A 54125-nucleotide genomic window follows, 5' to 3' on the forward strand; every position below is an offset into this window, starting at 1 on the left:
CGGTGAAAATGCTCCCGCCCCCCTGAAATCAGAACAGAAAGGGCCGATACTGGGCGACTTTTGCTCCGCCCGCAGCGAGAAACATCCCCGCCGCTACCGTGGTCGACTATTCCACTGCCGTTCTCACTGGAGGGAAGTCGGGTCTCAGGTCACTCCGAACATCGTCGAGGCGATCCTAGACGGGACACAAGGACCGGAGGTTGGCCCCGGCGCAGGTTCTGAAACTGTTTCCGGAGGAGTGGGCGGCGCAAGAGATTCGAGCCAAAACGCTTTCTATGCAGGACGTTATAGCCGATCCGGCGGCAGTCGAAGAGGCCGCAGTGCAAACCGCGCACAAGCGAATCAGCAAGCGGAACGTTGCGTGAACAAATGTCATCATTTAGCGTGCTGCCAACTTGCAGTGCCTAAACCTGGACGAGTCCTCCAGGTCGGGGTTGAACGTAGTGCTATTTTGGTGAAAGGTGGTGCTTAAAACAGGTGTTCAGAACTATGCCCCGGCCGAAAGGAAAAAAGGACACTGTCCGCTTCACGGTGAGCTTGGACCCTCAGCTCCACGCGAAGTTGCTGCGCATCGCCGAGAGCAACGATCTGTCGCTCTCATGGGCCGTGCGCCGTGCGGTGGCAGAGTTCATTGAACGCCAAGACGCAAGCCATCAGGCCGAGCTGCCCTTCTCACAGCCGGCATCCAAGGAATGATATGAGCCGATCCGCGCCGATATATCTGGATTATCAAGCGACCACGCCGCTTGATCCGAATGTGCGTGACGCCATGCTGCCTTTTCTTGAGGACCGGTTTGGCAACCCACATTCCGAGCATGCGCTTGGCTGGGATGCGGCTGAAGCCGTCGAGGATGCGCGCAGCGCTGTCGCGGCGCTGATCGGATCTGCGCCGGGTGAGATTGTCCTGACCGGCGGTGCGACCGAAGCCAATAATCTGAGCCTGCTCGGGTCGGCGAAGCGCACGCAGCGGCGGAAGATTCTGGTCTCCGCCATCGAGCATAAGAGCGTGCTCGCTCCAGCTGCTGTGCTTGCCGAGCAGGGCTTCGAGGTCGAGACCATTCCCGTGCAGGCCGATGGCACTATCGATCTAGAGTGCCTCGCGCAGTTGATCCAACCTGATACTGCCCTAGTCTCGGTCATGGCGGCCAATAACGAGATCGGCACGTTGCAGCCGCTGCAGGAGATTGGTGCTCTCTGCACTGAGGTCGGGGCGCTGTTCCATACAGATGCTGCGCAGCTTGTCGGTAAGCTCCCGATCGATGTAGCTGCAGCGGGCGTAGATCTCCTCAGCCTGTCGGCTCACAAAATCTACGGCCCCAAAGGCATTGGCGCGCTCTATATCGCCGGCCCTGTGCGCCCGCAGATTTCCCCCATCATCCATGGTGGCGGTCAACAGCACGGGATGCGCGCCGGAACACTCGCCCCGATGCTCTGCGCCGGGCTTGCTGCGGCTGCACAAAAAGCGCTCGCAGAACAGGCCAACGATGAAGCGCATACGCGATCTCTTAAGTGCCGCCTCATTGGCCGGCTGAAGGACGGCCTTCCTGAGCTCAAGATCAATGGCTCAGAGGCAAGCAGCCTCAGCGGCTGCCTCAATATCTGCATCCCAGGCATAGATGCGCATGCGCTGCTGATGACCCTGCAGGCTGAATTTGCGGCCTCGGTGGGATCTGCCTGCAATGCCGGTCTGATCGAACCGTCCTATGTGCTCGGCGCGATCGGCCTGTCGCCCGACGAAGCGAGCGCTTCCCTGCGCCTCGGCTTCGGGCGTTTCACCACCATCGATGACATTGATCAGGCGGCAGCGCTGATCTGCGAGAAGGCGCATCGCCTGTCTCACACGCACGCAGCGGAGTGAGGAAGGTCATGCAGCTGCCAACGCGCCGATTTCTCATTCTGCCCCACAAACTGGACACCCCGTCCAGGAGGAGCGTTTCATGATTAGAGGTCCCCTCGCCAATCCAACATTCCGGGCACAATTCTCTGGTCACGAGACCTTCCCACTGCGCCATCTCTGGCTCAAGAAAGCCTATGATCAGGTCGCGGCTGCAAAGGGTGGCGCCGCGCCAAAGGCGCTCTTCACCGATCCGGAGGCGATTGTCACCTTCGGCGTAGGAAAGAACATGGTTGGCTCCATTCGTCATTGGGCGCTGACCTGCGGCATCTTGGAGGAAGATGGCGATGTCTTCCGCACGACGGCGCTAGGCGATTATCTGTTTGCAGACGACAGCGGCGTTGATCCGTTTCTGGAAGCGCCGACGACCTTATGGCTCCTGCATTGGATGATGGCGGGCACGCCAGATCGCAGCACCACATGGTTCTATGTCTTCAATCACCTCACGGTGCAGACCTTTGATCATGAGGCGATTGCAGCCCCGCTCCGCGATTATCGCGAGCAACAGAATGCACGGCTCAAGAACAAGATTCGCGCCTCTGATGCGACCATCAAGCGGGATGTGGAGTGCTTCCTACGTAGCTACGTGACGACGCGGCAGCGCAAGTTCAGTGACGATTTGTTTGAGCCGGCCTTGGTTCCGCTCGGACTGATCCGGGCTGTGAGCAGCAAATCCTATCAGTTTCGACGCGGTGCGAAGCCGACCCTGCCCGACGGCATCTTCCTCTATGCGTTTCATGACTTCTGGATGCGGCATGCGCCGGACCAGCAAACGCTGTCGGTTGAGGCGCTGACCTTTGAGCCCGGCTCACCGGGGCGGGTATTCAAGCTTGATGAGGATGCTTTGGTCGAGCGCTTGGCGCGCATCGAGGAGAGCTCTGCCGGCGTCTATCTCTGGTCGGACACGGCCGGGGTGCGCAATGTCGCGCGCCGTTTCCAAAGCCCCGACCCAATGAACTTCCTGGCCTCTGCCTACGAGACCGCCAAGCAGAGGAGTGCCGCATGAGCAAGCTATCTGACATCGTCACAGTCTCACGCCGGTTCCAGCGTTCCGTTCGGCTCGATACCGATCATGCCATCGAAGGCGCTTTGCAAGGTTATGTCTGCCACGGCTCCAGCCGGCAGGCGATGGATACTATGGCACGGCTCTTTCAGGAGACTGGCCAGCGCGCCTTCACCTGGACTGGTCCCTATGGTGGCGGCAAATCGAGCCTGGCGTTGCTCCTCTGTCAGACGCTTGGCGGTAGTGCGCAGCAAAACCAGGCAGGGCTTCAACTGCTTGGCGATATGCCCGGTTTTCATGACGCCTTTCCGCAGGAAGCAGAACCATGGCTGGTTGTGCCCCTTGTTGGGCGCCGCGCTAATCCGGTCGCTGATCTACGCGAGGCATTGGCGGATGCGGTGGCGCGTGAGGACAAACCGTCGCGCACCAAGCGCCGCCAGATTGATCCGGCGGGGCGGGATGTCATTGAGCGCCTGGTGAAGGAAGCCTCCGCCCGGCCAGAAGCAGGCGTGTTGCTCGTCATTGATGAACTTGGGAAATACCTCGAAGCAGCGGCCGACGGCGACGCTGATATCCACTTCTTCCAGGAGCTTGCTGAAGCGGCCGCGCGCTGTCACGGCAGACTGCTCGTCGTTGGCGTCCTGCACCAATCCTTCGATCAATATGCCCGCCGATTTGGCTCAGAGATGCAGGAAGATTGGGCCAAGATTCAGGGCCGCTTCGTGGATATCCCGATCGTGACGGCAATCGATGAGGTGCTCGATCTGGTTGGGCGGGCGCTCGCCCGAACAGACGAGGCGCCGATCCCAACCGACATAATCGAGACAGTCGCCGGGGCTATTCGCCGACGTCGACCCGGCAGCCCAAGTGATCTGGCTGTGCGCTTGGCGGCCTGCTGGCCGTTGCACCCCGTCACGGCCTCGCTCATCGGCCCCTTGTCGCGCCGGCGTTTTGGCCAGAATGAGCGCAGCGTTTTTGGCTTTCTCAATTCCGCCGAACCGGGCGGATTTCAGGAGTATCTCAAAACCCATCAGGCTGGCACGGCGCTCTATGATCCGGCACAGCTGTGGGACTATCTTAAGGCCAATCTGGAGCCGGCCATCCTGGCTTCGCCGGACTCACATCGCTGGTCCCAGGCGATTGAAGCCTTGCAACGTTGCGAGCGCAAAGGCACGCCGCTGCATCTCAAACTCGCCAAAAGCATAGCGGTCATTGAGCTGTTCAACGGCGGTAGTGGCGTTGTGCCAGAGCGTAGCATCCTTGCCAGCTGTCTGCCTGAGGCCACAGCTGACAAGCTTGATCAGGCTCTTCAGCAGCTTCAAGACTGGTCCGTTGCAGTGTTCAGAGGCCACCTGGATGCTTTCGCTCTTTTCGCCGGCAGCGACTTCGACATTGAAGATGCGCTCAGTGAAGCGCAGACCCAAATGGGTGAGCTGAACCTGAACCGCTTGTCAGCCTTTGCCGATCTCCAGCCCGTCCTCGCCAAGAAGCATTACTTCACCACTGGCACGCTGCGCTGGTTCACAACAGCACTCGCCTCTCCGCAGGGGCTGACGAAGCTGGTCGAAGCCTATCGGCCATCCGATGGCGCCGCCGGCCAGTTCCTGCTAGTCATTCCCGATGAAGACGTCCCAAGTACGCAGCTCGCGCAGCGTTGCCGTGAGGCCTCCAGCCAGGCGGGCGCCTATCCTGTAGCGCTCGGCGTGCCGCCAAATGCGCAGCAAATCCGTGAGGCCGGTTCGTCCCTGCTGGCGTTGGAGAGTATTCGCCAAGGCCACACGGCCTTGGAGGGCGATGCGGTTGCGCGCCGGGAAGTCGAAGCAAGGCTTGCTGTGGTCAGCACAGAGCTGGAAGACGCGCTTCGCCAGGGCTTTGTCGAAGCCACATGGTATGTGCGCGGCGCTGGCCATGAGGCCGGAAGCAGCCAAGCCATTGCACAGATCGCCTCCACCCTGGCAGAGACGACCTTCCCGAAGACACCGCATATTCGCAGCGAACTCGTCAATCGTGAGCAGCCCTCCAGCAACAGCCAGGCCGCTGTGCGCGCGCTGTTGCACGCCATGGTCAATCACACGGGCGAAAACAATTTGGGCATAGAGGGCTTTCCGGCTGAGATGGGCCTCTACCGCACCGTTCTCAAAGCCAGCGGCCTGCACCGCCAATACAAGGGCACATTCGATTTCCGCGCGCCAACCAAGACGATGGGCCCAAGCCTGATCCCGATGTGGGAAGAGGCCAAGAATCTTGCCCAGAGCAAGGATGGCGAGTTCCCACTTCTGGACCTCTATGGCCTTTGGAAGGAGCCACCGTTTGGGGTGCGCTCCGGTTTGCTACCCTTGCTCGCGGCCACCTTCATCCTGGCGTACCGCTCGTCCATGGCTGTCTATGTCGAGGACATCTTCCAACCGGAGATCAATGACTATGTCATCGATCGGCTGCTGCAAGACCCGCGTAATCTGTCCTTGCGCCATGTCGATCCCAAGACGGACGGTAAAGAACTGCTCAAGGCGTTGAGCGCCGAGATGGAGTGCGTCATGTCCCGTGCGCCAGAGCCCAAACCTCTGGATATCGCACAAGCCTTGGTGGAGTTTGTAATGCGCTTGCCAGAGTGGACAAGGCGCACCCAATCCCTGTCCAAGCCAGCCCAGGAGCTTTGCCGGATTTTGCGCGCCGCCAGTGATCCGCATCGCACCCTCTTTGTTGATCTTGTGCAGCTGAGCGGGCGCGACACTCCAGCTGCGGTCGCCGGTGAGATTGGCGGGCTGCTCCGCGAGTTGAATCAGGCCTATGAGACGATGCTGATCCGACTGCGGGACAAGATGCTGGATGCGCTTGGCCATTCTGAGAGACCGTTTGAAGAGCTGCAGCGCCGGGCTGAGACCATCAAAGGCATCTCAGGTGATCTGCGCCTTGATGCCTTCGCATCGCGCCTGCAAGGCTTCTCAGGCAGCCTTGCAGATATGGAATCCCTCGCCGGTTTGCTCGCCAACAAGCCGCCCCGCAATTGGAGTGATCTGGAGCCGAGCCGCGCGGCGATGGAGGCTGGTCAGCTCGCTCTGGCATTCCGCCAGGCTGAGATGCTGGCGCAGGTGCAAGGGCGCGATCCTAGCCGCCACGCGCTAGGCGTGGTGGTCGGCACGGGCGAACACGGCACGACGGCGCTGCGCGCCGTCGAGTTGTCTGCGAAGGAGCAGGACGCCGCCAAGGCGCTTGCGGCGAGCCTACAAGATATTCTCGCTAAAGCAGGCGTCAGTGACGCTGTAGCCCTCGCCGCTCTGGCAGAAGCCGGCATGCAGCGCATAAGCGATCATGATGATGAGATGAGGAGCGAAGCCGTATGAGTACGCGCCATGTTCTCGGCCTGTCCGGCGGGCGTGATAGTGCAGCTTTGGCTGTGTACATGCGCCAAACCTATCCTGACTTGCCGATCGAGTACTTCTTCACCGACACCGGCAAGGAATTGCCCGAGGTCTATGAGTTCCTCGGGCGCCTTGAAGGCTTCTTGGGGCGGCCTATCGCCTATCTCAATCCTGACCGAGATTTCGACTTCTGGCTGAAAGAGTATGGCAACTTCCTGCCGTCTCCGCGCACACGCTGGTGCACGCGCCAGCTTAAGCTGCGACCCTTTGAGAAATGGGTGAAGAGTGACTTAGAGAGCGGCACTGAGATCATCAGCTATGTTGCGATCCGTGCCGATGAACCGGCACGCACCGGGATGCAGTCCACCCATCCTAATCTGAAGATCAAATTCCCCCTACAAGAGCACGGGCTCGACAAGGCTGCTGTAGTCGAGCTGCTCGAATCCTCAGGTCTTGGCTTGCCGACCTATTATGATTGGCGCTCGCGCAGCGGCTGCACCTTCTGCTTCTATCAGCAGAAGATCGAGTGGGTGCGTCTCAAACGAACTCACCCGGAGGCCTTCGAAGAAGCCAAGGTTTATGAGAAGACAGCCCTAGAGCATGGCTCGCCCTTCACCTGGAGCGACCGGGAATCTCTTTCGGAGCTGGAGCAACCTGAGCGTGTCAAGCAGATCGAGGAGGACTATGAGCGGCGACTGGCGCGCGCGAAAGCACGCCGGCCTAAGAATCCTTTACGAGCCAACCTCACTGACGTCGAGGTTGATGAAGCCTATGGCACGGCAGAGGTCTCCGCTTCATGTATAGTCTGCCACAAATAGCTTCCGGCGCCATGTCTCAGAATTATCGCGATACTCCAAAACGCCAACTAGAGCGCGTCGCGCCGATTTTGATTCAGGATTCCCTTGAAGCATGATCTGTGATTGCCTGCCAGCAGAGCAGAATGGAGGTTTGAGATGGGTAGGCCACATCCCATGGCCCTTCGCGAGGGGGGCATAGCTTTTGTGGAAGAAGGGCATTCGCACCGCGCGACCGCCGCGCAGTTTCGGGTTTCGGTGAAGTTCGTCAACGGCATGGTAATCCTGAAGCGCGAGACGGGCGGGCTTGAACCGCGCGACCAAGCGCGCAGGCTGGAACGACGCCTTTATGCGAATGACCTTCTGCGCGACGTTTCAGCCCATTAGCCCAAAAGAGATTGCCCTGGGGTGATGAATAGGACACGAGAGCTGAAGGGGACGTCAGCTTGGCTTTTTGGGAGCCCAGGCCTTTAGGATAGGAAGCGTCCAGATGACAAACGACCAAGACATACAGCAAGACAAGAATAATCCGATTATCCGTGAAATAATAGAGCTCGAGCGGAGCTATTTCTTTGAGAAGCGCAACGTGAAGACAGAACGGCAGCGCAAGCTGCGCGAAATTATCGAGCGGCATACGAAACCCGGGGAAGTGTCAGATGATACTTGAAGAAATCCGTATGACCGACTTTAGGTGCTTTTTCGGAGACACCTTTATTCAGTTCTCTGAAGATCCGGAGCGTAACGTCACAATCATATACGCCGAAAATGGCGTCGGAAAGACGACACTGCTTAACGCACTTCTGTGGTGCTTCTATGGCGAGACAACATCTCGATTCGAAAAGCGTCAGGAGATTCTTAACTACGATGCAAAAAAGGCTGGCCGAAAGGTCGCCTCTGTTGAAGTTCTCTTCGAGCATAATAATAGCCGATACATCGCCAAACGGTTTGCTAATATCGGCGCATCTTCGGGGCGTGACTTCATAGTCGCAAGGGTTGATGATGGTAGTCAGATCACACTCGACTCACCGGAGACATTCATCAACACGGTGATCCCGCGGGAAATGGCGTCTCACTTCCTGTTCGACGGCGAACACGCCGAAGTGTTCCTTGGCGAAAACAACCGGAGATCAGTGGGTAGCGCCGTGCGCGATATTCTCGGTTGCTCCCTGATTGAAACGGCCATTGAGGACCTGCAAGCGGTCTCGAACCACTTCCGCAGACAGATCCCGTCAACGGTGGCCACGCGAAAGATCGAGGAGTTGAATAAACGGCACGAGGCGCTTTCCGGCCAAATCGATGCAGCAAAAGCCAGCATCGTGGAGATGGAGAGAAAGCGTGAGCAAACCGACGAACAGATTAAAGATATCGACACCAAGCTCCGCAATACGGCAGCGGCGAAGGAACTCCAGCAAAGCCGTGATCGCCTGACTAGCCAGCTTCAACGGGCGCAACGCCGTCGGAAAGAGTGCACGGATGAAGTCTACAAATGGCTTGGAGAAAACGGGCGCTTTATTGTCTCGAAACGGATCACTGAAGAGACGTTTTCGTTCCTTGACGAGAAAGAGCACCGTGGACGCATTCCCTCGCCTTACAACGAGGAATTCGTGAAAGACATCCTCGAAGCCGAAGAATGCATTTGCGGGGCAAAGCTCGAACCTGGTAGCGCGGAAGCCAAGAAGGTCGCTAGTCTGCTAGAGAAGGCAGCCAACCAGGTCATGCGTGACCGTGTATCGAAAGTCCGCGCCAGGCTGACGACGCTCAAGACCGAGCGCCGGAAAGCTCCTGGCCGCCTAACGAAAGCCAAGAAGCAACTCGCCGATGCCAATGACGAATTTGCCACAGCCGAGGCGCATCTAGCGGAAATAAGCCAGAAACTTCAGGGGATTAACTTCGAAGACATCGCCGAGCGTGAGCGAAAACGTAACGAGCTACGGGACGAGCTTCGTGAGATCGACCGGCAGATCGGTGCCTTCGCAACCAAAATCAAGAGCGCCGAGCGCGAGATGAACGATATCGACCGCGACATCAACGAACTCGCAAAAAAGGACAACCACACCGCGATCTACGGACGTCGGCGCAACATGTGTGAAAACATCAAGGGCAAGCTCGAAACGCAACTCGTTGCCGAGGAAGACCAAGCCCGCCGTGTTCTACGTGCCGGCATCAAACGCATTCTCGAAGCCACGACACGCAAGGTGCTGAACCTGCGGATGACGGACGAGTACGTCATCAGCCTTGTGAACTCCGATGGAACCGTACTTCCCAAGTCCAGCGGTGAAAACCAGCTCCTCGGGCTAGCCTTCACGGCGGCACTCGTCGAATTCGCAAAAATCCGGCAGAATGCAAAAGACTACCGCTTGCTTCCGGGAACGATTGCACCGCTGGTTCTGGACTCGCCCTTCGGCCAGCTCGACGAGGCCTACCGGGCGACGACGGCCGAATTTATCCCGAAGATGGCGCGCCAGGTCGTGCTCCTTGTTTCGAAGTCGCAAGGCTCCGAGGACGTGCTTGAAGCGCTCAAGGACCACCTCGGGGCGGAGTATCTTCTGGTACGGCACAATACCGACCCGGGCGGGGATCGCAAACGCGAAAGCAGGTACTTCAAAGGCAAGGAGTTCAGGACCGCTGTATTTGACGCCGCATATGATGGCACAGAGATTGTGGAGATTACCGGCCCATGAGCTCGCGCGCACCCAACATCAATAGAAGCCGCATCCATGAAGACATGGTGCAGCGGCTTGCCATGCAAAAATTGCCCGAAACCGACCGGACACTATTTCCGACAATCCGTGAACTTTTGTGCTTTGCCGCCCTGCTCGGTTACTCCGAAAAACGCCGAATTCCACTCGACAAGAATGCGGGAATTGAGGACGTATCCTACCAACAATTCGAGCGGGGAGACGCCGAAGACCTCATCTTCCTTATCGCCTTGTCCGAGACGAAAGACCCGGAAGTGCTCAAGGACGGTGAGGAAAGCCGTTGCGCGGAGATTTTCGAAGAGTACGCGAATGGCGGCCTGCAAATCATCGGAGAGGCGCTGCGGCGCGGGGGCGGTGAGTACCCGGACCGCGATATCCTGGAGATGCTCAAAGAACGCGCCTATCTCGGCACAGAGGAAGATGAGCCTGACGTCTCGGGGATTACCTTTTGAATGTTGCGGGACCTGAGCTATAAAGGCGTATATAAGTCCGACCTCGATAATATACTAGAAGACTTCTACTTTCCGGCGCTTTCCGTTGCCAACTCCTATGACCGCGCTGTCGGTTTTTTCTCCGCTTCGACAATTAGCTATGCCGCCCAGGCGCTTTCCGTTTTCGTCAAGCATGGCGGGAAGATCAGGCTGATCCTCGGCGCGTTCTCGGACGCGCAGGACCTAGAAGCGGTGAAGCAAGGCTACAAGGAAAAGGAGATTTCGGAGAAGATCGGAGCCGAGCTTCTCGCGATGATCAACAATGTGAGTGACGAGCTGTTTCAGAACCGCTTTGACACGCTGTCCTGGCTTGTCGCCCACGGCCGACTCGATGTTAAGATCGCCTTGCGCGAGCGCGGGATGTATCATGACAAGGTCGGCATTGTCACCGATGAGGCGGGCGACCGTGTCGTTTTCGCAGGCTCGGCGAACGAAAGTACGCACGCCCTGCTACCGACGCACAACTACGAGTCCATTAACGTCTTTCGCACATGGCTGCCGGAACAAGCCGAGTTCTTCGATCCGCACATTGACAGCTTCGAACGCCTCTGGCGGAACGAAAGTCGTTCAACGGCCGTCATCGATATACCAACGGCCGCTAAGGAAAAGCTAATCGCGACAGCAAGGGCGATGGACTACACGCCCGATCCGGAGATCGAGGCGGCGATTGCCGCTCGGATTTTGGCCAAGTCAGGTTCGGCGCACAGCACGACATACGGCCAGCCGCGGGAGCCTGCAACGATCAACGGCCAGCCATTCAAGATGCGCGATCATCAGATTGCCGCGCTTGAGGCTTGGAAAGCCAAAGGAGACTTCCAGGGAACATTCGACCTTGCCACGGGAGCGGGGAAGACTATCACGGCCATTCATGCCATCGTCAGGCTCTCCGAGGCGATAGACGGGCTCGCCTGCGTAATCGCAGCGCCTTACCAGAACCTCGCCGACCAGTGGGTCGACATCCTCGCCACATTCAACATCTACCCGGTCAAGTGCTACGTATCCCGCTCTCAATGGGAGGACAAGTTGCGGAATATGGTACACGAGCTGACCATGGGTAGCCGCAAGTTCGGGGCCGTAGTTGTGGTCAACCGGACGCTCAAGAGCCCGGAGTTCCAGGACTGCCTATCGAGGATCAAGGGCAACCGTCTGCTCTGGATCGGAGACGAGTGTCACCACCATACTTCAAAAGCGTATGAGGGGTTCCTGCCGACCCATTCCCGCTACCGGATCGGCCTGTCCGCGACGCCACAGCACTATCTTGATGAAGAACGCAACGAGCGCCTGAACGAGTTCTACGGCGATATCGTGTCGCGCTACACGCTCAAGCAGGCAATCACAGACAAGGTGCTGACTCCTTACGTCTACTACCCGCACATTGTGGAGTTTACGGAGGCTGAAGCCGACGAGTTTGTCGAGCTATCGGAACAGATAGGCCGTAAAATCGCCCGGCAGAACGGCAAGACGGGCGAGATGTCGCCACAGCTCACAGGGCTTCTGATGCGACGGGCGCGTTTGGTCGGCTCGGCAGCGAACAAGCTTCCTACACTTCAGGCGGTGCTGACGGGCGAGAAACCGACACAGCACACTTTGTTCTATTGCGGCGATGGCACGGTCGAGACGGATGAAGAACAGACCGGGGCCGAAGACAGCGTCAACGCGGGCAGAAGGCAGGTCGAAGCCGTCAGCGCGATGCTCCACGGCATGTCTTGGGACGTCTCCCGCTTTACATCGCGTGAGTCCCGCAAGGACCGCGAGAACATTCTTGAGAATTTCCGGCTTGGCATCATCGACGCAATGGTGGCGATCCGCTGTCTCGATGAAGGTATCGACGTCCCAGCTTGTAGCACGGCCTACATTCTCGCAAGCTCCCGCGATCCGCGTCAGTTTGTCCAGCGTCGCGGTCGCATCCTGCGCCGCTCACCCGGAAAACAAAGGGCACTGATCCATGATTTCATTGTCGTCTTGCCGGAACGCTATGAAACAGGTTCGGATTACGCAAAACGTCTGATCAAATCTGAGCTTAGCCGCGTCGCCGAGTTTTCGTCCCTGTCGGACAATCGATCAGGGGCCTACGCTGCCCTAGCGCCCGTGCTCCGGCAGTACGATCTTGAACACATGATATAAAAACCAAGAGTGTATGTGAGGTGAGCAGGAAAAAGACGAAAGACCTATTCGAAATAGGGAGCCTGATCTAACTGGTACGGTTTGATTTTTGGAGCGTGTCGCGGCCTATCCGATTCAGGATTCCCAGAATCGTGGTGATGTGATCCCCTACATCTGCTTCAGCAGGAGAGGATCACGACCCTCCTGAAATGGGAATCCCGAATCCGATCAAGCCCGACACGCTCTAGGGATTGCGTTTCTGAATTCCACTGGGTTCCAGATAAGGCTACTCCAGGCTAGAATTTGACTACCATGTCATACCTGAGCGACCTCCGAGCCACCAAGGAGCTGCCAGCTTCTCACTATGAGTTGCCGTTCATGGAGCGGCTGCGCCACGTTAAGGGCGACCGGCCAACGAGGCATCCGGTCCAGGTCGTATCGGACTGGCTACGCGACAACGAGCACCGGTTCATTGTCGTGAAGGCAGGGCATCCGACCCGACCGGAATATCGTGAGACCCACCGGCCGGAGCCCGGACGGGAAATTGGCGTCATTCTCGACAGCAAGTTCCGCCATGCATTGTCCGACACCTACATGGTTTTCACGAACGTTTTCGACACCGAGCTCGTACCGCTCCTAGATATGAAGGTTCAGCAAGCCAGGAGAATGCTCAAGGAGCGAGGGTACCTCCGACACGAGCAGAACCGCATGACGGCAACAATGCCGCCAGGCCTCGTGAGTGCGCGGTCTTATGGGGCAACGGTGAGGCGGGTAGTAGCGCTGGAAAAACGCTTGCTTGAGGAGACAGTTTGATGGCCCAGAAGAACGAATTCCAAGCGATGATCATGCCCACGGATTTCCGGCGAAGGTGGAGTTACGACGCTCTTATTCCGTCGCTTTTGTATTTTGATAGCGTTTCGTTTCTTAACGACGACGTCCGCTCGGCGGCCGATTTAGTTGACCCCACTACGATGACCGGGTGTGGGCCCAAGGACGTGGTTGAAGGTTTGTTGGTAGAGCAGCATCGTTACTACTGGCCGTTTCGTGAAATACTCAGCGAAGGTGTCATTTCACTGTGTCCAATAGAAATTCAGTTCCATATCTTTTCTCCACCACCACCTCCTCCTGGGATAAAGGTCCCTGTAAAATCGCCGCGAGGGTGGCGATCGATCATCGACGAACGGCTTACTCAAGGCGATGAGGTCGCAAAATCCTTCGTTGCTATCGGTGCGCGCTACTTTGATTTGGTAGGAGAGAAAGACCAGTCGATGGAAGACATCGATAAGGCACTATGGGTTGCTGCATGGACCAAAGACGCTCTTCGATACCGCGCAAGAGGGCAAAAGCGTGTAGCTATTCATCCAGATGGCCAGACGGCCATGGAGCTCTCGATTGCGTTATTTAATGACGTAGAAGAACTCGTTTCAAAACGCACGGAAGCACGTCTCGACTGGCAAAACGTTCCGCCCGACCGCGGGAAGAAAGATGGCTTTGGGGATCTAGTAGGACTTGGATTAATAACTAAGGTCCTTGAAAAGATTCTTCCGACATTCTCAATAGATGGCGATCCTTCTCGGCTATCGGAGATACTGGAAGTACGACATCAACGCGCCGACGAACTCCGAGTCTTCCGTCAGTTTGTTATGGAGGCCGAAGAAAAGTTCGCTGTCGCGGATGTTCAGGAACGCGAAGATGCCGCAAGAGAGTTCATCTTAGAATCGAACCAACTTTTCGAGGACCTTGAGAAAGCTTTGAGTGATCCCAATCGAAAGCTGAAGCTTCGAGCGTCAAAATTTGGCGGAGTCTTAATCGCAGGCATTTCTGGCGCAGTTGGAGGCGCGATCGCAGCGCTGAACCCCGCCGCGGGTACGGTTTTGGGTGAGGCAGTTGCAGGTGCCACCGAAGGCACAATTTCCCACATGTTAGATAAAGCATCAGACTCACTAGAAACTCGAGAAGTCCACCCTGGGCTTAGTTATTTATTTTACGCCAAGGAGGCGATGGCGGGTCAACCAGCTTGAGAATGCGATGCCATGTGTAGAATAACAGAGGAGTTTCGTCCGGGTGATGCCTTCCCAAGTGTGGTTTTCATCGGCGCTTGTCCTGGGCAGGAAGAACATAGGCAAGCTCGTCCCTTCGCGGGAGATTCAGGTGTTAACCTGGACGAAATGCTGGAATGGATGGCGGCAAACCACCGCGACATTTTTCCATCAACTAGGAGGGACGACTACACCTTGTTGAACGCTTGGCCACGGGCGCTTTGGAAGGCACGAGACGGTCGCTACTTGCCGAAACTGTCTTGGGTTGACCGACCCGACAATGTCGAACGGTTAAATAACCAGTTGGCAGCGGTTCAAGCAAGCATCGTTGTTGGTTTGGGGAGGCCGATCGCGAACGCTCGGCTAGAACAGATCCAATACGACCAACCAGCAACGAGGGCTATCCGGCGATTGATTGTGAGATACCGAAACGCTCGCTACTTCATTGTTGGACATCCCTCCCCGCGCAACAGAGACCTAAGGGACCGAGGGAACGGCGACATGGGACGATGGGCTGAAAGAACTTTTGCGGCGTTTCCTGGACAGAATTGAAGCCCATTTCTGTGGATCGCACTGGCCGCAAATCTGTAAGTCAAAATCCTGGGGAACTGGACAAAGGCCATGAAATCACCCTAGCCTTACACGCTTTAGGCTGCGACCCAAAGCTGAAAGCCTCGCAAAGGAAATACGTGTACCGAGACCAAAGTGGACGATGGATTTGTGCGGTATGGTAATCCTCCCCATGGTTAAGGGGGTGAGGTTGTAGAATTTTCTCGTGGCGAGAGCCGAGGAGATTCGAATGAGGAAGAGCCGTTTCACCGAACCGCAGATCATGACGGTGTTGCGTCAGGCCGAGAATGGGGTGTCCGTGCCGGAACTGTGCCGCGAGCATGGGATCAGCACCGCCAGTTTTTACAAGTGGCGCGCCAAGTATGGCGGCATGGACGCTTCGATGATGAGCCAAATGAAGGCGCTGGAGGACGAGAACCGGCGCCTGAAGCGCATGTTCGCGGATCTTAGCATGCAGGCCGATCTTCTGAACTGCGAAGGTGAACGCCTCTGGTTCGAGAGAACCTGGGCAGTCTCTGGGAAAAAAATGACCCGGCCAGCTCAACGCCGCGAGTTGGCCGAGAAGGCTGTGGCGACAAGAGGGATCAGCATCGCGCTGGCCTGCCGAGCGTTCGGTGTCAGCGAGACCTGTTTCCGCTACAGTCCGAAGCGCGACGAAGAGAACGATCTGATCGCCGACCTGCTGGTCGGGCTGACCAGGGTCCACAAGACCTGGGGGTTCGGATTGTGTTTCCTGCACCTGCGGAACGTGAAGGGGCATGTCTGGAACCACAAACGCGTGCGCCGGATCTATTGCGAGCTGGAACTGAACCTGCGGATCAAGCCGCGACGTCGACTGAAACGCGAAAAGCCCGATGAACTCGCCGTGCCGGATGCGCCCAACATGGTCTGGTCGATGGACTTCATGGCCGACCGCCTGGCCGACGGGAGGCAGTTCCGGCTGTTGAACGTTCTGGACGACTTCAACCGCGAGGGCTTGGGTATCGAGATAGACTTCTCGCTTCCCTCCGAGCGTGTTGTTCGAGCCTTGAACCAGATTATCGCGTGGCGTGGCAAACCTCTGGCAATTCGGGTCGATAACGGCCCCGAATACGTCAGTTCCACCCTCATGAATTGGGCTGAGAAGCAGGGCATCGCCCTGACCTACATCCAGCCAGGAAAGCCTCAGCAGAACGCCTATGTCGAGCGCTACAACCGGACGGTCCGGCACGAATGGCTGGACCTCTACATATTTGACACCATCGAGGAGGTGCAGCAGATCGCAACCGAATGGCTATGGACCTACAACAATGAGCGCCCCAACATGGGCATCGGCGGGATCACTCCTGCCATGAAGCTGAAAAGGGCCGCGTGAATTCTACGAAACCACCCCGCTAAAACGGGGAGGATTACCGTATGGCGAGACCGTATGGACGACGATGTCGCTTTCGCGCACATCAACATCAACCACGCAAAGGATTTTAGCCCTGGAGACATGGTCAAGGTCGTGATGATCACTCGGAAGCGCTTGGAGAGTGGCAACTCCAAGATCGTATCTGCGGAACCGGACACTGCATTCCGGCAGGTGGCGGCAGTCATTGCTCCGACATCGGAGTTCAAGAGGTGTCGCGCTATCCTTGTCAGGGGCGACGGAGATGTCAGCGTTAGAGCATAGGTAAGACATTTGGATTGTGAGGCGAGAGAAAATGGGAAAATTACGAAGTGGTGGCTCGGGCGTGGTTGGGATGGGCCGAGGTGAACTACAGAACCCGAGTGCCAAAACAACTCCCAAGAAACCTCTTCCTTCGAAAGTCATCCAGAAGCGCAACAAAAAAATGGCTCTGAGTGAAACGAACTCGTCGAAAGCTCAGGTTGGGTTTAAGGCTCGGGCACGAGCCGCGAAAAAATCCAAGAGATAGCGGAAGCAATTTGAATGCCAGCCACAGGGAATCATACCAAGCTTTGAGACAGACGAAGAGAAGTCGAAATCCGGACAACGTGGATAGCCTGCTGAGCCTGCCACTCAACCCAGCCAAGGCCGACATAGCTTAGGCCCGTTGTCGTCGCTGTACCAAACCTGATCATCCCCCCCGCCAGGCCAATCCATCGGCTCTTTGAGCAGCTTCAGTGGCGCGTCGTAGTCCGGAACGATCCGGAATGCCTCTGACCTTCTCCCCGAGATCCGGGCCATTGCGACCTGGAACTTTCCACCTTTGACTGGACGAAGGAGGAAGACCCATGAAGCGGAAGCGTTTCACAGAAGAGCAGATCATCGGTGTGCTGAAGGAGAGCGAGGCCGGCGCGAAGGTCGACGATCTCTGCCGGCGCCACGGGATCAGCACGGCGACGTTCTATACTTGGCGGAAGAAGTACGGCGGCATGGACGCGTCCGAGGCCAAACGGCTTCGCGAGCTAGAGGCTGAGAACGCCCGGCTGAAGCGGATCGTGGCGGACCAGGTGCTCGACATGTCGGCCATGAAGGAACTCCTGGAAAAACATTGGTAGGCCCATCGCGAAGCGCAAAGCCGTGGGCTTTCTGATGACCAAGAAGGGGCTCAGCGAGCGTCGGGCCTGCCGGATCGTCGGGCTGGCGCGGTCGGTGCAGCAGTACCAGCCGGTGGCGAAGAACGACGAGGCCGTGGTCGCCCGGATGAAGGCGCTGGCGTCGGAGAACCGGAGCTACGGCTACCTGCGGCTGCACGCCATGCTCCGCCGGGAGGGCCTGGTGCTGAATCCCAAGCGGACATACCGGCTCTACACTGCCCAGGGCCTTCAGGTCCGCACGAAGAAGCGGCGGAAGCTACCGCGCCGGGACCGCGTCGCGCCGCAGGCGCCGGAGCGGCCAATGCAGCGATGGTCCCTCGATTTCGTGAGCGACCAGTTGGCCGACTGCCGGCGCTTCCGGGTCCTGAACATCGTCGACGATTGCAGCCGGATCTGTCCCGGCCAGATCGTCGACATCTCGATCTCCGGGGTCCGGATCACCCGGTTCCTCGACGAGCTGGCGTTGCGCACCGGTCTTCCGGAGGAGATCGTCCTTGATAATGGGCCCGAGGGGACCAGCAAGGCGATGTTCGACTGGTCGGAACGGACCGAAGTGCGCCTGCGGTTTATCGAGCCCGGCAAGCCCGTCCAGAACGCCTTCGTGGAGAGCCTGAACGGCAAGCTTAGGGACGAATGCCTGAACCTGCACTGGTTCCGGTCGCTCCGCCACACCCGCGAAGAGATCGAAAGCTGGCGCCGCCATTACAATACCGAGCGCCCCCACTCGGCGCTCGGCTACCTGTCGCCAATGGAGTTCCTGATGACCAACGCCGCGTCAGCGCCTGAGACTCTTGCGGTCTCCGCGCTGCCGCTCAACACTCAAACCCAACCGGAAGATTCTGGATCGCGCCGGCCCTAATCGCGGGGAAAGGTCACCTTTTCCAGAGACCCCGCCCGTAGGTAACCGATCACCTCGCCGGGCCGGTCCATAAACTCTCTCTTGTGTATCGAAAACATCAGGAGTTTCATGACCCTAAATGACACCGGTACAATGAAGAAAAGGTTAACCAAGTGTTTGAGGTAGGCGAGCTCTATAGTCGAGTCGAAGACATCCACGAGAAGTTCGGAGGAGGTCGGCAGAGCGGTATATCACCGTCGGCGCAGGCACCCTATGTGTTCATCTTCACAGGCAAGAGCGGCGAGCAGTTCGGCTACGATGACGGCTGGCAGGACGACGAAACCTTTCTCTACACGGGTGAGGGCCAGGTCGGCGACATGGAATTCACTAGGGGAAACAGAGCAATCCGGGACCATGCCAAAGACGGCAAGGACATCCTTCTCTTCGAGATGCTCGGCAAGAGCCAACCTTATCGGTTCCTCGGTGAGTTTGCCTGCGCTGGCTGGCAGGTGGACCGAGGGCCGGACAAGAATGGCGACATGCGCGAGGCGATCCGCTTTCACCTCGTACGGGTGGGGTTGGAAGTCGGAACAAGTAGCGATGAGGACGAGAAGGCTCCAACGAAATCGCTGGAGGAACTCAGAAAGCGCGCCTACGACGCTGTCGAGCCAAAGAAAGCTGCATCGATCATGGATGCGAAGGTGCGCCTCAGGAAGCGTTCCGAGGCCGTGAAGGCATATGTTTTGGCGAGAGCCGGTGGGAAGTGCGAGTTGACAGGGAAGCCTGCCCCGTTCCTCCGAAAATCAGGTGAGCCTTATCTTGAAGTCCACCATACCCGTCGCCTGTCTGACGACGGCCCCGATGATCCGCGGTGGGTTGCTGCGATCGATCCGACGGTTCATCGGCAGATCCACCTTGGAGTCGACGGCGATGAGTTGAACAAGCGGTTGAAAGAGAAGTTGAAGGCGATCGAGCTGTAGTACGCATTAGCACCGGCTGATCTGTTTCTGAGCAGAGATGGGCTTGCCTATTTATGAGCGCCGGGCGACTACTTGCGAGCACCTCCCAGAGTTGACCCATGCCGTTGTTTGAAATTGAAAAAGACTATCTAGCCCGCCTAACTGACATTCAGCTTGAGGAGCTCATTGCTAGACTGTGTGAGGCGGAGGTTTCCAAATTCGGTGGAAAACTCAGAGACGTGATGTGGTCAGGATCGATCAACGCCCCCGACGGCGGCGTTGATGTGCAAGTTAAGTCTGATCCTACATTTGACGGTGATTTCATTCAGCGTCCCGAGACGGTCTTTCAGGCAAAAAAACCGTCCATGCCGCCAAGCAAGATTCGCGGCGAAATGACCGAAGGTACCGCCCCTCTAGATATCCTGAAACACTTGGCGAGCAAAAAAGGTGCCTATATCATCGTGTGCCTTTCTGAGGATAACTCTCCTCGTTCGCACCGGTCGCGTGTTGAGGCTATGGAACAGGTTGTCGGCGCTTTGCCCGAAACCGCCGACGTTCACGTGGACTTCTACGATCGATCGCGGCTCCAGCGTTGGTTGGCGCAGCACGTAACAGTTCAACTTTGGGTTCGCGAAGTGCTAGGGCGGAGAGTGTCCGGTTGGCGTCCGTTTGGTCGATGGAGTGCCACGCCGATCGATGCGGATGACGCAATGCTGTTAGCTTCGGGCGTTGAGGTTCTCGTTCCCGGGCACGCCGGACCTGTACAGCTAGACAAAGGTATTCAGCTAACAAGGGAATTATTAAGGAAATCTCCGAAAGCCGTTCGAATAACTGGCTTGTCCGGTGTAGGGAAGACGCGTTTTGTGCAAGCCTTGTTCGAGGAGAACGTCGGAGAGACACCACTTGACCGAACAACAGCAATCTACGCAGATGTGTCGGACGAACTTGAACCTACACCTCGTTCTCTACTCGATGAGTTGTCGGTTGAAGGCACAGACTCCTTGCTCGTTCTAGATAACTGTTCTGCCGATCTACATGGAAGGTTGGCCTCCCGGCTACAAGCCAATGCCCAAAGTCCCAAACTAATAACTATTGAGTATGACATTCGGGATGACAGCCAACAGACCACAGAAGTAGTCCGGATCGTAGCCGATGGCCCGGAGGTCGCTGAGAAGCTTGTGCTGAGACGGTTTCCGGACCTCGGACAGGTTAATGCACTACGCATTGCTAAATTCGCCGAAGGGAATGCAAGGTTGGCCTTGGCACTTTCAGACGTAGTTCCAAGAGATGGAACTCTGTCGAGGCTTTCGGACGATGAACTATTTAAACGGATATTCCATCAGCGCCACGATTTAGACGTCGGTCTAATGGAGCAAGCCGAAGCTTTGTCGCTAGTCTATTCGTTTTCTGTCGACCAAGATGAAAACGGTGTTGATGAGTTGGCGATCCTTGGCCAACTCTGTGAACAGACGCGCCTGCGGATGAGCCGCGCCGCTGCGACTTTATTGGAGCGCCAGGTGGCGCAACAAAGGGGACGATGGAGGGCGATATTGCCGCATGCAATCGCGAACAGGTTGGCCTCACGAGCTCTTTCACAAATCCCAATTGACTACTTATTGAAAGTTTTTGAAAACGACAAAAACCAACGGCTACTAACTTCATTCTGTCGGAGAATTGGTTACCTACATGATAGTGCAGTTGCGCGCAATCTAGTCTATTCGTGGTTCGATACTGGTGGTATGTTTGAAGATTACTGCTCGCTTTCGACTGAGAGGCGCAAATTGTTTCATCTTGTGGCTCCGGTCGCCCCGGAATCAGTATTGAAGAGTTTAGAGCGGAGTTTTGGCAGTTTTGGCCTAGAGGCACTTAGTACTCCTTGCGATACAAGTTCTCTTCAGAACTCAGAACTCTCAAACCTCCTCTTCAACCTTGCCTACGACGACTCATTGTTTGATCGTTGTGCGTCGATTCTTTTAGCTATTGCCTTAAGGGCAAAAAACGAAACTACGAACTCAGACGCTGCAGAAAAGCTCGAGAATCTGTGCCAACTTCGTCTGTCAGGAACTCATGCAACCCCACTTCGCCGAGGTAAATTGATCGAAAATTGCCTGCTGTCTGATGATGAAGCACAGCAACTGATGGGCATTCGTCTTCTGCATTCGTCCCTAGAAAGCCGACATTGGAGTTCAGGGGCAGAATTTTCGTTCGGCGCTAGGCCAAGAGACTATGGCTTTCACCCAAGTCCAGACGAAACGATTGAGTGGTTCACTTTGTTCTTAAATATCGGGAAGCGTGCGGCCCAAAAAGGCAGCAAGTTGACTAGGGACAAAGTGCGTTCAACACTAGCGCATGCTTTGCGGGGGCTTTGGCGATCAGACGCCCTGTTTCCAGTGCTTAGAAAAATCGCAGAAGAGCTGAACGAAGATGAGCCTTGGATTGAAGGTTGGAAGGAAATCCGAACAGCAATCTACTTAGACGGCAAGCAAGACGACGACGGTAAGATTCCTAACGATCTACTCGTCAAATTGCGTGAATTGGACAAGCTTCTCAAACCGAAGGATATTGCAAGCAGCGTACGAGCATTCGTTGCCTCCTCAGATTCGCGCTATATGCTAGATGAAGAATTCGACTACGAAACCGCCGATGGTTTCCGGGAGTCTAGTAGGCGTTTGGCGAAAATCGCATTTCAGCTAGGAACTGTGGCTCGAAACGATGCCGCATTGATCAACGAGGTGGCTCCATCATTGTTCTCGGCTGAGTACAGCTCTCATCAGCAACATGAGTTCGGTCGCGGGCTGATTGAAGGGTATGTTTCTCCGCGGCGGATTTGGGACCAACTCGTGCGAATATTGCACGAAATGGAGACGGAGCGTTTCTGTTACGGCGTACTGACAGGAGTTCTTCAGGCGGTGTCTGAAGCAGACCGGCCATTGGCACAAAATTTACTGGATGAATGCCTGCAGGATGATCTTCTTAGACATGGGATCGTTCGGTTGCACCCTGTGCAAGGGTTTGATGAGGTGGATTTCATCCGTTGCCTTGCGGCTTTAGAGTTCGGAGACGTTCCCGCCTTCACGTTCGAGGATCTATACTGGCAGTCAGAGTATCTGCACCTATCCAACGATCTGCTGGTCACTTTGACTAATCAGCTTAGTTCCTATCCCCGCGGGCCAGATTCAATCGCGCATGGACTAGCAATGCGGTTGCACGGTAGGAAATCTGAGAGCGGTATTCTATCTCCGGAAATCGTCCGTTTGGCCCTTGTTGCAGCAGGGTATTCGATCGGCGGGCGAGACACTAAGAATCAAATGGCCGATCACCACTGGTCCGAAGTCTTGGACTACTGCCTTAAGAAATTTGAATTTCCTGTCGAGGAAATGGCGTTAATCGACGCCATCTTTGACAATTTCGACAGGTCCTATGGCCTTTTGAGTGACTGGAACGACACAGTGGCGACGATAGTTAAATATCGCACGGAGATGATCCTCAACAGGGCTTTCGTCGATCCTCGAACATCAGAACGGGATCGGTTTGTGGTCTTTGAAGGTGGAATCCGAAATAAGTATCCGCTTGCCGGTGTCTCTCCGGACGTACTCGTAACCTGGTGTCGAGAATCCGGTCTTCAGGAATCTTGGTCAAACGTGGCGCAAGTCGTGCCTGCTTTCACAATGCCAAAAGAGGGATCGAGAAGAACCCTGTCCGAACATGTGACAGCCTTGCTGAAGCATGCCCCTAACCCGTCTGAGGTTGTGGAGGCGATTATTCCTCAAGCCCGGCCTACATCTGGATGGACCGCCGACCGGGCCCATGACTTCGACTCGCGGATAGCAGCGTTTGAAGAGCTGAGTAATCACCCCGTTCAGAGCGTTCGTGCCGCAGTTGCCGACGCAATTGAAAAAGCCCGAGCTATAGAGGCGGAAATGTGGAAATGGCTACAGAACGAGGACAGGGAGCGGGGGCAATCGTTCGAGTGAACGTAGATTTCTGACTTTCTTGGGCTAGATGTTCGCTGACAGCTGACAACGAAAAATCACCCCGTCGTATGAGAGGGGTCCCTAACGACTTTTCCGAGAAGGCGCCCCTTGGGCATCTGGGGGGTGGCCTGTTATGGGATGTGTGAGGCGGTTCAGGGTTAGGGTGATAGGAGCGATGACCCTGGCAGTCGTCATTATCCAGAGACTGCGTTGTTCTAGCGATAGCTGTATTTTAATGGTTGCAGCGTCGTACTGGTAGCCGAAACCGAACCACCTTCGAACCACGGCAATGGTTAGTCGATGGTTTCAGTTCTTGCTAACTATTTGATTTATTTTGGCTCCGGCGGTAGGGATCGAACCTACGACCAATTGATTAACAGTCAACTGCCTATATCGAGTGAAGTTCTTGATGCGGAAAAAAAGATTCTTTCTATTAACGTCGGTTAGAAGGGTTCATGTTGTAGCATCTTGCACCATAAAGTACCATTGTGGAGTCAGTTTGTTTGGACAGTTGTTTGGACGAAAACCGGGCGAGAGTGCAAGATGGACGATAAGAAACCGGCGAGCCTGCGGGGTAAGGCTAAGCGCATCAAAATCGACAGCAGGGTTGTGGCGGCTGCGCTGAAACGCCGTGCGACGGGCTGCCGGGAAGTAATTGCTGACGCCGTGACCCCCGGCCTGCGGCTTAAGGTCGGACCGCGTGGCGGCAGTTACACATACACGGGCAGAGCGCGGGGCCACCGACCCGATGGGACCCGACACCCGGTCTCGGAATTTACACTTGGTCACGTCGATGACCTGACGCCCGCACAGGCGCGGGCTGCGGTTGAGGAACTTCAGGCGGTGCTGGCCCAAGGGCGCGATCCGAAGGCGGAGGTGCGAGAGGCTAAGGCCAAGGCCAATGCCGACGCGCGGGCACGGCAAACGATACGGCAGGTGGCCGACCGCTACCTTCGCAGTCAGCAGAACTGGACCGACGATGACAGAGAACGGCGGGCGCAGCAGACCGAGCATCAACGCCAGGAATCTCTGCATGTCCTAAGGGGCATCGAGGAAATGGGTGCAGGCGTGGCCGACCTCTGGATCGGAGATATGACGATGGCCCACCTTCAAGGCGTGTTGGATCTGCACACTGGCAAGCCCGCCACCGCCCGCCACCGTGGGCTGGCGCTGGACAAGTTCGCCCGCTGGGCGATGCGGAAGGGCTACATGCCTACCAACCCGTTTGACGGATATGAGCGCCCCAAGCCGCCGAAACCCCGCCAACGGCAGGCGGATGCTGCCGATGTTCAGGCGCTATGGAACGCGTCCGACCTGCCGGAAGTCATGCATGCCTTTACCCGATTGGCGATGTTGGTGCCGCTGAGAGCGGGTGAACTAGCGGAACTTGAACCTGGCAACATCGACCTTGAACGCTCTGCAATCGTGCTGGACGGCAAGGAAACCAAAAACGGCGACCCGTTCACCATTCCCCTCGCGTCATCGGCCCTTGAGATCGTCCAGCAGCGCCTTGCCGTGACCGGGGAAAGAGAACGGCTGTTCCAGCTGAACGGCGCCGGTGGTCCAATGAACGCGTGGAACAACTACAACCGTCGGGTTCGAAAATACGCGCCCGGCTTCCACTTGCACGATATCCGCCGCCTGTTCGTGAGCGTTCTGGCTGAGCAGGGCGTCGGGGATGCGGACACTACCGACAGTCTGTTGAACCACCGGCAAAGCGAGACCCGGAGCGGCGTCCGCGCGCATTACCATCAGGCGCGGCTGTGGCCCCGGCAAGTGAGAGTTATGCGCGCTTGGGCTGATCTCGTCAGCTATGCCGTCGAACATGCCGAGTGGCCCCCGATGGAGTTTGAAGACGACGTGGTAGTTGCGCTTGGGTCGGTACGATGAGCGATGAAACCCTCTGGCCCGGCATCAGAAATGAAGACTATCTCGGTGTAGAACTACCGGAAATGCTCCGAATTCAAGGTGTCAAAAGCGGTGGTGGCAGTACGACTAGATTGCAGACCGACACGGAAGAATGGCTGACTCCGCACGAGTGGTATCAGCGATATCATCGGTGGCGGGCCGGCGAACCGATTGGGCTGGTGCCACAGCACGGATCGCCGGAAAGTCATCTGTCGCCCATGGAGCGAGAACAACTCGAAACCGCCATCAAGACGTACGCGCACGGTTTCAAGGAACGTGACCATCTTTGGCGGGCCGTTGCTGCCGAAATCAAGTCGGGTAAAAAGCGAACTGAAGCCTGCCGTTTGGCACTTAACGAACTCGGGCGCGGCTCAATGGGCGGAGACGATCCGCAAATTTTGGTGCCCCGGCACTTCTACCGGGTTGTGACGAGAGTGGTCCACGGTTTCAAAGGATTGCCTCGATAGCACTTTTCAGGACGAAATATACCAAAAATCACTCAACTGTCTCTCAAGACAACCGGTAAAACTTGGTAATATTTGGAGGGGTCACTTTCGTAGGAGACCCCGACATGCCAAAGAGCGAGAAACCTGAGTTCGCCGTGTCTACCGGCGATGCGGCTCCAGATTTCGCGATCCCGCTTTGGGAGCCCGGCCAGCCATTGCCGAAATACGCTAACAAGCACAGCCTTGCCCGGATCATTTCGTGGCACTGTGAGCCGGTCAGTCCGTTGGGCCTTCGTTTCCATCCACTTCGCGTGTCGCGTCCGGGGCGCGAGAACGTGTTCGAAGTTGAGTTTGCTCTTCAGTATTTTCGTAACCGCCTTAAGCGGGCAGGGACACATCAAGTCGGTTTGGAGCGTCGCAGGGCGAGAGATGTAGCATTGGGGAGGCGTTGAAATGACCGACGCCCGCACAATCACTCGCGCGCTTAACGGTCGCTGGCACGGCAACACCGGATCGGCTCGCTGTCCCGCCCACGACGACCGACACCCGAGCCTGAGCATCGGCGACGCCGACAACGGTGGTCTACTGCTGACTTGCCACGCCGGATGCACCTTCGAGGGGGTGATCGACGCGTTGAAGGTGAAAGGCATACTTGATGGCACAGCGCCAACGGACCGATGGTCGCCTATCCCGCAGATCCTGGATCACCACCGGGAGGCCATCACCGCCGCGCTGGGTAACCTCGTCACGCAGATCGACGTCGGGCTGAAGCTCGACGGTGACGCGGCAGTAGAAGAGATCCACGGCTTTCTCAACGGCGACGCCCGCGCCTCCGGCGCGTTCGTGGCATCCGCCCTGCGCCGCGCTGGCGATGTCGACGCCATCCGCGAGGTGGCCGGCTACTGGCTGCAGGTGCTCTCGCCAACCATGGGCCGGGAGGTGCTGTCATGAGTGTCACCGCTGCACAGGCCGAAGCCGCCCCTGATCGGCTGGGAGTATCTGGATCCGCTCCACGAGAAGTGGAAGCGGGTCTCGCGCCGCCGCGCGCTCTGGAGCCGCCGTGCAGCAGAGGCGTGGAGCAGCCGCCACTACGCGCGGGCAAGGCTCGCGGTTCTGGAGGGGAGGTCATGAGCGCCGCACCGCAAACAGACGCCGGCGCGTGGCCGCAGTCGCACGCCGAGTTCCTTGGCGAGATCTTCCATGCGGTCGGTGACGGCGAGACCGGCTGCATCGCCACCGTCCACGTGTCGCAGGGCAAGGCGACCTACCCCGCCTACCCGTGGCCGTCCTACTCAGCGCAGGACTTCCACACCCACTACGGTGTCGGCATCCACCTGCCGGTCGACAAGGCCGTAAAGCCGCGCCCGAAGTTCCGCCGGACCAAGGAGACGTGGACCGGCATGGCCGTCATCGTGCTCGACGACATCGGCGAGGAGAAGGAGGGCACGGTCATCGGCAGGCCCGGTCTGGAGCCGAGCTTCGTCGTCGAGACCAAGCCAGGCAGTCAGCAGTGGGGGTACATCCTCACCGAGCCGGTTCGTGACTACGAGCAGGCTCGGCTGATCCAGACCGCCGCCGTGGCTGCGGGGATCAATGATCCCGGTGGCCAGAACCCCGCACGCCTCGTGCGCCTGCCCGGTTCGAAGCCACCGGGCAAAAAGCATGCCGCCAGGCTGGTCCACTGGACGGGCAAGCGTTTCGATGTCGGCGAGGTGATCGAAGGTCTAGGCCTCGACCTGAAGGCGGCGAAGGAAATGAAGCGCAGGACGTCGGCACCGGACCTGATGCCGGGCGACAGCAGCCCGGTGAACATCAGCGATGATCCGGTGCTCGCGTGGCTGGACGAGCAGGGCCTGATCCTCGGTGATCGTGGGACGGACGGATGGATCGAGATCGTCTGCCCATGGCACGGCAACCACACGGACGCCGCAATCGACGGCACGGGCTACCGCCCGCCGACCAGCACCGATCCTTACCGGTCGTTCCACTGCTTCCACCGGTGCAGCGACCTGAGCCACGAGCAGGGCGGCAAGAATACGGAGACCTTCCTCGACTGGATCAGGGAAAGCGGAGGGCCGGATGTCGGCACGCTGGACGAGGCTGCGCGCGAAGCGCGTAAGGCGAAGTTCAGGGAGATGCGCAAGGGAACCCCTGCCGGCGATACCGACCCGGTCCTGCTGATTCATGTCAGGAACGCTCGCGCGGCGGCGACCGAGGCAGAGCGCAAGCCTTCGCTGAACTCGATCATCTGGCTGCTCTGTGATGCAGAATGGGGAGATTCTGAGATCGTCCGTCTTATCACTCATACGCTCAGGCTGGGCGGTACCGACATCATGGAGACGGCGGGCTGGGTGATGGACCAGATCCTCAGCGCCAGGAAGAAGCAGGCCGAAAACGCGCGGCGAGATGCGGAGGCGGCAGCCAGGCGTAAGCCCCGACCTCTGACCAAGGAGCAGAGGGTCACCCGCTTCATGAAGGCATGGTACGGCCTCACCCCCAGCGAGCAGGTGGGGGCCATGCAGTGGGTCGAGGAGAGCCGGACATGAGCAAAGAACACGATCCGAACATGGCCATGTTCCACACTATCGAAGGCGGCCTGGCGGGTGCGCAGGGTGGGGCTGCGCAGGAAGATGTCGGTCTCGTGTTCGAAGACATCAAGGAATACCGCGACGTTGCCCAACTGATCCTCGAAGAGGAGATGATGTCACGAGGCATCCCGACCGTGAAGTTCTGGCGCGGGCAGTTCTGGACCTATGTCGATGGCATGTGGCTCGCATCCGAACAGATGGAGGGGTACAAGGATGCGATGTTCTTCGAGATCCACCGCATCCTCAGCCGGTCTTCGAAGCAGGAGCGCAGGCGACGGGATAGGGAATTGGTCACGGTCGTCGAAAGGGTCAAGCCCACATCCACGCTGGTTAACGAAGTCAGGACAGCCCTGATCTCCCTCGTCTCCTATACCGGCCCCGACATGGCGTGGATCAGTGGGGAAGGGCCAGCTGGCATGCATGCCTGCAGGAACGGGTTTGTGAATGTTGAGACCGGAGAGATCGTCGATCCAACGCCGCGCTTCTTCAACACACGACGGCTAAACGCAGATATCAGGGTGGACCTGATCGACGCTGACACCTTCGAGGAGGCATGGCTGGCGTCGTCGTCAAACCGATTCTTCGGACAGACCTTCGAGCGTGACCCAGGCCAGATCGGACTGCTACAGGAGATTGTCGGCTACATCCTCTTCGGAGGTATGGAGCAGCACAAGATCTTCCAGATCATTGGCAAGAAGAGGAGTGGCAAGGGCACAGTCAACAACATGCTGAAGCATCTGATGGGAGGTGCTGCCTGTGCCCCAAGTACCCGGAACCTGGAGGGTGACTTTGCCCTGCAGCCGCTGGAGAACAAGTTGCTGGCGACGATCACGGACGCACGGATTGACAAGAACACGAACCACGGTGCGCTGTCCGAGATGCTACTGGCGATCAGCGGTGGAGATCCAAGGGATATCTCCCGGAAGTACATGACCACGCTTGTCGGGGTCTACCTGACAGTGCGATTCCTGATCCTGTCCAACAGCCTGGCACCATTGAGGGATGCTGATGGCGCTCTCGCTGACCGTATCGTCTACCTTCAGACAACCGGGTCATGGCTCGGGAAGGAAGATCATGAGTTGCTGGACAAGCTCAAGGAAGAAGCAGACCTCTGGCTGATGTGGGCCCGGCTGGGATACCTGCGCCTTCGGCGTCAGCGATACTTCACACAGACCGAGACGCACATGAAATTGCGCAACAAGTCGGTGGCCAAGATGGCACCGATCAAGACCTGGCTCGACGAGTACGTCGAGGAGGATATCGATGGCTACATCCCGGTCGATGATATCTTCGCGATCTTCCGCAAATGGGCAGATCAGATCGGTATCGCGAGGTGGAATAAGGCGCGGCTGATCTCGTCTATCCATGACGCCACGGACGGCACGACACGACCAACCAGACCCCAGCACACGAGGACATTTGTCGATGCTGACGGGAAGCCGGTGGGCAGTTCGACAAAGCGTGAGAGAGCGGTGGCGGGCATCATCTGGCAGAAGGGAAAGCGACCGTCGGAGGAGGAGATGAGGGAGATTCGCGAGTTCTACTGGGAGGAGGACCGGCTTGATGAAAACTGAGTTTGGTCCGGGTGGTCCGGGTTATCGCTCTCCCTCTTCTTTATTTTATCCCCCTTAAGGGAGGATACCCGCCCGAAAGCATAGCCGACGACCCGGACAACCCGGACAGATGGCTCAGCAAGTCTTACCTTTCATCTGGAGGCAGATCATTACCGAACACCTCAACGACCCCCAAGGTGGGGTCACCAAGACCAACCCGATCCAGTCTGCAATCGACGCGGTGCCCCTCGCCTCTGAACGCGTTGGGTCTTGAGGCATGGGCAGAGCCGGATGTCTGTCCTATCTGCCTGGATTGGATAGAGACAATATCCTGTGCCGTCTGAGCTGATCGAGGGCGGCAATCCTCTTGGGAAACCTGGATGCAAATCACCCTGACAGCCACCTCATCATCCGCTACTATGTCAGTAACGCTGCCCCTTTTCCGGCACACACAATGGCGACAAAGGCGACCCGATGACTGAAGACACAATCAACGACAAACGTGGCCCGGACGGTCGCTTCCTGCCCGGCAACAGGCCTCCGAGATCCACTGGCCGCCCGCCTGGATCCAACGGCGTGAATGCACGAGCCGCCCACCTCGCCAACGAGTGTCTGGAGACCATGCTCGGCAAGGCCGCCGATGTCATCGACGCCGCCCTCGACGAGGGCGACAGCCACGTCGCGACATGGCTCATCGACCGGATCCGTCCGCCGAAGACAGCTGACTTCGTACGGATCGACATCGCCTCGGATCTCGAAACCCCTCGAGAGGCCGTGGAAGCTGCCAGAGAGGCCATTCTGGCCGCTGGCAGGGGTGAGGTCAGCATGTCCGAGGCGAAGGCCTACGTGGCGCTCCTTGAGCGTCTGGGAGGCATGCTGGGGTATCTTGAACTGGAGCAGTTGAAGGCGTCTCTGGAGGAGTTGAAGGCAAGCCGGGATCGGCCGCCGCTGCAACTGCCGGAGATTTCGCGGGTGCAATGGGGGCATGGTTGGGTTGATCGGGAGACTGGGTAGACTGCCATGTTCTCGGGAGGTGCGTAAATAATTCCGCTGCCTGCGCGGAGCCGGCACTGGTGTGCCCAAGGCAACGTCCGGTGTGCGAGCTATCCGGACCTTTGGCTCTGATCGCTCAACCTTCGCGACCGGCCCAGAGCTGAGTTCAAGGAGGAGTGCAGTGAAGGTCGGCTTCGAGCCGTTCTGTGGAATTGCACCCACTCGCAACCGCAGAAATTCGGAGGTTGAGAAGTAGCACGTGCCTTTCCTGTCAGTCTTTTCCAATTTGCTGCGGCGTAGGAAAGATTTTCGCCAGTTTCCTGAGGATTTTGGGCGGGGGCGGCCAGGCGGTATTCGTCGCTGGCGCCGCATGGGTCACGTCGTTAGAGGCTTCCGAGGCCATGCTCGTAAGCGCATCGCGTGGCACCTTCCGCAAGGGCGATCTCTGCCGGCAGAGATCGAAGCGGACCGCCTATGCCGACAGGAACTGACGGCTTGTTGGGTTACTTTGATGTGACGCTCGTGGAGATGGCCTGAAGATCGGCGAACGTGACCCGCTGCACTGCGTGCCCCAATCCGAGTTCCGCTCACGGCAAGCGTCAAGCCACATCTCTCGCGATATCATCCGCTGAATAATTATATTGATCAGATGAATGGTGGGCGACTACGCTTACGAAGACATCCGAAGGGGGCGCATGTGAGAATCACGGCCATCAAGACATTGCTTGTGAACGCCGAGATGCGGAACTGGCTCTTCGTTCGGGTGGAGACCGATCAGCCCGGGCTTATTGGTTGGGGCGAAGGCACCCTGGAGTGGAAATCACGGGCCGTGGTCGGCGCAGTCGAGGACCTCGCACCGCTTCTGATCGGGCGCGACCCTCGCGACATCGAGCAGGCGCTACGTGTCATGCACAAGCACGGCTTCTGGCGCATGGGTGTCATCGGGACGAGCGCGATCTCGGCGATCGAACTGGCGCTCTGGGATATCCTGGGAAAGGATCTCGGCGTACCGGTCTGGCGCCTGCTTGGCGGTAAGGTGCGCGACAGCGTGGCAGTCTACACGCACCTCGGCATGGGCGACATGGAGGCCGTCTACGAGACGATGCAACCAGACACTCTTGCCGAACGCGGTGCGGCGGTTGTTGCGGAAGGCTACCGCGCGCTCAAGGTCGTCTGCATTCCATACACACACATGCTTGCGTCGAACCGCGCCGTAGATCACGTTGCGGACCTTATGTCCGCGCTCCGGACGGCGGTAGGTGACGACGTGGAGATCATGATCGATTTTCACGGCCGCCCCGGCACGACGGCCGCGGCGCTGGCCTACATCGGGGCGCTCGCCGAAGGACGGCCGATGTTCGTCGAAGAGCCGGTGCAGCCCGGCGATCCGGAGCAGATGCGCGAGGTGACGCGGGTCTCGCCGGTCCCCGTCGCCGCGGGCGAGCGGCTGATCGGCCGGTCAGAATATGCGCCCCACGTCGCCTGCCGCGCCTTTCACGTGGCGCAGCCCGACATCTGCCACACCGGCGGCATGGCCGAGGCCCGCAAGATCGCTGCGATGTGCGAGACCGCCGGCATCGGCGTCGCGCCGCACAATCCGCTGGGTCCGATCGCCTCTGCCGCCGCCCTGCACTTCGACGTCGTGACGCCGAACTTCGTCATCCAGGAGGAGATGTCCGGCGCGGTGCCCTGGTATGACGAGGTGGTCGACGGCCCCGTGACGCGGATCGACGGCGCCTGGCAGGTGCCGGAGGCGCCAGGCCTCGGGGTCGAGGTGAACGAAGCCGCATGCGCCCGGCATCCCTTCGCGCCCGAGGTGCAGCATGCGGCGCGGGCAGTGCTGGCGGACGGCACCGTGGTGGACTGGTGAGCGCCGCGGGATCCCTAGAGGCACTCGGCCGGGCGCTGCGCGCCCTCGGCGCGGTGTGGATCGCGGTGACGCTTCTCTACATTGTTTCGGGCCTCGTCTCGCCGTCGATGTTCCAGCTGGGACAGGTCGTCAACATCCTGCAGGTCGCGGCGTTTCTCGGCGTCGTGGCGCTGGGCCAGGTGATCGTGATCCTGACCGGCGGCATCGACCTCAGCCAGGCAGGCACGATCACGCTAACTAACATCGTGGCCACCAGCGTAATGATGGGCCAGCCGGAGAACATCGCTGCGGCGTTGCTGATCTGTCTGGCGCTGGCGGTGGCCGTGGGGCTTCTAAACGGCATCCTCGTGGTCGTCATCGGCATCACACCGCTGGTGACGACGCTGGGCATGAACTCGATTCTGTTCGGCGCGGCGCTGGTCTACACCGGCGGCGCCCCGCGCGGAGAGGCCGCCGAGGCATTCGAGGTGATCGGAACGGGGCGCTTCTTCGGCATCCCGGCGCCAACGCTGATCTGGCTGGCGCTGGCGGCGGCGCTCTTCGTCCTGACTCGGCGCACCGTCTTCGGCCGCTGGCTCTACGCCACTGGCGCCAACCCAGTCGCCGCCCGTCTGATGGGTGTCCCGGTGGAGAGGATGACCGTCGCCGCCTTCGTGCTGTCAGGCGTCATGGCGGCGATTGGCGGGCTCTTGCTGACCGCCTACGTGGGCTCGCCGTCGCTCGGCATCGGCAACCAGTTCCTGCTGACCTCCGTGGCGGCCGTCGTGGTGGGCGGCGCCGCGCTGACGGGCGGGCTGGGCGGCATCCTCCCGACGGTGGGCGGGGCCATCTTCATCACCGAACTGAACAGTTTCACCAACATCGTGCAGGTCACGACAGGCACGCAATTCGTGCTGCAGGGGGCGATCATCATCCTGTCGGTGATCGCCTACCGCCGCCTGTCGGGAACCGGCCGGTGACACCTCCGCAGGGGCGGGGGACGCGAGGACGCTGATGTCCGACACCAAGAGGGAGGAGACCGAAATGACCACCAGAAACAGACTGACACGGCGCAGGTTCATGACCACGACCGCGGGCGCGGCGACGGTGGCCGGGCTTGGCGGACTAATCCGTCCAGCCATGGCGCAGGAGGGCGCGCAATTGACCCCGGTGGGGGAGATGGTCACCGCCACCGCCAAGGAAGGGCCCTATCGGATCGCCTTCTCCAACGGCTTTTCCGGTAATTCCTGGCGCGCGATGGCGGTCGCTGCGCTGGAGGCCGAGGCCGCCGCGACGCCTGAGATCGCCGAGTTCGTCACGGTCGACGGGCAGGGCGACATCAACAAGCAGGTCAACGACATCGAGACGCTGATCAACCAGCAGTTCGACGCCATCCTCGTGATCGCCAACTCCGGCTCCGCCGTGGCGCCGATCCTGCGCGAGGCGACGCGCGAAGGCATCGTCACCGCGCCCTTCAACCTGCCCGTGGACGGCACGGACTGGTCCACTTACGTCGGCACCGATCCCTCGAAAAAAGGCGGCTCGCTCGGGGCATGGCTCTCGGATGCGCTCGGCGGAACCGGCAAGATCGTCGCGCTCGGCGGCCTGCCTGGCAACTCCTACACCGCCGCGGGCTGGGAAGGCGCGCAGGCGGCATTCGCCGACGGGATCGAGGTCCTAGCGTTCCGCGACGCCTACTGGGAAGAGGACCGCGCAAAGGTCATCATGGCCGACCTGATTGCCGCCTATCCCGAGATCGACGGGATCTGGTGCGACGGCGCGCAGGTCGGGGCAGGAGCCATCAAAGCGCTACTCGACGCGGGCCGCCCGCTTGTGCCGGTGACCGGCGACGACTACAACGGGATGCTCAAGCTCTTCGACGCCGAAAGAGCAAACCACCCGGGCTTCGATATCGGGCTTATGAGCGAGCCCACCTGGCAGGGCATCTTCGCCATGCGCGCCGCAGTGAGCCTTCTGAAGGGCGAGGAAGTCCCAAAGCAGCAGATCCTGGAACCTCAACTCATCACGGCAGACAACTACCGGGACTACATTCGCCCTGACCTACCGGATGGTGTCTTCACCGACACGTCCCTGACCGATGCGCAACTGCGCGAAATCTTCGGTGCGTGACGAGGAGGCCACGAACAGCGAAGAGGCGCCGGCGACGGCGCCTCCAGTGCTATCCGTGCGCGCGGTGGACAAGCGCTTTGGTGGCGTCCACGCGCTGAAATCCGTGTCGCTGGACATACTGCCGGGCGAGATCCACGCGCTGGTCGGCGAGAACGGCGCCGGCAAGTCTACTTTGATGCGGGTGCTGACTGGCGCCCATCCGCCCGACAGCGGCAGCGTGCTGATCGACGGGGCAGAGATCCGCCTTGCCTCGCCGCAGGACGCCTTTGCTCGCGGGATCGCCATGGTGTGGCAGGATACGCGGCTTGCAATGACGCTGGACGTTGCCTGGAACATTTCGCTATGCCACGAGCCCGGGGGCCGCGTGCTGGTGGACCGGGCGGCGATGCTGGAGACCGCGCAAAGGGCGCTCGCCCGCATTGGGTCGGGCGCGGATCCGCTCGCCCTGCCGTCGGAGCTGTCCCGCGCCCAGATGCAGCAGGTGGAGATCGCCCGCGCGCTGTCCCGCAGCACCCGCGTGCTGATCCTCGACGAGCCGACCTCAGCCCTGACGCCCGCCGAGACAGAGGGGTTGTTCCAGGTCCTCGCCGAGTTGCGCGCCGCGGGCACGGCCATCGTCTTCATCTCCCACCGCATCCCCGAGGTTCAGGCGATCGCCGACCGGGTCACGGTGATGAAGGACGGCGTGATCACCGGCACCCTGAGTGCCCAGGAGGCCACCGAGGCGCGGATCGTGTCGATGATGGTCGGCCGGGAGATGGGCCTCGACTTTCCGCCACGCGCGACCGCCCCCGGCGACGTGATCCTGCAGGTCTCGGGTCTGCGGACGGCCCATGCCAGGGACATCGCCTTCGAGGTCCGCGCCGGGGAGATCGTCGGCTTCGGCGGTATCGAGGGGTCGGGCCAGCAGCAGACTGCCCGCGCGCTCTTCGGACTGGGCATTCGCGGCGGGGAGGTGCGCCTCAACGGGCACCCCGTCCCGCTGTCGACGCCCGCGCAGGCGATTGCCGCGGGCATGATCTACGTGCCCGCCGATCGCCAGCGCGAAGGCCTGTTCCCGATCCATTCGATCCGTGAGAACGCTGCCCTGCCCAATGTCGGCGGCTGGACGCGGCGCGGCCTCATCGACGCCGGCCGCGAGGCGCGCGAGGTCGCCGCCCAGATGCAGGGCCTTCAGGTGAAGGCCCCGGGACCCGAGACGCTCGTGGGGGCGCTGTCGGGCGGCAACCAGCAGAAGGTCGTCTTTGCGCGCTGGTTCATCGGCGCGTCGGATGTCTACATCCTCGACGAGCCGACCCAGGGCGTCGATGTCGAGACGAAGATGGAACTTTACGGCCTCATCCGCCGTCTGGCGGAGGGCGGCGCGGCGGTTGTGGTTGTCTCCTCCGACCTGCCGGAGCTGATCGGGCTGACCGACCGGATCCTCGTCTTCTCAGCGGGCCGGATCGCAGCGGATCTACGCTCAGCCGGGGCGACCGAGGAAGGCGTAATGCGCCACGCCGTCGGGGCCGCCAAGGGGGACGGAGACGGAGTCAGGGACCGGCACGCCAGCGGGCCCGACGGCACGGCACAGGGGCGCGCGGCGGTGCGGCGGCGACCGCTTCTGCAACGCTACTTGCCAGGGCTGCTCCTGCTGGCGCTGGTCGTTCTGATCGCCTTCGCTGCGAGCCTTGCCGCGCCCTATTTCCTCACGCCGCGGAACTTCGCGTCGATGGGCGGGCAGATCGCGCCGCTGGCAATTGCCGCGCTGGGCCAGATGTCCACGATCCTGCTGGGCGGGATCGACCTATCCGTGGGGCCGACGATCAGCCTCGTGACCGCAATCGCCTCCTACCTGCTGTCACCAGAAAGCGGCGTGCCTATCACCTTTGGCGTGCTGGCCTGCCTCTGCGCGGGCATCGCGGTCGGCGCGCTGAACGCGGCGCTGACGACGGTGCTGCGGATCCCCGATCTGGTGGCCACGCTGGCCACCTTCTCGGTGGTGCAGGGGATCGCGCTGATCGTGCGGCCGGCACCGGGTGGCCGGGTCTCGGGGGAGTTCGCGGACGCGGTCACGATGCGCCTGGGCATGGTGCCCGTCGTCTTTGTCGTCGCCGTCGTGCTTTACGTCGTGGCCGAGACGCTGCTGCTGCGCGGACGGCTCGGCGCGCGCTTCTACGCAACCGGCGGAAACGTCGCCTCGGCCCGCGCGGCGGGAATCGCGACGGACCGGCTGCGTGCCGGGGCCTATCTGTTCTCCGGCCTGATGGCCGCGGTCGCGGGACTGATCATCGCGGCCCGAATCGGGTCCGGCGATCCCCAGGCCGGCACAACCTTTACGCTCTCGACGGTCACCGCCGTCGTAGTCGGCGGCACTCTGGTCTTCGGCGGCGTCGGCACGGCGGTCGGCACGATGCTGGGCGCGATCCTGATCATCCTGATGCAGAACGTGCTGAACCAGCTCTATGTCTCCGCCTACTGGCAATATGTCTGGACCGGCGCACTGACGCTTGTTGCCGTTGGCTTTCACGGGCTACGAACCCCCGAACGCCGGGCCGCGATGCGCGCCGCCGCGGGGCGGCTGGTCGCCCGCCAGCGTGCACCGATCCGAAGACCGGGCCCGCCGCACGATGAGGACACGCCCCAGGCCAAGCAGGAGTGCCACCGATGACCGAGATCCGCCTTGCCGCGAAAGCTCACAACATCCTTGGCGAGGTGCCCATGTGGGACGCCGAGACCGGGACCCTGTGGTGGGTCGATATCGAGGGCTGCCTGCTTCAACGGCTGAGCGCGGCCAGCGGCGAGGTGACCTCCTGGACCCTGCCGGAGCGGATCGGATCCTACGCGTTGCGCCGGGGCGGCGGGATCGTCTGTGCCTTCGCCAGCGGTCTTGCGTTCCACGATCTCGACACCGGCCAGACCGACTGGATCGCCCGCCCCGAGGCCGACACCCCGCGAAACCGGTTCAATGACGGCAAGGTCGACCGGCAGGGCCGGTTCTGGGCCGGGACCATGGACGACCGGCTGAGCGACCGAACCGGGGCGCTCTACCGGCTCGACCCCGACCTGAGCGTGCATCGCATGGAAACCGGGATCGGTATTTCAAACGCGCTCTGCTGGAGCCCCGACGACAGCCGCTTCTACTTCGCCGACACGATGCAGCAGGAGATCTGGTCCTACGAATTTGCGCCGGAGACGGGCGACATCGCGAACCGCAGCCTCTTTGCCCACACCCGCGACCAGCCGGGACAGCCCGATGGGGCCACCGTCGATGCAGAGGGCTTTCTCTGGAACGCCCAGTGGGACGGCTGGCGGCTGGTGCGCTATGCCCCTGACGGAACCATCGACCGTGTGGTGGATCTGCCTGTTCAGAAGCCAACGAGTTGCATCTTTGGTGGCCCGGACCTGCGAACCCTGTTCATTACCACCGCGATTTGGGATCTGAAGGGCGAGGCACTTGCGGAACAGCCGCTTGCCGGGTCATTGCTGGCGCTCGACACGGATGTGCCGGGCCTGCCAGAAACCCGGTTCGCAGCATAGGGATCGTCGTGGCGGAAAAGCTTCAGAAAGGAACCGGTTCAACGCCGCCCGCAGCCACCATCGCCGCGGACGGCCCGAATCGGGCCGGGCGCAGCGTCTACCGCATGGTCGTCGAGACCGTCGCGCGTGATGTCGTCTCGGGGCGATATGGGCCGGGGGAAATCCTGCCGACAGAGGCGGTGCTGGGCGAGCAGCTCGGGGCCGGCCGCTCCTCGGTCCGGGAGGCAATGCGCGTTCTGGTCGACAAGGGCATGCTCGAGATCCGGACGCGCACCGGTGCCCGCGTCACCGACAGGGACACCTGGCGCAGTCTCGACCCTGATGTGGTGCGATGGACGCTGGACCTGCGTCCCGACCATAAATTCCTGGCAGACCTGCTCGAAGCACGGCGGATCATGGAGCCCCAAGCTGCTGCACTGGCCGCCCACCGGGCGACGGCTTCCGACCTGTCGCGGATGGAGAGCGCGCTTCACGCCATGACGACGGCCCTGCCCGGCGATATCGACTCCTGCGTCGAGGCCGACGCCGCCTTTCACCAGTCGATCCTCGCCGCGTCGGACAACCTCGTCTTGCGCGAGTTCGAGATCATCATCGACGCGGCCCTGCGGACCGCCTTCCGGCTATCCACGTCGCTGGCGCAGTCATACAGTGCGACAATCCATTCCCATAACGACGTCTTCGAGGCGATCCGGCTTCGCGATCCCGTGAGGGCAATGTCGTCGATGTCATTGCTTCTGGATGTCGCAGCGGCCGACCTGGGACTGCCGAACGGTATCGTTGGAGCCGGATGAACGGCAAACCGTTGGTTATCCGGGCGCGGCACGGTTACCTCATGAAAAACGCTGCTGGCCTTCGAGAACCACAGATTACGTTTGGTCTTCTAGAGCGCGTCGCGGGCTTTGAGATTCAGGGTTCCCGGCTTTTGCGCGATATGATTCCCTGCTGCTGAGGCAGTTAAATCTCTCCGCGGGGTGCTGACGTCAGACAATGTCAAAATGGCCTGGACCCACGCTCGATGCCGAGTTGGTTGGCGAAAGGTGTGCAGACTTTCAGGGCGCTGCGTAACGAGGAGCACTTCTCGGTCGCGCGCAAGTTGCTCGAGCCTACGAACATTCCTATCGTTGAAATCGGAGCAATCCTCGGCGTCGCATCCCTAAGCGTGTTCACTGAAGCATTTCTCCGCCTCAGTGGGACACCGCCAACCGCCTGGCGCACAAGGTCATCCGACACCACTTAGGAGTGCTGCCATACGGACTGCAGAACCAGGAACAGGAACGCCGTCGAACAGCCGAACATCAACACCCCGGTTATTGCGATCAGCGTGCCGATGTGCCTCCACGGATACTTCAGCAGGATGTCGCCATAACCCAGCGTCGTGACAGATGCCGCGGAGAAGTAAACGCCCTCAGTAACACTTTGCAAAAGCTTTGTCCGATGCAGGAAAACGCCCCACAGGGCGGCCTGGCCAGCGTGCACCGCCATCAGTGCGAAGAAGCTCCCGAGGACGATGAGCTTGCCAGCATTCTTGGCCCCAAGGGCTTCTCGTAGCCAGGACCGGGAGCGCAGCACCTCACCGGCCACGTCAAATATCATCACCAACTGGATGAAGAACAGCACGAGTGCCAGCAGCACGGCGAGGCCATAGACCTCTGCAATTCTCTTGCGTGAAGGCGGAAGATGCATGTCCATGCCTGTTCCCTCAGACGTGTCTTCACGCGAGCCTCGATTTTCGGTCGGTGTTCGAAGTGGCTTTCTGTTCACTCGCGTTGCTTCCCGATTGATTTCCACACGCGGCCCAAACCGGATCAGCGCTTCGACGTTGCCGCGCGCGCCTTCAGGGCAGCATAAATTGGGAGCTGGCGTAGGGTTTCGGCCACCAGCATTGATCCGAAACACCCCGCAAGTAATGGCAGGAGAAGCGTCGAACTTCCCGTCATCTCGATGACCAGCACGATCCCGGTGAGAGGCGCACGGACGGAACCGGCAAAAAAGGCCCCCATTCCGACAAGAGCAAAGGCTTCCGGCCGAACGGCAAGGTCCGGGACCGAAGCGTCGACAACATAGCCAAAAGCCAGACCGGAGGCTGCCCCCAGAACCATCAGCGGGGCAAACAGGCCGCCAGGCGTACCGGCGGCATAGGACGCCGCTCCTAAAACCATACGGAACAGAAAAAGCGCGGGAAGTGCCACGAGGAGCAAATCGCCATTCAGTGCCTTCTGAGTGATGCCATCGCCTCCGCCCACAAGGTGCGGTGTGATCCAGGCCAGGAGCCCCACGACGGCACCAATACCGGCCGCCCGGAATTCGATCGGCCCGCCGATCCGTTCGGCAAGCGTCAGGGTGGCAAGCAGACCACGATTGTGGGCGACCGAAAGCAAACCGACGAACAGGCCGAGAATGAGAAACAAGACCAACTCCGTAACGCCACCGGAGGCAAGGTCCGTGACATTGAAATCCAGCGAGTTTCCCAGCAAGCTCCGCGACACCGTGATTGCGCCAGCAGACGCGCCAAGGGCCACCAAACCGATGCGCGGATCAAATCGGCCAACCAATTCCTCGAGCACGAAGATCGCGCCAGCGCCGGGAGCGTTGAATGCAGTCGCAAGACCAGCTCCCGCACCACCCGCGATCAGGGCGCGACGGTCCTCAGTGTCGCGGCGAAAGAGGCCTCCGATGATGTGCGCGGCTGTTACCCCCATCTGCACACTTGGCCCCTCTCGGCCGAGGGCAAGGCCGCTGCCCATGGCCAACACGCCACCTAGGAATTTCACCGGGATGAGGCGCGCGGGCGCGGGCGCGAGTGATCCTTCAAGCACCGCCTCGACATGCGGGATACCGCTTCCCGCGGCATCGGGCGAAAAACGACGCACAAGCCAGGCAGCCAATCCGGCAGCCAGCGCGGCCCCTGTCATCATCATGAGTGGGCCCAGGATGGGGTAGGAACTTGTGTGTACGACAGCCATCTCTCGGAACGCATCGGCGCGTTCGAGAGAGTAGCGAAATGCGGCGCCGATCAGGCCGGCGGCCATGCCGACAATGATCGAGAGCAATGCCAGAGCCGCCATCGCGCGGGTTTCGGATGCCGACCTTCTTGCCAGCGATGTCATAGTCCGCATCTGTCGTGTCCGTCGTCAGAGTATTTCGGAGAGCGCGGGGTTTTCTCGTAGCAAGGGTTCCGGTTGGGTTTCTGTTTGAAGTTATGCGGCAGCGCTCTGATGCTGCAAGCGGCGTTTTCTGATGGTCTGTTTCTTGATCTCCTCTCTCATGGACAGGATCTGCGCGCTGTGGCCGTGGTAGACGTCGGCGGGCGTCAGGTTTCCCAGGCTCTCGTGGTATCGGCGATTGTTGTAGTATTCGACGAAGGCTTCGATCTATCGCTCGAGATCGCCGGGCAGGAAGTAGCTTTCCAGCAGAACGCGGTTCTTCATAGTCTGATGCCAGCGTTCGATCTTGCCCTGGGTCTGGGGATGATGCGGCGCCCCCGAACATGATCCATGCCCTCGTCTTCGAGAAAGACAGCGAGATCCTTGGCGACAAAGGACGAGCCGTCGCCAATAGTCGCTCGAACTGGTGGCGCGTCCATTGGCAACTCGCTGAGAAGGCGAGGCTTGTGCACGACCGTCACGTCGTCGCAGCCTGACGCCACCAGCGCCAGTTCCAGCGTCTCGGTCAAGTCGCTGGCCTTCATCGTCGTGCAGAGCTTCCACGCGACAATTTAGCGGATGTGGTCGTCGAGGATCGTGCTGAGATAGAACCAGCCCCAGCCGATCACCTTGAGATAGGTGAAGTCGGTCTGCCAGAGTTCGTTGGGCTGGGTTGTCTTGTCCCGGAACTCGTCGGCCGCGCGGAGGACAACATGGGCCGGCGCGGTGAGCCGGCGCGGTGATCAGGTCGGTGGCTTTGCTGGACGGAATTGACGAAAGTCAGACTTCGCGTCGATGGAAGAGTTCCACAGGACAGCGCGCCAGTCCGCCCATCTGGTTGGCGTTATTCCATTGTGGTTGCCGGTTCTGTCCAACCAGCTTCTTTCAGACCCGCTACCAATGCCTCGACAATCTCGTCGGTGGCCTGATGCATGCGGTAGACCGCCGCCGGATCGCGCCCGATCAACGGCCAGGCCTCGGCCATGGCCGCCAACTCGGCGCGCGCCGCTTCCATGTCGCCCAGCTTGGCATGGTTCATCGCGGCGAACGACAGGCCAACAGCCGAGCCCAACTTGGACGATTTCTCGGCCGCGTCGAGGGAGCGGGCGTAGTCGCCGTCGAGATAAGCATAGACCGCGATCATATGATGGTACCACCCCGGCGGATTGGCGCTGCGCGCAACCGCCTGCTCGAGATAGGTCAGGCCCTCCCGATCGCCGCGCACCGCCAGCCGCCAGCCCATCTGTGCGAGGATGTCGGGATCGTGCGGATTGAGCGCCAGAACCTGGCGTTGAAGGGCCTCCGCTGCAGCGTAGTCGCCCTGGTAGAACGTAATTGCCGCGAGGGCCGACAGCGCACGCTGGCTGCTGCCATCGATTTCAACCGCGCGTGACGCTGCATCGAACGCCGCAGCCATTTCTGCAGGGCGCTCGGCCTCGGCAACGACGTCCATCCGCACCGCGTCGAGATGCAGCCAGCCGAGCATCGCCCAGGCGTCGGCATAGCCGGGATCGCGCACGACCGCCTGATTCAGGCAAGCCATGGCTGGCGCCAGGAGCGCGTCCTCGAAGCTCCGCCTGTAATCATAGGCGCGCAGGATGCAGGCGTAGCTCGGCATGCTGGGCGCGCTGTCGCTGTCCATGCGCTGCGCTACGGCCTCGTTCACAGCGCCGTAGGGCTCGCCGAGTTCGGTAGAGATTGCCACCGCAAGATCCCTTTGCGCCCCGATCAGATCGCTCGGGGTGAGCGGTTTGTCGTAGCTGCCACTCCAGCGGACCTCGCCCGACTGCGCATCGACCAGCCGAGCGCGGAGGTGCACATGGCCATTCTGCGATTGCATGATACCGGTCACGACATAGGAGACCCCCAGGTCGCGCCCGAGGGCCACCGGGTCGGCACCGGCATCCTGACGAAAGCTGGCTGTGGTCGAGTAGACCCGGAAGTTCTGAAAAAGCATGAGATTGGCGATCAGTTCCTCGGTCACGCCCGAGGCGATCATCTCCATCTCATCGATATCGCCGAACGCCTCGAACGGCAAAACGATGAGGGCCGGCGTCCTGGCCTGGGTTGCTTCCGGCTTCGCGCCGCGCAGCCCGAAGAACGCGGCCGCGATCGCTGCCAAGCCGAATATCGCGAGAAGGGCTGCAGTCAGTATAAGGCGCCCGCGGCTGCGCCCAGCCGGGAAGCCCGCCTCGGGTGAGGGCGTCACGGTTGGGTCCGGGTCCGGTAGCGCCGCGTCTGGTGGAGCGGCGTCAGGGAGCGGCGTCGGGGTGGCCGTGGCCTTATTCTGCCATTCGAAACGCGGGACGTAGGCCCCTTTGGGAATGGTGATGCGAACGGGATCCTGGTTGCCGGCGTCGACATAATAGCTGTCGAGGTCGCTGCGCAGCCGCCGTGCCTCGAGACGCACGACCGGGTCGGATTGCTGATCGAAGGTTTCGTCCCGTCCGAAAACGGCGATTGCCACGGTGGTGCCCTTCATCCGGGGACCGCGACCGGCCAGGGCCTCGTCAACGATGAATTGCAGCATCACCCGCCGGCGTTGGCTGGCGCGGAAGGATGCGTTGTCCAGAATCCGCTGCAACTGCGCCCGGATATCGACTTCGGAGGGGGGAGGTCGGGATGTCGTCGTATCGGCTTGGTGGGCATCGCGCGCTTGTTTCATTGACCAGCCCTGTAAAACGATCGCCTTCTGGCCGCCTATCAATCCGCCCTCTGATACAGGACGCCGCGGCACAATGAAACGCCCATTTGGCCGCCGCTGGCCGGGGTCGGATGCGTCAGCTTTCGAAGAATACTGCAAGTTCGAACATGTTCGCACCTCCCAGATCAGGAGTTCTTGAGGCCCAGTGGCGTCTGAATATGTCCTGGGGAGAGTATCGATGCCAAGACTATCCGCTCTCGTGGAGCGGTTTCCAGAGCGAGAACTGGAGATCCTCAGGCTTTGTGCCCGGGACACCGAGTTTCGGTATGTCTGCGAAGACTACGAAGCGGCGGTAAAGGCGCTCCGGCACTGGCAAAGCGTCGATACCAATGCACTTCGAGTAGTCGAATACCGCCAGCTCGCGGGCGAGATCGCTGATGAAATCACAGAGCGTCTGGGCGCCGGATCCGCGTCCGTCACATCGCTTCAGGACAACCGATCCGGACAGGCACCCAGATCGACCCACGAGGTGTGGGAGAAGACCAACACGCAACGGGAGATGGAATGATGAAATTTAAAAGACGTGACGGGTCCGTGGCCCACCGCGCAGGAGCGCTCTTCGCGAGCGCGCTCGCGCTGGGCGCGTCAGCCTTCGGGCTGACGGCTCCGGCCGACGCGCAGGATGCGGCGAAAAAACCCAACATCCTGTTTATCATGGGCGACGACATCGGCTGGATGCAGCCGTCGATCTACCATCGTGGCCTGATGGTCGGCGAAACGCCGAACATCGACCGGATCGGTGCTGAAGGTGCCATGTTCACCGACTATTACGCCGAGCAGAGCTGCACGGCAGGGCGCAACGCCTTCTTCACCGGCATGCAGCCGCTGCGTACCGGCATGATCATGCCGCAACTGCCGGGCAGCCCAAGCTACCTTCAGCCTGGCACCCCGTCGCTTGCTGTCTTCCTGCGGGATCTCGGCTACAACACCGGCGAGTTCGGCAAGAACCATCTCGGGGATCATACCGATGCCCTGCCAACTGCCCACGGCTTCCAGGAGTTTTGGGGCTATCTCTATCACCTCGACGCGATGCAGGGGGTGAGCTTCCCCGACATCAACACGTCCGCGACCGACCAGACCATCGCGCCGCCTTGCAAGAACACACCGATTCCCGGACTGGCAGAAGTGCCCGGCGCCGTCGACCCGGCGACGACCATCTGCCTGACGCCGCCGCGTCCGGTGATGTACTGCACGTCGAGCGATGGAACCTCGGCCAACCAAACCTGCAAGGACGAAGGTCCGCTGACACTGGAGCGCTCCAAGACAATTGACGAGGAAATCTCGGCACAGGTCATCGACTTCCTCGACCGCAACGACCCCGAGGAGACCGGCAAGCCGTTCTTCGTCTGGTACAACCCGGCCCGAATGCACATCACAACCGTCTTGTCGGACAAGTATCTGGCCGAAGTCGGTGAGGCCGGCGGCAAGGACTGGGGCGTCAACGAAGCCGGCATGAAGCAGATGGACGACAATATCGGTTATGTGCTGCAAAAGCTCGAGGAGATGGGCGAGCTCGACAATACCATCGTCGTCTTTACCACCGACAACGGCGCTGAGACGATCACCTTCCCCGATGGCGGAGTGACACCGTTCAAGGGCGGCAAGTTGAGCACCTGGGAAGGGGGCATGCGGGCGCCGGCGGTCATTCGCTGGCCAGGCAAGATCGAACCCGGCACCGTGCTGAACGACATCTTCGCGTCGCTCGATTGGCTGCCGACGCTGGTCGAAGCGGCCGGTGGCCCCAAGGGCAACGATCTGAAGGCCGAACTTGAAAAAGGCACCTACCCCGGGATTGTCAAGACTACGCTCGATGGAGTCAATCAGATGGCGTATCTGACCGGCGAGTCCGACGCGGCAGCGCGAGACTACTTTATGTATTACTCGGGCAAGGATCCGTCGGCGGTTCGCTTCAAGAACTGGAAGATGTATTTTGCCATGGTGTCGGATGACCCGTCCGGCTTCATTTCGGGCGTTATGCCGTTCCACTGGACCCAGGTCGTGAACATCAAGCGCGACCCTTTCGAGACGTCTATCGGGCAGCAGATAAAGACACTGTTCGGAATGGGCGGCGCGATTGCCGCTCCCATGACGGCCTATGTCTACGACTGGAACATTCTGCCGCTCGGCCAGCAGCTGTGGCTCAGGGAACTTGAGACCTATCGCGACTTCCCGCCGATGCAGGATCCGGCCAGCTACAATCTTGAGCAGGTTATCCAGCAAGTGAAGAACATGAACACGTCGAGCCACGCGGGCCACTAACTCGAAAGCTGGATGACTTCAGTGAACCAGCGTCAGGCACCCGGGGATCGGGCGCCTGTATCAGACCAAACCTGCCGCGGCGTGCATCACGGCCCGCCGCGGCAGCTAGGCTCCCCGAACCTCGATCTTCTCAGGACCTCGAGCAGAAAAATAACACAAGAACAGGATATGAAATACGCCGCACTTGGGTTGGCTGCTGCAACCGCGCTGATCTTGTCAACCTCCGGGGCCCACGCACGCGCCGACATCGGCGTTCTGACGTGCAAGCTGACGGATGTCAAAAACGACATCGTCTATTCCAGGGAGGAGTTCGCCTGCGAGTTCAAGCCGAATGTCGGCGATACGCAGACCTATTACCGGCGAGTTCAAAGCGCTCGGCGTCAATCTGTCGGTCACGAAGGACGTGACGCTCGTCTGGGCCGTGCTCGCTCCGTCGGGGGACCCGACCAAGGCGAGCTCGCTCGCTGGCAAATATTTCGACGGAACCGCGGCAGTCTCGCTCGGCGCAGGCGCAGCGGCGAACATTTTCGTCGGCAGCGGGGCGGACACGTTCACTCTCCAGCCGCTCAGTGCCTCGGAGATCCTCGGGGCCGGCGCCTCACTGGAGGTCGAGGAAATCGACCTGCGCTGATTTATGTCCGGGAGGGTCCGGAAGGACCGTCCCTCACCCAGACCTGGAAGGGGCCACTATGACGCAACGCTCAAGACTACTTACCGCCGCGCTTGCCGCGCTGTATCTCCCGATCGCCTCATCCGCCCTGGCGCAGGGTGCCGGCGCCAAACCCAATATCCTTGTGATCTGGGGGGACGATATCGGCCAATTCAACATCAGCGCCAACAACTTCGGCATGATGGGATACCGCACGCCGAATATCGACAGGATCTACGTGGGAGGCGCCATGTTCACAGACTGGTACGGGCAACAAAGCTGTACTGCCGGGCGAGCCGCTTTCATAACCGGGCAGTCTCCCATTCGAACCGGCCTGACCAAGGTTGGCCTGCCAGGGGCGCCGGAGGGAATGAATACTCTGGACCCGACCATCGCAGGTCTGCTCAAGCCGCTGGGCTACATGACGGGCCAGTTCGGCAAGAACCACCTGGGCGATCTTGATGAGATGTTTCCGACCAACAACGGCTTTGACGAGTTCTTCGGCAACCTCTACCACCTGAACGCCGAGGAAGAGCCGCAGAGCCCAGATTACCCACAGAACCCGGAGTTCAAGAAACAGTTCGGCCCGCGAGGTGTCATCGAATCGACTGCGAATTACGACGACAACGGCGCACTCATCGGACAGGATATCGTGGATACCGGTCCCCTGACACGCGAGAGGATGGAGACGGTAGACGAAGAGGTGACGGAACGGGCGCTCGCTTTCATGGAGAAGGCGCATGCGGCAGACAAGCCCTTTTTCCTGTGGTGGAACTCCACCCGGATGCACATCTTTACGCATTTGAAGCCCGAATCGCAGGGCGTGACCGGCCTGGGCATCTATGCCGACGGCATGGTGGAGCACGACAAAATGGTCGGCCAACTTCTCGACAAGCTCGATGAACTGCGTATCGCCGACAATACCATCGTCATGTACTCGTCGGACAATGGTGCCGAGACCTTCACATGGCCCGATGGTGGCACGACGATGCTCAAGGGCGAGAAGAACACCCAGTGGGAAGGCGGCTTCCGTGTTCCAACGGCGATCCGCTGGCCAGGTACGATTGAGCCGGGTACAGTCATCAACGAGATTGTGGCCCATGAGGACATGTTGCCGACCCTGCTGACCGCGGCCGGAGAACCGGATATCAAGGAGCGTCTTCTCGAAGGTGGCATCGAGGCCATCGGGCGGAGCTACAAGGTTCATCTCGACGGCTATGATCTGACTGCGGCCCTCAAGGGCGAGGCGGAATGGCCTCGCGAGGAGTTCATCTACTGGACGGACGACGGCTCGGTTGCGGCATTGCGGTACGGTGCCTGGAAAATGACGTTCCTGCGCCAGAACGCCGAAGGCTACAAGGTCTGGACCACGCCCTTCGAGGTCTTGCGTGCGCCATCCATCACCAATCTGATCATGGACCCGTTCGAGCGCGCCGAAGCCGAGGACGCCATGGGCTATCAGCGGTGGTGGATCGAGCACATGTTCGTCATCGCCCCGGCCGGTGCCTATGTCGGGCGCTGGCTCCAGAGCTTCCAGGATTTTCCGCCGAGGCAGAAGCCCGGCAGCTTCAATCTCGACCGTGTCATGGAAGCGGTCCTGGCAGGCTCGTCGGGCAACCAGTAGGATTGGATCTGATATGCAGCACCCGCAATTCTTGATCCATCGGCGCGGCCTATCTCCCGAGCTTCCTCGAACCGCGACGGACGGCGGATAAGGCTCTGGCTGCGGTCATCCAGGAAGCCTACGTGCACGGCGTCTCGATGGGTTCGGCCGACTGTCCGCTTAAGGCAATGGGGGAGGGCAGGATGTCGAAGAGCCAGGTCAGCCGGCTCTGCGCCGAGATCGAGGGCGATTGCGCCTTCCGGAAGCTACTTGGCATCGCCCCGGGCGGTGACGGTGAGCACCTGACACCGGGTGAGGAAGACGCTTCCTAGCGCGCCGAGGCCGTGGGGGCCCTCGTCGAGCAGCACGGCCTCACTGAGGAGAAAGCGCATCAGTTCGTCACCGCCGCCCAGAACGGCTATCTGCGCCAGATCCAGATCCGCAACCCGGAGGCGTGGGACGAACTTGGCCTCGGGCCGGTGCCAGAGGATGAGTGATCGTTGAGTAACGCAGGCCATCATCGCCGAGGTGCCGGGCGCGGAGAGGGGCGGGAGAAGCCGCCTGGTGCTCAGGTTACCCGAGGAGATCTTCGCCTTCTGACGGGCCACGGAGAGCGCCTCAAGCGACGTCATCGGGGATCTCCTGCGCCAGCTCCTGCCGACTGGCCAGAGAACTCTCGACGAGGAGCAGGGAAGGTCAAAAGGACGGTCGCTTAAGACTGGCCGTTGCTTGAATCTGCAACGCTTATCGCAGACAGACAAAGTCGGAACCCGAACCCGGAGACGACGCCATGCCCGACGCCCTGATGCTCTTCCAGCCACTCAAGCTGCGTGGCCTCAAGACCCGCAACCGCGTTGTGATCTCGCCCATGTGCCAGTATTCGGCGCACGATGGACACCTGGACGACTGGCATCTTGTCCATCTCGGCCGGTTCGCCATCGGCGGTGCCGGCATCGTGTTCACCGAGGCCACCGCCGTGCAGAAAAGAGGGCGCATCACACATGGTTGCCCGGGCCTCTGGGCCGACAGCCAGATCCCCGGGCACACGCGGGTTGCCCAGTTCCTGCTGCGCCATGGCGCCATTCCTGCGATCCAGCTGGGCCATGCCGGGCGCAAGGCTGGAACGCAGCGGCCCTGGTTCGGCAACGGCCCCCTCGGCGAGGACGATTTCGCACGCGGTGAAATGCCGTGGACGCCCGTGGGCGCCTCGGCGATCCCGGTCGCAGAGGGCTGGCCGGTTCCGCATGAACTGACCGTGGCCGAGATCCAGGCTCTGATCGCGGATTATGTATCGGCCGCGCATCGCGCCCGCGAAGCCGGCTACCGCATTGTCGAGATCCATGGCGCCCATGGGTATCTCGTTCACAGCTTTCTTTCGCCTTTGTCGAACAGGCGAACGGACGCCTACGGCGGTGATCTGAAGGGGCGGATGCGGGTTGCCCTCGAAATCGCTGAAGCAATACGCGCTGCCTGGCCCCAGGACCTGCCGCTGTTCTTCCGGACCTCGGCAGTCGATGGCGCCCCCGAGGGCTGGAGTCTCGATGATACGGTCGTTCTTGCCCGTGCGCTGAAAGCGATCGGGGTCGAAGTCATGGACTGTTCGTCGGGCGGCATCGCGGGCTCCGCGATGGCGGGTGGCGGACAGAAGCGCCAGCCGGGGTTCCAGGTGCCTTATGCCGAACGGGTCCGCAAAGAGGTCAGCATGCCGACCATGGCCGTGGGCCTTATCACCCATCCTGAACAGGCCGAGGGGATCCTTGCCGACGGAAGCGCCGATCTCATCGCCATCGCACGCGAGGCGCTCGCCAATCCGAATTGGGCGCTCCATGCCGCGCGCGATCTCGGGCACGACACCACCTTCTCGGCCTGGCCGGAACAGTCCGGGTGGTGGCTGGCTGCGCGGGAACGGACGTCCGAGTTCTACAAGCCTTGCGGTCATGCAGCAGAAGCACGATGACCAGAAGAAAGGCGACGAGATAGGCCAGGAACTGGACCAGCGTCGCCAGCAAGGGCGTGGCCTCGCTCGTGACCTGGTGGGAAAAGGCAAGCGAACATCGTTGCGGTTTGGCCGGGAAAAATCGGCGAGACGTCCCCAGAAATCAATGGCTGCCAAAATGCTCCGAACCCGTAGGCGACCCAACGCCACGAAGGTGACCCGACAATACCGGCGTCAGCAGCGCTGAGGGTGAACTCAATCAGGGCCATGACCCCAACAACCCACAAGAGAAACGCTGGTGCACCAACCTGCTGGTCACGGCGAACCTTGGAGGAGGTCGGGGTAGTTCGGAAATGCATGGCCTGATGCCTCGTCCAATAGCGGGGTGGTGGGAACATATCCTCCAATCTTGACCAGCGGGCAACCAGACCATCGACCACGACCCCACAGGAGGCCGTGGAAGCCGCCAGAGAGGGCATTCTGGCCGTTGCCAGGGGGAAGGAGGTCAGCATGTCCGAGGAAAGGTACCGAAGATCATCGCGACCATTTTGCTGTCGCTGCTGGGTTCAAACTCAGTAGCGTCGATCATAGTGTGCTCACGTCCTGATGACTTCGCGCCGCGTCTGCTTCGTCTTCATCGCCCGCGTCATGCTCGGGAAGGCGGGCTGTTTTGACATCGGCGGCGCTCCTCTTGTGGATCCGCCAACCCTATCAGATCATGCCCACGGGCGAATGTTTTTCAGACTTTCCTACAATTCAAGTCGCCGGGCTTCCTTTCCTCCGTCCGGTCCTCGCGGCCCGCCTGCAGCCCGGCCATGAGTTCATATTACCTTGCGTCACTCAAACTGTGCTAACCTCTCCCCGTGGGACTGCGGACGACAAACGATCCGCATGGTGCGGGCGCAGATCCGGGTCCCCGTTTTCAGGGAGGACACAGATGCCACGTTTTATCATCACCGGGAACTATACTCAGGCCGCCGCCAAGGGGATGCTGGCCCATCCGAGCGACCGCGGTGCAGCCACCGGCGCGCTGATCGAGGCTGCCGGCGGCACGATGGAGGCCTTCTACGCCACCACCGGCCCGACCGACTTCATCATTATTGCGACCACCGATGACGTCACCGACATCATTGCGTCGCTGATCGTCGCCGGGGCCTCGGGCGCGGCCAGCAACCTGCAGACGCAACGTGCCTTCACCTCGGAGGAACTCCTAGCGATGCAGAAGAAGGCCGTTGATCTCGCGGCTGCCTATTCGCCGCCGGGCTGAGCCCAAGGCACCTCCGCTACTCTCGGCGCGCCGGGCGCGGCCCGGGCTTCAGTCGGAGCTGGGGACGGTTGATCAGGAAGTTGGATAACTACACCGGGTCCACACGCATCACCCAAGATGCTCACGTGGGTGGATAGGTAGCCTCCCTAATCGGCAGGGAGGAACTTCAAAAAACAATGCCGACCCTGTGAGCGCGTAGGATGGTGCGGCGAGAGGCTGACACCCCCCTCGCCGCACTCCGGGTGGCAGGTGTCTGTGAGGGAAAAGGAGACACCGTGCACCACACTGAGGCAAACGGTTGGACATTTAAGTGACGTACGGGTGAAAACACGGCGGCGAGTGGTCCACTCAGCACCACTCGCCGCCTGCACGATATAATTCATTGTTGGAAACTGACAGGTAAGTAGCTTTGAATGTCAGTTGGTCAAGAAAGTTTCCGAGAGGCGGCGCGCGGACTACGCTGCAGCGGTGACGGCGCAAAGAAAAGCGACGAGCGTCAATGAGGGACGCTCGCCGCGAAAATGCTGGAAACGGGCGGTTTCAAAACTAGCCTAGAATACGGCAAGAGTGTGGCGAAAGTATGACCAGACATTCCCAACTGGTCTGCCAGTTGATGGCAAGATCGCCTGATTTCGCTCTCTGATCAAGCATTGCGCGCGGCAGGCGGTGCTCACGTAGACTGGAACACGTGATTGTAGGCGGATCGGGCTGGGACACCCGCGCCGGCCGGCTCGAGCTTGCGATCCCGAAGCTGCGCTAGGGGAGCTATCTAACAAGCTCCCGCGAACCGCGGCGGATGGCGGAAGAGGCTCTGGTCGCCGTCATCCGGAAAGCCTAGGTCCACAGCGTCTCGACGCGCTCGGTCGATGATCTTGTGAAGGCCATGGGTGCGGGCGGCATGTCGAAGATCCAGGTCAGCCGGCTGTGCGCAGAGATCGAGGGCGAGCAGGCCTTCCGGACTCTGCTCCGGATTACACCGGGCGGTGACGGGGAATAACTCACACCGGATGAAGATTACATCCCCAAGGCCGGCCCCGCGACCGTCAGGACCTGACTGACCACTCCATCCGACCTTTCAGATGGCCCTGCCAGACGAGCCGGGCCTCTGCGTTTCTGCGCCCTCGTCAGACATCTGTCCGGATACGTATCGAGGGGGCGACGCCACTTCCCGGTCCCGAAACTGTCCGGATACCTATGGGGTGGCAGCCCGCCTCCCGATCCAAACGGCAGGGGGCCACCATGCGCTACCACCTCTTCCAGCCCATCCTCTCCGACGCGCGCTACCACGAGGTCAACAGCGCCGGACGGAGCAACGTCGACTGGAGTAACCCGCATCTCGACCTGACCTCGTGGCTGCAGCCTGAGGCAGCCGCAGGACGCGTCACCGACGCCCTTGATGCCGAGCTCTTCACCCACGCCTGCACCGTCGAGACTGGCGACCTCGAAGCGCTCTTCGCGTTCACCAACAGGGTGGCACCGGACGCCGGAAGGCTGCTCGCCAGCCAAAGCCGGGGGCGCTACGGTTCCGTCGGCGACGACGGCAAGGCATATGCCTGCTGCAGCTTCGGCTGGGCGGAGCTGCCCGACAGCCTCGCCGGCCGCTTCAAGCCAGTCACCTGACCGGATGACCCGCCGCAAGGCGGGGCCGCGTGCCGCAAGGCGGCGCTTCCACCACCCGAAAGGACACCACTATGACCAAGAAACCCGGCTGGGGGCCGGTCCGCCCATGGACCTGCCTCGGCCAGATCCTGCCGGCTGACGTGAAACCCGGCGACCTGATCCGCTCCGACCTGATCGTGCGGGCGGACCACCTCTCCTACAGCCGCAGCCAAGGGCGACCGGACTACCACGCCTCCTTGGAGTGGCCCTTCGTCAACGGCTCTGCCTTCATGGAGAAGCTCCCGCACTTCAACCACGGCACCCACATGGTCGCCTCGTGGTACCAAGTCTGGCAGGGGTCGGACCCTGAGGATGCAGATCTGGATATGACCGCCGACGAGGAGAAGCTGCTCGAAGTCCTGCTGGAGGCGATGCGCGCCCCGGAGGTCGAGATGGAAACCACAACCGAAGGGGCGGACAGATAGCGTCCGGAAAGGAACACCATGACCAGAACGACCAGCGTCTCCTCCAAGCGCGACATCGACACCATGACCGAAGCGATGCCCCAGCGTCTGGAAGGCGTCGCGACAACATCCAAGGAAAGGAACCAAATGACCGAACAGACCAACCGCTACAACGCCGCCCTCGACTTGGCGCGGGCTGTCATCATGGGCGACGGCAAGCGCGCCGAGGCCGTGGGGGCCCTCGTCGAGCAGCACGGCCTCACTGAGGA

At 60.3% G+C, this 54125-nt stretch carries 43 protein-coding genes and 4 pseudogenes; 42 read left to right on the forward strand and 5 right to left on the reverse strand.

Annotated elements, in window-relative coordinates:
- Window positions 1-489: 489 nt before the first annotated feature.
- From EU800_RS18750 to EU800_RS29125, 31 genes are all read left to right on the forward strand, one after another.
- Window positions 490-696 carry a CopG family ribbon-helix-helix protein gene (locus EU800_RS18750; RefSeq protein ID WP_129634590.1) on the forward strand — a complete coding sequence of 69 codons (207 nt, stop codon included), beginning with the start codon at window positions 490-492 and terminating at the stop codon, window positions 694-696.
- A 1-nt stretch (window position 697) separates the two neighbouring features.
- Window positions 698-1858: a cysteine desulfurase family protein gene (locus EU800_RS18755; RefSeq protein WP_129634592.1), complete on the forward strand. Its 1161-nt coding sequence runs from the start codon at window positions 698-700 to the stop codon at window positions 1856-1858.
- Between the two features lie 79 nt (window positions 1859-1937).
- Window positions 1938-2900: a DUF4007 family protein gene (locus EU800_RS18760; protein ID WP_129634594.1), complete on the forward strand. Its 963-nt coding sequence runs from the start codon at window positions 1938-1940 to the stop codon at window positions 2898-2900.
- The gene (locus tag EU800_RS18765; protein ID WP_129634596.1) at window positions 2897-6238 is read left to right on the forward strand and encodes an ATP-binding protein; all 3342 of its coding nucleotides are present in this window, start codon (window positions 2897-2899) and stop codon (window positions 6236-6238) included. The genes EU800_RS18760 and EU800_RS18765 overlap by 4 nt, the downstream gene beginning before the upstream one ends.
- Window positions 6235-7074, forward strand: coding sequence for a phosphoadenosine phosphosulfate reductase family protein (locus EU800_RS18770; RefSeq protein ID WP_129634598.1), 840 nt, complete (start codon window positions 6235-6237; stop codon window positions 7072-7074). Before EU800_RS18765 ends, EU800_RS18770 begins: the two co-directional genes overlap by 4 nt.
- A 153-nt stretch (window positions 7075-7227) precedes the next feature.
- Window positions 7228-7437 (forward strand): hypothetical protein, encoded by a 210-nt coding sequence (locus EU800_RS18775; RefSeq protein ID WP_129634600.1) that lies wholly within the window; start codon window positions 7228-7230, stop codon window positions 7435-7437.
- A gap of 103 nt (window positions 7438-7540) precedes the next feature.
- Window positions 7541-7717 (forward strand): hypothetical protein, encoded by a 177-nt coding sequence (locus EU800_RS26955; protein ID WP_165354733.1) that lies wholly within the window; start codon window positions 7541-7543, stop codon window positions 7715-7717.
- Window positions 7707-9731, forward strand: coding sequence for an AAA family ATPase (locus EU800_RS18780; protein WP_129634602.1), 2025 nt, complete (start codon window positions 7707-7709; stop codon window positions 9729-9731). Before EU800_RS26955 ends, EU800_RS18780 begins: the two co-directional genes overlap by 11 nt.
- A complete protein-coding gene (locus tag EU800_RS18785) occupies window positions 9728-10201 on the forward strand; it encodes a DNA phosphorothioation-associated protein 4 (RefSeq protein ID WP_129634604.1) in 474 nt (157 codons plus the stop codon). Before EU800_RS18780 ends, EU800_RS18785 begins: the two co-directional genes overlap by 4 nt.
- Window positions 10202-12364, forward strand: coding sequence for a DEAD/DEAH box helicase family protein (locus EU800_RS18790; protein ID WP_129634606.1), 2163 nt, complete (start codon window positions 10202-10204; stop codon window positions 12362-12364).
- Window positions 12365-12655: 291 nt separating this feature from the next.
- A complete protein-coding gene (locus EU800_RS18795) occupies window positions 12656-13156 on the forward strand; it encodes a hypothetical protein (protein ID WP_129634608.1) in 501 nt (166 codons plus the stop codon).
- Window positions 13156-14364, forward strand: coding sequence for a hypothetical protein (locus EU800_RS18800; RefSeq protein ID WP_129634610.1), 1209 nt, complete (start codon window positions 13156-13158; stop codon window positions 14362-14364). The genes EU800_RS18795 and EU800_RS18800 overlap by 1 nt, the downstream gene beginning before the upstream one ends.
- Window positions 14365-14376: 12 nt before the next feature.
- The gene (locus tag EU800_RS29120; RefSeq protein ID WP_129634612.1) at window positions 14377-14934 is read left to right on the forward strand and encodes a uracil-DNA glycosylase family protein; all 558 of its coding nucleotides are present in this window, start codon (window positions 14377-14379) and stop codon (window positions 14932-14934) included.
- A 247-nt stretch (window positions 14935-15181) separates the two neighbouring features.
- Complete coding sequence (locus tag EU800_RS18810; RefSeq protein WP_129634670.1) at window positions 15182-16306, forward strand: IS3 family transposase; 1125 nt, start codon at window positions 15182-15184, stop codon at window positions 16304-16306.
- A gap of 863 nt (window positions 16307-17169) precedes the next feature.
- A protein-coding gene (locus EU800_RS18815; protein WP_371685646.1) for an IS3 family transposase occupies window positions 17170-18334 on the forward strand; the annotation gives its coding sequence in 2 pieces (ribosomal slippage) (window positions 17170-17423 and window positions 17422-18334; 1167 coding nt in all).
- A gap of 254 nt (window positions 18335-18588) precedes the next feature.
- The gene (locus EU800_RS18820) at window positions 18589-19293 is read left to right on the forward strand and encodes an HNH endonuclease (protein ID WP_129634614.1); all 705 of its coding nucleotides are present in this window, start codon (window positions 18589-18591) and stop codon (window positions 19291-19293) included.
- A gap of 98 nt (window positions 19294-19391) precedes the next feature.
- Complete coding sequence (locus tag EU800_RS18825; protein WP_129634616.1) at window positions 19392-23246, forward strand: hypothetical protein; 3855 nt, start codon at window positions 19392-19394, stop codon at window positions 23244-23246.
- A gap of 543 nt (window positions 23247-23789) precedes the next feature.
- On the forward strand, window positions 23790-25136 hold the full coding sequence (locus EU800_RS18835) for a site-specific integrase (protein WP_129634618.1): 1347 nt from the start codon (window positions 23790-23792) through the stop codon (window positions 25134-25136).
- Window positions 25133-25621 (forward strand): hypothetical protein, encoded by a 489-nt coding sequence (locus tag EU800_RS18840; protein WP_129634620.1) that lies wholly within the window; start codon window positions 25133-25135, stop codon window positions 25619-25621. The genes EU800_RS18835 and EU800_RS18840 overlap by 4 nt, the downstream gene beginning before the upstream one ends.
- Window positions 25622-26053: 432 nt before the next feature.
- Entirely contained in the window at window positions 26054-26551 is a 498-nt protein-coding gene (locus tag EU800_RS18845; protein ID WP_129634622.1) for a hypothetical protein, read from the forward strand.
- Window positions 26552-26731, forward strand: coding sequence for a hypothetical protein (locus EU800_RS18850; protein ID WP_129634624.1), 180 nt, complete (start codon window positions 26552-26554; stop codon window positions 26729-26731).
- On the forward strand, window positions 26728-28146 hold the full coding sequence (locus EU800_RS18855) for a hypothetical protein (protein WP_129634626.1): 1419 nt from the start codon (window positions 26728-26730) through the stop codon (window positions 28144-28146). Before EU800_RS18850 ends, EU800_RS18855 begins: the two co-directional genes overlap by 4 nt.
- Complete coding sequence (locus tag EU800_RS18860) at window positions 28143-29762, forward strand: DUF5906 domain-containing protein (RefSeq protein WP_129634628.1); 1620 nt, start codon at window positions 28143-28145, stop codon at window positions 29760-29762. Before EU800_RS18855 ends, EU800_RS18860 begins: the two co-directional genes overlap by 4 nt.
- 453 nt (window positions 29763-30215) lie before the next feature.
- Window positions 30216-30755 (forward strand): hypothetical protein, encoded by a 540-nt coding sequence (locus tag EU800_RS18865; protein ID WP_129634630.1) that lies wholly within the window; start codon window positions 30216-30218, stop codon window positions 30753-30755.
- 676 nt (window positions 30756-31431) lie between these two features.
- Window positions 31432-32604, forward strand: coding sequence for a galactonate dehydratase (gene dgoD / locus EU800_RS18870; protein WP_129634632.1), 1173 nt, complete (start codon window positions 31432-31434; stop codon window positions 32602-32604).
- Window positions 32601-33563, forward strand: coding sequence for an ABC transporter permease (locus tag EU800_RS18875; protein ID WP_165354734.1), 963 nt, complete (start codon window positions 32601-32603; stop codon window positions 33561-33563). The genes dgoD and EU800_RS18875 overlap by 4 nt, the downstream gene beginning before the upstream one ends.
- A gap of 64 nt (window positions 33564-33627) precedes the next feature.
- Window positions 33628-34713: a substrate-binding domain-containing protein gene (locus EU800_RS18880; protein ID WP_165354735.1), complete on the forward strand. Its 1086-nt coding sequence runs from the start codon at window positions 33628-33630 to the stop codon at window positions 34711-34713.
- Window positions 34706-37363 (forward strand): ATP-binding cassette domain-containing protein, encoded by a 2658-nt coding sequence (locus EU800_RS18885; RefSeq protein WP_165354736.1) that lies wholly within the window; start codon window positions 34706-34708, stop codon window positions 37361-37363. Before EU800_RS18880 ends, EU800_RS18885 begins: the two co-directional genes overlap by 8 nt.
- A complete protein-coding gene (locus EU800_RS18890; protein ID WP_129634640.1) occupies window positions 37360-38232 on the forward strand; it encodes an SMP-30/gluconolactonase/LRE family protein in 873 nt (290 codons plus the stop codon). The genes EU800_RS18885 and EU800_RS18890 overlap by 4 nt, the downstream gene beginning before the upstream one ends.
- Before the next feature lie 8 nt (window positions 38233-38240).
- Window positions 38241-39023: a FadR/GntR family transcriptional regulator gene (locus EU800_RS18895; protein ID WP_129634642.1), complete on the forward strand. Its 783-nt coding sequence runs from the start codon at window positions 38241-38243 to the stop codon at window positions 39021-39023.
- A 224-nt stretch (window positions 39024-39247) separates the two neighbouring features.
- Entirely contained in the window at window positions 39248-39469 is a 222-nt protein-coding gene (locus EU800_RS29125) for a helix-turn-helix domain-containing protein (RefSeq protein WP_129634644.1), read from the forward strand.
- Here EU800_RS29125 and EU800_RS18905 read toward each other — a convergent pair.
- The 4 genes and pseudogenes from EU800_RS18905 to EU800_RS18925 all read right to left on the reverse strand — a co-directional run bounded on the left by EU800_RS18905 (window position 39466) and on the right by EU800_RS18925 (window position 44040).
- Complete coding sequence (locus tag EU800_RS18905) at window positions 39466-39921, reverse strand: two pore domain potassium channel family protein (protein ID WP_207209938.1); 456 nt, start codon at window positions 39919-39921, stop codon at window positions 39466-39468. The two genes, EU800_RS29125 and EU800_RS18905, sit on opposite strands and share 4 nt — an antisense overlap.
- Window positions 39922-40037: 116 nt before the next feature.
- Entirely contained in the window at window positions 40038-41339 is a 1302-nt protein-coding gene (gene clcA / locus EU800_RS18910) for a H(+)/Cl(-) exchange transporter ClcA (protein ID WP_129634646.1), read from the reverse strand.
- Window positions 41340-41429: 90 nt separating this feature from the next.
- Window positions 41430-42106 (reverse strand): annotated as a pseudogene (locus EU800_RS27600) (transposase); the annotation flags it as partial.
- A gap of 113 nt (window positions 42107-42219) precedes the next feature.
- Entirely contained in the window at window positions 42220-44040 is a 1821-nt protein-coding gene (locus tag EU800_RS18925; protein WP_129634648.1) for a hypothetical protein, read from the reverse strand.
- A 217-nt stretch (window positions 44041-44257) separates the two neighbouring features.
- On the opposite strand from EU800_RS18925, the gene EU800_RS18930 reads away from it, so the two are divergent.
- From EU800_RS18930 to EU800_RS18950, 5 genes and pseudogenes are all read left to right on the forward strand, one after another.
- Window positions 44258-44587: a hypothetical protein gene (locus tag EU800_RS18930; RefSeq protein WP_129634650.1), complete on the forward strand. Its 330-nt coding sequence runs from the start codon at window positions 44258-44260 to the stop codon at window positions 44585-44587.
- The gene (locus EU800_RS18935; RefSeq protein ID WP_129634652.1) at window positions 44587-46338 is read left to right on the forward strand and encodes an arylsulfatase; all 1752 of its coding nucleotides are present in this window, start codon (window positions 44587-44589) and stop codon (window positions 46336-46338) included. Before EU800_RS18930 ends, EU800_RS18935 begins: the two co-directional genes overlap by 1 nt.
- 168 nt (window positions 46339-46506) lie before the next feature.
- A pseudogene (locus tag EU800_RS29130) lies at window positions 46507-46969 on the forward strand (DUF992 domain-containing protein).
- A gap of 58 nt (window positions 46970-47027) precedes the next feature.
- A complete protein-coding gene (locus EU800_RS18945) occupies window positions 47028-48611 on the forward strand; it encodes an arylsulfatase (RefSeq protein ID WP_129634656.1) in 1584 nt (527 codons plus the stop codon).
- Between the two features lie 47 nt (window positions 48612-48658).
- A pseudogene (locus tag EU800_RS18950) lies at window positions 48659-48835 on the forward strand (transposase); the annotation flags it as partial.
- A gap of 21 nt (window positions 48836-48856) precedes the next feature.
- On the opposite strand, the gene EU800_RS18955 reads toward EU800_RS18950, so the two are convergent.
- Window positions 48857-49222, reverse strand: a complete 366-nt coding sequence (locus EU800_RS18955) for a hypothetical protein (RefSeq protein ID WP_129634658.1) — start codon at window positions 49220-49222, stop codon at window positions 48857-48859.
- Between the two features lie 158 nt (window positions 49223-49380).
- On the opposite strand from EU800_RS18955, the gene EU800_RS18960 reads away from it, so the two are divergent.
- The 6 genes and pseudogenes from EU800_RS18960 to EU800_RS18985 form a co-directional block, all read left to right on the forward strand.
- Window positions 49381-50547 carry an NADH:flavin oxidoreductase/NADH oxidase gene (locus EU800_RS18960; protein WP_129634660.1) on the forward strand — a complete coding sequence of 389 codons (1167 nt, stop codon included), beginning with the start codon at window positions 49381-49383 and terminating at the stop codon, window positions 50545-50547.
- 916 nt (window positions 50548-51463) lie between these two features.
- On the forward strand, window positions 51464-51793 hold the full coding sequence (locus tag EU800_RS18965) for a GYD domain-containing protein (protein ID WP_129634662.1): 330 nt from the start codon (window positions 51464-51466) through the stop codon (window positions 51791-51793).
- Between the two features lie 709 nt (window positions 51794-52502).
- Window positions 52503-52733 (forward strand): annotated as a pseudogene (locus EU800_RS18970) (transposase); the annotation flags it as partial.
- 299 nt (window positions 52734-53032) lie between these two features.
- Window positions 53033-53413, forward strand: a complete 381-nt coding sequence (locus tag EU800_RS18975; protein WP_129634664.1) for a hypothetical protein — start codon at window positions 53033-53035, stop codon at window positions 53411-53413.
- A gap of 71 nt (window positions 53414-53484) precedes the next feature.
- On the forward strand, window positions 53485-53877 hold the full coding sequence (locus tag EU800_RS18980; RefSeq protein ID WP_129634666.1) for a hypothetical protein: 393 nt from the start codon (window positions 53485-53487) through the stop codon (window positions 53875-53877).
- An 18-nt stretch (window positions 53878-53895) separates the two neighbouring features.
- The coding region (locus tag EU800_RS18985; protein ID WP_129634668.1) for a hypothetical protein at window positions 53896-54125 on the forward strand (230 nt) is incomplete at its 3' end.

Source organism: Tropicimonas sp. IMCC6043 (genome assembly GCF_004146235.1).
Classification (GTDB): domain Bacteria; phylum Pseudomonadota; class Alphaproteobacteria; order Rhodobacterales; family Rhodobacteraceae; genus Tropicimonas.

Excerpts from the sequence above, each read along its gene's own strand:
- EU800_RS18750 (WP_129634590.1), top strand. The coding sequence starts at position 490 with ATGCCCCGGCCGAAAGGAAAAAAGGACACTGTCCGCTTCACGGTGAGC.
- EU800_RS18755 (WP_129634592.1), top strand. The coding sequence starts at position 698 with ATGAGCCGATCCGCGCCGATATATCTGGATTATCAAGCGACCACGCCG.
- EU800_RS18760 (WP_129634594.1), top strand. The coding sequence starts at position 1,938 with ATGATTAGAGGTCCCCTCGCCAATCCAACATTCCGGGCACAATTCTCT.
- EU800_RS18765 (WP_129634596.1), top strand. The coding sequence starts at position 2,897 with ATGAGCAAGCTATCTGACATCGTCACAGTCTCACGCCGGTTCCAGCGT.
- EU800_RS18770 (WP_129634598.1), top strand. The coding sequence starts at position 6,235 with ATGAGTACGCGCCATGTTCTCGGCCTGTCCGGCGGGCGTGATAGTGCA.
- EU800_RS18775 (WP_129634600.1), top strand. The coding sequence starts at position 7,228 with ATGGCCCTTCGCGAGGGGGGCATAGCTTTTGTGGAAGAAGGGCATTCG.
- EU800_RS26955 (WP_165354733.1), top strand. The coding sequence starts at position 7,541 with ATGACAAACGACCAAGACATACAGCAAGACAAGAATAATCCGATTATC.
- EU800_RS18780 (WP_129634602.1), top strand. The coding sequence starts at position 7,707 with ATGATACTTGAAGAAATCCGTATGACCGACTTTAGGTGCTTTTTCGGA.
- EU800_RS18785 (WP_129634604.1), top strand. The coding sequence starts at position 9,728 with ATGAGCTCGCGCGCACCCAACATCAATAGAAGCCGCATCCATGAAGAC.
- EU800_RS18790 (WP_129634606.1), top strand. The coding sequence starts at position 10,202 with ATGTTGCGGGACCTGAGCTATAAAGGCGTATATAAGTCCGACCTCGAT.
- EU800_RS18795 (WP_129634608.1), top strand. The coding sequence starts at position 12,656 with ATGTCATACCTGAGCGACCTCCGAGCCACCAAGGAGCTGCCAGCTTCT.
- EU800_RS18800 (WP_129634610.1), top strand. The coding sequence starts at position 13,156 with ATGGCCCAGAAGAACGAATTCCAAGCGATGATCATGCCCACGGATTTC.
- EU800_RS29120 (WP_129634612.1), top strand. The coding sequence starts at position 14,377 with ATGTGTAGAATAACAGAGGAGTTTCGTCCGGGTGATGCCTTCCCAAGT.
- EU800_RS18810 (WP_129634670.1), top strand. The coding sequence starts at position 15,182 with ATGAGGAAGAGCCGTTTCACCGAACCGCAGATCATGACGGTGTTGCGT.
- EU800_RS18825 (WP_129634616.1), top strand. The coding sequence starts at position 19,392 with ATGCCGTTGTTTGAAATTGAAAAAGACTATCTAGCCCGCCTAACTGAC.
- EU800_RS18835 (WP_129634618.1), top strand. The coding sequence starts at position 23,790 with ATGGACGATAAGAAACCGGCGAGCCTGCGGGGTAAGGCTAAGCGCATC.
- EU800_RS18840 (WP_129634620.1), top strand. The coding sequence starts at position 25,133 with ATGAGCGATGAAACCCTCTGGCCCGGCATCAGAAATGAAGACTATCTC.
- EU800_RS18845 (WP_129634622.1), top strand. The coding sequence starts at position 26,054 with ATGACCGACGCCCGCACAATCACTCGCGCGCTTAACGGTCGCTGGCAC.
- EU800_RS18855 (WP_129634626.1), top strand. The coding sequence starts at position 26,728 with ATGAGCGCCGCACCGCAAACAGACGCCGGCGCGTGGCCGCAGTCGCAC.
- EU800_RS18860 (WP_129634628.1), top strand. The coding sequence starts at position 28,143 with ATGAGCAAAGAACACGATCCGAACATGGCCATGTTCCACACTATCGAA.
- EU800_RS18865 (WP_129634630.1), top strand. The coding sequence starts at position 30,216 with ATGACTGAAGACACAATCAACGACAAACGTGGCCCGGACGGTCGCTTC.
- EU800_RS18880 (WP_165354735.1), top strand. The coding sequence starts at position 33,628 with ATGACCACCAGAAACAGACTGACACGGCGCAGGTTCATGACCACGACC.
- EU800_RS18890 (WP_129634640.1), top strand. The coding sequence starts at position 37,360 with ATGACCGAGATCCGCCTTGCCGCGAAAGCTCACAACATCCTTGGCGAG.
- EU800_RS29125 (WP_129634644.1), top strand. The coding sequence starts at position 39,248 with ATGCCGAGTTGGTTGGCGAAAGGTGTGCAGACTTTCAGGGCGCTGCGT.
- EU800_RS18905 (WP_207209938.1), bottom strand. The coding sequence starts at position 39,921 with ATGGACATGCATCTTCCGCCTTCACGCAAGAGAATTGCAGAGGTCTAT.
- clcA (WP_129634646.1), bottom strand. The coding sequence starts at position 41,339 with ATGACATCGCTGGCAAGAAGGTCGGCATCCGAAACCCGCGCGATGGCG.
- EU800_RS18925 (WP_129634648.1), bottom strand. The coding sequence starts at position 44,040 with ATGAAACAAGCGCGCGATGCCCACCAAGCCGATACGACGACATCCCGA.
- EU800_RS18930 (WP_129634650.1), top strand. The coding sequence starts at position 44,258 with ATGCCAAGACTATCCGCTCTCGTGGAGCGGTTTCCAGAGCGAGAACTG.
- EU800_RS18935 (WP_129634652.1), top strand. The coding sequence starts at position 44,587 with ATGAAATTTAAAAGACGTGACGGGTCCGTGGCCCACCGCGCAGGAGCG.
- EU800_RS18945 (WP_129634656.1), top strand. The coding sequence starts at position 47,028 with ATGACGCAACGCTCAAGACTACTTACCGCCGCGCTTGCCGCGCTGTAT.
- EU800_RS18955 (WP_129634658.1), bottom strand. The coding sequence starts at position 49,222 with ATGACGTCGCTTGAGGCGCTCTCCGTGGCCCGTCAGAAGGCGAAGATC.
- EU800_RS18960 (WP_129634660.1), top strand. The coding sequence starts at position 49,381 with ATGCCCGACGCCCTGATGCTCTTCCAGCCACTCAAGCTGCGTGGCCTC.
- EU800_RS18965 (WP_129634662.1), top strand. The coding sequence starts at position 51,464 with ATGCCACGTTTTATCATCACCGGGAACTATACTCAGGCCGCCGCCAAG.
- EU800_RS18975 (WP_129634664.1), top strand. The coding sequence starts at position 53,033 with ATGCGCTACCACCTCTTCCAGCCCATCCTCTCCGACGCGCGCTACCAC.
- EU800_RS18980 (WP_129634666.1), top strand. The coding sequence starts at position 53,485 with ATGACCAAGAAACCCGGCTGGGGGCCGGTCCGCCCATGGACCTGCCTC.